We start from the raw sequence: 47,472 nt of genomic DNA, 5'->3' as shown, positions 1-47,472 counted from the left end.
GTCACAGCCCCGCGCCCCTGTCAGGGGCGCGGGGAACTGCGCGAACAACCACGCACGGCGGGTCGGCCGCAACGAAACCCCCGCCGCTAGGCGGCAGGGCGGTGCTGGGGCGTCAGCCCCGATAAATCGCCTCGATCTCGTCGGCGTAATCCTTCGCCACCACATTCCGCTTCAGCTTCAGCGACGGCGTGAGGTGCCCCGACTCCTCGGAGAACTGGGAGGCGAGGATCCGGAACTTGCGCACGGACTCCGCCTTCGAGACGGCGGCGTTGCCGTCATCGACCGCGTCCTGGATCGCGGCGACCAGGTCCGCGTCCGCACGCAGAGACTCCGCGGTGGAGCCGGCAGGCTTCCCGTGCTCCTCGGCCCAGCGGCCCAGGAACTCCTCGTCGACGGTGACCAGCGCGCCGACGAAGGGGCGCCCGTCGCCGACCACCATGCACTCGGCGACCAGCGCGTGCGCGCGGATACGGTCCTCGATCACGGCCGGGGCCACGTTCTTGCCGCCCGCGGTGACGATGATCTCCTTCTTGCGGCCGGTGATGCGGAGGTAGCCGTCCTCGTCGAGGGTGCCGATGTCACCGGTGTGGAACCAGCCGTCGGCCAGCGCCTCGGCGGTCGCGGCCTCGTTGTTGTAGTACCCCTTGAAGAGGTGCTCGCCGTGCAGCAGCACCTCCCCGTCGTCCGCGATGCGGATCACGGAACCGGGCAGCGGCTGGCCGACCGTACCGATCTTCGTACGGTCCCAGGGGTTGAAGGCGGTGGCGGCGCAGGACTCGGTGAGGCCGTAGCCCTCGAGGACCGTGAAGCCGATGCCGCGGAAGAAGTGGCCGAGGCGCTCGCCGAGCGGGGCACCGCCGGAGATGGCGTACTCGCCGCGACCGCCGAGGACCGCGCGCAGCTTGCTGTAGACGAGCTTGTCGAAGGTCTTGTACTTGATCTTCAGGCCGAGGGGCGGGCCCGAAGGGGTGTCCAGCGCGCGGCTGTACGCGATCGCCGTGTCCGCCGCCTTGTCGAAGATCTTCCCCTTGCCGTCCGCCTGCGCCTTGGCGCGCGCCGAGTTGTACACCTTCTCGAAGACGCGCGGCACACCGAGGATCAGCGTCGGCCGGAACGCGGCCAGTTCGTCGGTGAGGTTCTTGATGTCCGGGACGCAGCCCAGCTTGATCGGCGCCATCATCGGCGCGACCTGCACCAGCCGTCCGAAGACGTGCGCGAGCGGAAGGAAGAGGAGGACGGAACACTCGCCCGTCCGGAACAGCGGGCGCAGTCGCTCCACGATGTTGCCGCACTCGGCGAAGAAGGCGCGGTGGGTGAGGACACAGCCCTTGGGACGGCCGGTGGTGCCGGAGGTGTAGACGATGGTCGCCGGGTCGTCCGCCTTCGCGAGCGAGCTGCGCTCCTCGACGGTGGCGTCGCTGACGTCCTTGCCGAGGCGCCCCAGCTCCTCGACGCCGCCGGCCTCGATCTGCCAGACGTGCTTGAGGGCGGGCAGCCGGTCGCGCACCGACTCCACGGCGGCGGCGTGCGTGTCCAGCTCCACGACACAGGCGGTCGCGCCCGAGTCGCCGAGGATCCACTGCACCTGCTCGGCGGAGCTGGTCTCGTACACCGGCACGGTGATCGCGCCCGCGCTCCAGATGGCGAAGTCGAGCAGCGTCCACTCGTAGCGGGTACGGGACATCAGGCCCACCCGGTCGCCGGGCTGCACGCCCGATGCGATCAGGCCCTTGGCCGCGGCGCGCACCTCGGCGAGGAAGGCGGTGGCGCTGACGTCCGTCCAGGTGCCGCCCACCTTGCGGGCGATGACGGCTACGTCGGGATGCTGCGCGGCGTTTCTGCGGACGATGTCGGTGAGATTTCCGTCCGCAGGGACCTCGTACAAAGCCGGAAGGCTGAACTCGCGCAAGACTGCTGCTCCTCATAGGGCGCCGACGCCACGACTCTGTGTGATGCGACGGTGCGGTCCAAGGCTCGGGCAGGTACTCAAGAGATCACTTGTTGAAATCCTGAGTACGACTGGACTGGCCGGACGTTACCCGCCGGTATGGCTTCTTCGACAGGGGGTCCCGCCGAGATGTTCTGTGCGTCACACGTGTTGGCGTTCCTTCGCGCACAGTAGTCCACGCCTTTCCTGACTTGCCAGTAACCGCAGGTCCGACCGCCTCTATTCACATTTGCCCCACACGCCTACGCTTGATCGTCATGGCACTCACACCGGTCGGTAACCCGAGGACGCGCGTTCATGTGGTCAGTGACGTGCACGGCAACGCCCGGGACCTGGCCAGAGCCGGTGACGGTGCGGACGCCCTGATCTGCCTCGGTGACCTGGTCCTCTTCCTCGACTACGCCGACCACTCGCGCGGCATCTTCCCCGACCTGTTCGGCGTCGGGAACGCCCACCGCATCGTCGAGCTGCGCACCGCCCGCCGCTTCGAGGAGGCGCGCGCGTTCGGCGCCCGGCTGTGGACCGGCATCGGCACCGACCGGGCCGCCGCCATCGAGAAGGCGGTACGCAAGCAGTACGCCGAGATGTTCGCCGCGTTCCCGACACCGACGTACGCGACGTACGGCAATGTCGACATGCCGACGCTGTGGCAGGAGTACGCCGGACCCGGCACAAGGGTGCTCGACGGCGAGCGGGTGGAGATCGGCGGCTGGACCTTCGGCTTCGTCGGGGGCGGCCTGCGCACCCCCATGCGGACGCCCTACGAGATCAGCGACGAGGAGTACGCGGCCAAGGTCGAGGCGGTCGGCGAGGTCGACGTGCTGTGCACGCACATTCCGCCGGAGGTGCCGGAGCTGGTGTACGACACGGTGGCGCGCCGCTTCGAGCGCGGCTCCCGCGCCCTGCTGGACGCGATCCGGCGCACGCGCCCCCGCTACGCGCTCTTCGGTCACGTCCACCAGCCGCTGGTCCGCCGGATGCGGGTCGGGGCGACGGAATGCGTGAATGTGGGCCACTTCGCCGGGTCGGGCAGACCCTGGGTGCTGGAGTGGTGAGCCGGCGTCGGCGGTGAACCCCAGGTGGGGTGATAGCGCCCGGCGCTGTGCGCGGTAGCCTTCACGCTGCACACACGTGCGCACCACCCTCCCTCACCGGACCGCATCTGGAGGAGCCACCGCGATGGCGGAACACACCAGTTCGAGCATCACGATCGAGGCGGCACCGACTGACGTCATGGCGGTGATCGCCGACTTCGCCCGCTACCCGGACTGGACGGGCGAGGTGAAGGAGGCCCAGGTGCTCGTCACGGACGAGCAGGGCCGCGCCGAGCAGGTGCGCCTCGTCATGGACGCCGGCGCCATCAAGGACGACCAGACCCTGGGCTACACCTGGACCGGCGACCACGAGGTCTCCTGGACCCTGGTCAAGTCCCAGATGCTCCGCTCCCTGGACGGCTCCTACCTCCTCAAGCCCGCGGGCGCCGGGGCCACCGAGGTGACCTACCAGCTCACCGTCGACGTCAAGATCCCCATGCTCGGCATGATCAAGCGCAAGGCCGAGAAGGTCATCATCGACCGGGCCCTGGCGGGCCTGAAGAAGCGGGTGGAGTCGGACTCTTAGCCCGCCGGAGATCTTTTGGCCCGTCCGGCGTTTGAGTACGAGCGCGAAGCGCGATACGAGAGTCTGGGGGCGGAGCCCCCAGGGGCGGCTCGCTCCGATTCCGGGCAACCGGGAAGCGCGGGTCCGCCCCGTCGGCGAGGCGCAGGTACCGTTCACCCTCATGCGCACCATCCTGATCACCGGCCAAGGCGGCACCGGCCGTACCACCGTCGCCGCGGCCACCGCGCTGAACGCCGCCCGCCAGGGCACCCGCACCCTGGTGCTCAGCGCCGACCGCACGGACACCCTGGGCGCCGCCCTGGGCGTACCGACAGGCGCGGACCCGGAGGAAGCCGGGCAAAACCTCACCGCCTGGCGCCCCGACGCGGCGGAACGCTTCCGCGACGACCTCACCGCCTTCCAGTCCCGCGCCACCACGGCCCTCGACCTCCTCGGAGCGGCACGCCTGGACGCCGAGGAAGTCACCCCCCTGCCCGGCGCCGAGGAACTCGCGCTGCTCCGCGCCCTGCGCGACGCCGCGATGTCGGAGTCGTACGACCTTCTGGTCGTGGACCTCCCCCCGGCCCCCCAGACTCTCGCCCTCCTCGCCCTCCCCGAGGAACTCCGCCGCTATCTGCGCCGTCTGCTCCCGCCGGAGCGCCAGGCGGCCCGCGCCCTGCGGCCCGTCCTCGGCCGGCTCGCGGGCGTCCAGATGCCCGCGGAGTGGCTGTACGAGACGGCGGCGCGCTGGGACATCGAGCTGGCCGCCGTCCAGGCGGTCGTCGAGGACCGCGCCACGACCGTACGGCTGGTCGCCGAACCGGGACCGGCCGGCAGCGACGCCGTACGCGCCGCCACCACCGCGCTCGCCCTGCGCGGCCTGCCCGTCGACTCCCTGGTCGCGAGCCGTGTCCTGCCGGGCGCCACGAACGACACCTGGCTCGCGGCCCTCGCGGCGCAGCAGCGCAAGGCACTGGAGGAGTGGCGGGAGACGTACGACCTGCACGAAGTCCCGCACCTCGGCCACGACCCGCGCGGCACCGACGATCTCGCCGCGCTCCCCGTGCCCGGCGTCAACGAGACGCCGTCCCCCGTCGAGTGGCCCGTCACCGATCACCTCGCCGACGACGGCGTGCTCGTCTGGCACATCTCGCTCCCCGGCGCGATACGCGAGGAACTGGACCTCATCCGGCGCGGCGACGAACTCGTCGTCAGCGTCGGGCAGTTCCGCAGGATCGTCCCGCTCCCGTCGGCCCTGCGCCGCTGCACCGTGGCGGGCGCGGCGCTGCGCGAGGGCGAGCTGAGGATCCGCTTCGCGCCGGATCCGGATCTGTGGCCACGGACACGATGAACCGCGTACCCCCGTTCGGGTAACGTCGAAGGCACGAATCGTAGGCAGGAGTCCGCCATGAGCGAAGAGCGCCCCACATCCGACGCCGCTCAGGAGGAGACGGCCGACGAGTCGCGCGCCGACGAGGCGCGCGCGACCGACGCCGACGCCTGGGCCAAAGCATGTGCCGAGGATCTCGCGGCGGAGAAGGCCCGCCGCCGGACCCAGTACGGCGCGCAGCCGGGCTCGGCCGCCGAGGAGCTGCGCAAGCTCGTCGACGCCGTCGCCGACAAGCTGTCCGGGCTGCAGTCGCCGCTCTTCGGCGCGGTCGCCTCCGGAACGGCCCAGCAGATGGTCAACCAGGTCGTGCAGCAGGCCAAGGCCGCCGTCGAACCGGTGATAGAGCGCAATCCGGATGTGTTCGATCACCTCGCGGCCGCGGGTTCCGAGCTGCTTGCCGCCTACCGCTCGGCCGTCGAGGCACAGGAGCGGCGCTGGACGACCCCGGGCACCGGCCCTCGCGATGAGGGAACCGGTCCCGGGGAGCGGATTGATTTGGACTAAAGGCCCCTCGGGTACGGTTGGCCATAGCGGGGCTCGACCGAAACTGAGGGATTCATGGGACTCACCATCGGCGTCGATATCGGCGGCACGAAGATCGCGGCCGGTGTGGTCGACGAGGAAGGCAAGATCCTCTCGACGCACAAGGTGCCGACCCCCAGCACGCCGCGGGCCATCGTGGACGCCATCGCCTCCGCCGTGGAGGGCGCGCGCGCCGGTCACGACATCGTCGGGGTGGGCATCGGTGCCGCGGGATACGTGAACCGCCAGCGCTCGACGGTCTACTTCGCGCCGAACATCGACTGGCGGCAGGAGCCGCTCAAGGCCGAGGTCGAAGCCCGGGTGGGCCTGCCGGTCGTCGTCGAGAACGACGCGAACGCGGCGGCCTGGGGCGAGTACAAGTTCGGGGCGGGCAAGGGCCACCGCAACGTCATCTGCATCACCCTGGGCACGGGCCTGGGCGGCGGCATCATCATCGGCAACAAGCTGCGCCGCGGGCATTTCGGGGTGGCCGCCGAGTTCGGGCACATCCGGGTGGTGCCGGACGGTCTGCTGTGCGGGTGCGGTTCGCAGGGGTGCTGGGAGCAGTACGCCTCCGGGCGGGCGCTCGTTCGGTACGCCAAGCAGCGGGCCAACGCGACTCCTGAGAACGCGGAGATCCTGCTGGCGCTGGGCAATGGCACGCCGGACGGGATCGAGGGCAAGCACATCTCGGTGGCCGCGAGGCAGGGTGACCCCGTCGCCGTGGACTCCTATCGTGAGCTGGCCCGGTGGGCCGGTGCGGGCCTGGCTGATCTCGCCTCGCTGTTCGATCCGTCCGCCTTCATCGTCGGCGGCGGGCTGTCCGACGAGGGTGAGCTGGTGCTCGACCCGATCCGTAAGTCGTACAAGCGGTGGCTGGTGGGCGGGAACTGGCGGCCGGTGGCCGATGTCATCGCGGCCCGGCTGGGGAACAAGGCCGGTCTTGTGGGCGCGGCGGACCTGGCCCGGGAGCCGGACCCGATCATGTGACGGCTTTCCGCCGGGGGTGGGGTTCGCCCCGGTCCGGTAGCGGGGTTCGGCCCGGTCCGGTGGCGGAGTCCGCCCCCGGTCCGGTGATGGGTTTCGGCCCGGTCCGGCGGTGAGGTTCGCCCCCGGTCCGGTGGTGGGGCGGGGCCGCGCCGGTACATCCGCCCGCATCCGAACGGATCAGCTGTGGGATGGAAGGGTGCTCTCTTCCTTCGATCCGTTCGGATGCGGGCATTCGATGTACCGGCACGGCCCCTTCCGCCGGTGGGCGGGTGCGGCTTCGTGTCGGTGTGCGGTCGTGGTGGCGTGAGGTGTCGTATGTTGATCGCCATGTCGGCCAGCTCCTTCGTCAGTCCGCTGCCCAACTCCCGTACCGAGGACGATGGTTCGGTCGTGGTTCGGGTGCTCAGTTACAACATCCGGTCGATGCGTGATGACACCGGTGCGCTCGCGCGGGTGATCAGGGCTTGTGAGCCGGACCTTGTGCTGGTTCAGGAGGCGCCGCGGTTCTTTCGGTGGCGCAAGAAGCTGGCTCGGCTGGCTGCGGCCTCGGGGATGATGATCCTCTCGGGGGGTGCCACGGCATCCGGGCCCGCTCTTCTGTGCTCGCTGCGGGCGACCGTCGAACGTACCGAGGACGTGCTGCTCCCGCTCACGCCCGGGCTGCATCGGCGTGGGTTCGCGACGGCCGTGGTGCGGTTCGGGAGCGTCAGGCTCGGTGTGCTCAGCTGTCATCTGAGTCTTCAGAAGGACGAGCGGTACGCGCAGGGGGGCATGCTTCTCGATCGGCTCGCCGGGCTTGGTGTCCCGTATGCCGTGGCGGGGGGCGATCTCAATGAGCGCCCCGGCGGGCGTACGTTCCAGCGCCTTGCTGGTGTTCTTCAGGACGGCTGGGCGACCCGGCCCTGGGGTGCGGAGTACACCTCCACGCCCGTCGACCCGCACCAGCGCATTGACGCGATCTTCGCCACGGAAGGGGTCGAGGTCCTGGGGTGCGGGGTGCCGCTGGGGCTGGCGGGGATCGCCGAGACGGATCTGCGGTCGGCCACGGACCATCTGCCGGTCCTGGCCGCCCTCAGGGTGCCCGCGAGCTGAGGCGGTTGTCAGACCACCGCGCCGCGGCCGGGATCGTCCCCGTCCTCGTCGTCGGTCTTCATGCGCATCACCAGCGTGGCGAAGCCGCCGAGGAAGCCGCCGATGCTGAGGGTGGCCAGCCACCAGGTCATGTCCCAGCCGAGGAGGACGGCCAGCAGCAGCAGGATCGGGCCGCCGATCACGCCGAGCCAGGCGAACTTGGCCGTGGTGTCGGCGGCCGGCAGCGGGGGCGGCTCGGGCGGTACGAAGTGGCCCTCGTCGTCCTCGTCGAAGTCCTCGTCGGTCGACTCGGGCGCCTTGTAGTCGCGCGGGCCGCCGACGCCGGGCGCGAAGGAGACGGAGCCGCCCAGGGGGCCTGCCGCGGCCGGCTTCTCCCCGGACTCCTCCTGCTCCGCGCTCTCGGGCCGGTCGTTCGTCTCCGGGTCGAGCAGCGCCAGGTCCTCGACCGACTTGAACGGTTTTGCGCCGGGCGGGTCCACCGGCTCCTCGCCGTATCCCTCGACGATGGCCTGCCACGCGGCGTCCTCGTCGAAGGCCGCGCCCTGCTCCTCGTCGAGGGACTCCCCGACGGGCTCGCCGACAGGTACGCCCTTCTCCTCGGAATCGCCGCGCTCCGCGTCGTGCTCAGCCACCGGTGGCCGTCCCTTCCTGCTGACTCACCTGACCCGCGCCGGACTCCTTGCCGGCACTGGGTGCGAGCCGGGCGATGAACGCGTAGCTCTCCTCGAAGATCCGGTCCGCGTCGTGGTCCAACGTCGCGACGTGGTAGCTCTGTTCCAGCAGGATCTCCGTCACGTCCATGGACGACACACGGCTGAGGATGCGCGCCGAGTCGGCGGGCGGCACGACATGGTCCTGGGGGCTGTGCAGCAGCAGCATCGGCTGGGTGACCTGGGGCAGCTCGCCGTCGACCAGGCGGTAGAAGATGCGCATCGAGTGCGCCGCGTGCAGCGGCACCTTGTCGTAGCCGACCTCGAGGCCGTCGTCCTTGGCGATGTCGCTCGTGATGCCCTTCGCCGTACGGACGAAGTGCCGCAGCACCGGAAGGGTGTACGCGGCAAGACCGTGCACCTTGTTCGCCGGGTTGACCAGCACGACGCCGCTGATCTCGTCACCGTGCTTGGCCGCCAGGCGCAGCGTCAGGGCGCCGCCCATGGAGAGGCCGAAGACGAACACCTGCGCGCACCGCTCCCTCAGGGCGCGCAGCTCGCGGTCCACCTCCGCGTACCAGTCCTGCCAGCCGGTGAGCTGCATGTCCTCCCAGCGGGTGCCGTGCCCCGGCAGCAGCGGCAGCGCGACGGTCAGACCGCGTCCGGCGAGATACTCCGCCCAGGGGCGCAGCGACTGCGGGGACCCGGTGAAACCGTGGCAGAGGAGGACGCCGACCTCTCCGCCCTCGTGGCGGAACGGCTCGGCTCCAGGAAGGACCGGCACCTTCGGTCTCCTGTTCATGAGAGGGGCGTGAACGAGTCCAGGTGTGGTTCACCGTACGCGACCGCACTGACACCGACCAGGGTCGTCGGCTCCTTTGACGGTGCTCCGGGTTAAGGTCTGAACGACGACACAGGAGGCACTCGGTTGATCTACGGCGCAATGAAGTTTTCCATCGGAGGGCCACTGAAGCTCGCCTTCAGACCCTGGGTGGAAGGCCTCGAGAACATCCCCGCCGAGGGCCCCGCCATTCTGGCGAGCAATCACCTGTCGTTCTCGGACTCGTTCTTCCTGCCCGCGGTCCTCGACCGCAAGGTGACCTTCATCGCGAAGGCCGAGTACTTCACGACGCCCGGTATCAAGGGCCGGATGACCGCCGCCTTCTTCAAGGGCGTCGGCCAGCTCCCGGTCGACCGCTCCGGCGCGCGCGGCGCCGGTGAGGCCGCCATCAAGAGCGGCATCGATGTGCTGGAGCGCGGTGAGTTGTTCGGCATCTACCCGGAGGGCACGCGCTCGCCCGACGGCCGCCTCTACCGTGGCAAACCCGGTGGCCTCGCGCGCGTGGCGCTCGCCTCCGGCGCGCCGGTCATCCCCGTCGCGATGATCGACACCGAGAAGATCCAGCCGCCGGGCAAGGTGATGCCCAAGCTGATGCGCCCGGGCATCCGCATCGGCAAGCCGCTGGACTTCAGCCGTTACAGCGGCATGGAGTCCGACCGTTTCGTGCTCCGCGCGGTGACCGACGAGGTCATGTACGAGATCATGAAGCTCTCCGGCCAGGAGTACGTCGACATATATGCGACGGCCGCCAAGCGGCAGATCGCGGAGGCGGCGAAGGCCGAGAAGGACGCCGAGAAGGCGGCGAAGGCCGCGCTCGCGGAAGCGGAGAAGCAGGCCGCCAAGGAAGCCGAACAGGCGGAGAAGGAACGGTCCGGCTCCTAGACGCGTCCGTCAGGAGTGGTGGGGTGGGTGGGGGGACATGGCCAAGCGCGAGAGAGTCATGAGGATGTCGGTCGAGCAGCCGCTGTGGCGCGCGCTCACCGCGTACCGCGTCCTGACCATGCTGTACGCGGTCGGGCTTTTCGCCACCGCGTACGACAAGTTCGCCCGCCCCTGGGTGGCCATCGCGTTCTACGCGCTGCTGTTCGTCTGGACCCTCGCGACCCTCCCCAGGGTCGCTAACGCGGCCAGCTGCACGAAGCGGTTCCTCACCGCGGACCTCACCATCGCGCTCGTCGGCATCCTGCTCACCCGGGTCGCCGACGCCTCCTCGCGGATAGAGGCCGGTGGCCCGACCCTGCCGTCGATATGGACCGCCGGGTCCGTGCTCGCCTTCGCGATCAAGGGCGGCTGGCGCTGGGCGGCCTTCGCCTCCACCCTCGTCGCCGCCGTCAACATCGTCGAGCGCGGCGCCCCGACCCGCGACACCGTTCACAACGTGATCCTCGTCTGGGTCGCCTCCATCGCCATCGGATACGTCGTCGAGGTCGCCCGCGCCTCCGAGCGCACCCTCGCCCGCGCCCTGGAGATCGAGGCCGCCACCCGCGAACGCGAGCGCCTCGCCCGCGACATCCACGACAGCGTGCTCCAGGTCCTCGCCATGGTGCAGCGGCGCGGCTCCGCGCTCGGCGGCGAGGCGGCCGAGCTGGGCCGGATGGCCGGCGAGCAGGAGGTCGCGCTGCGCACGCTGGTCTCGGGCGGCCTGATCCCCGTGTCCCGGGTGTCCGAGGACGCCGCCCAGGGCGCCCTCGTACGTGCGGTGGAGGAGCCCGACGAGGACGGCCCCGTCGACCTGCGCGCGCTGCTCGCCCCGTACGCCGCCGCCCGAGTGACCTTCTCCGAACCCGGCGCGCCCGTGCCGCTCGACCCGGCCGCCGCCAGGGAACTGGCCGCCGCTGTCGGTGCCGCCCTGGACAATGTCCGCGAGCACGCCGGTGCGGACGCCCGGGCCTGGATCCTGGTCGAGGACGAGCCGGACGCGGTGATCGTGACCGTCCGCGACGACGGCCCCGGCATCCCGGAGGGCCGACTAGCCCAGGCCGAGGGCGAGGGGCGGCTCGGGGTCGCCCTGTCGATCCGCGGCCGGCTGCGCGAGCTGGGCGGCACGGCCGAGCTGATCTCGGTGCCGGGCCAGGGCACAGAAGTCGAGCTGAAGGTACCGAAGGAGCTGAAGGTCTCACGGGGGAAGGCGGTACGGCGATGACGGCGATGACGAGGACAGTGGTCCGGCGATGACGGCGAGGGCGTCCCGGGATGGCGCAGAGGGCGTCCCGGGATGAGGGAGAGGGTGGGGCGGCGATGACGGCGACGGTGGGGCGGCGATGACGGCGAGGGCGTCCCGGGATGACGGAGAGGGCGGGGCGGCGATGACGGCGACGGTGGGGCGGCGATGACGGCGACGACGGAGGCCATGGACGTGCGGGGCGAGGGGCCGATCAAGGTCATGGTGGTCGACGATCACCCCATGTGGCGCGACGCCGTCGCCCGGGACCTGGCCGAGTCCGGCTTCGACGTGGTCGCCACCGCGGGCGACGGCGAGCAGGCCGTGCGCCGCGCCCGGGCCGCAGCGCCCGACGTCCTCGTGCTCGACCTGAATCTGCCCGCCAAGCCGGGCGTCCAGGTCTGCAAGGAGCTGGTCGGCGCGAACCCGGCGCTGCGCGTCCTGGTCCTGTCCGCCAGCGGCGAGCACGCTGACGTCCTGGAGGCGGTGAAGTCCGGCGCCACCGGCTATCTGCTCAAGTCGGCGTCCACCGAGGAGCTGCTCGACGCGGTGCGCCGTACGGCTGTCGGGGACCCGGTATTCACGCCCGGACTCGCGGGCCTGGTCCTCGGCGAGTACCGCCGGCTGGCTTCCGAACCGGCGCCCGCCGCGGGCGCCGACGAGCCCAGGGCCCCGCAGCTCACCGACCGGGAGACCGAGGTGCTCCGGCTGGTGGCCAAGGGCCTGAGCTACAAGCAGATAGCCGAGCGCCTCGTCATCTCCCACCGCACGGTGCAAAACCATGTGCAGAACACCCTGGGCAAGCTCCAGTTGCACAACCGCGTGGAGCTGGTGCGCTACGCCATAGAGCGCGGCCTGGACGAGGCGTAAACCGCCTGATACTCACCTTCGGGTGATATTCACTGATCAACTCCGCGACAATTCACCGGAATTGACCTTCCGCCCCATGCCGAAGTGACCTGGATCACTATTAGCGTGAGTCCATCAGGCAACCGCGGCGAAGGGACTTTCCATGCGGGTCGGAGTACTGACCGGAGGCGGCGACTGCCCCGGGCTCAACGCCGTCATCCGGGGCATCGTCCGTAAGGGCGTGCAGGAGTACGGCTATGACTTCGTCGGCTTCCGGGACGGCTGGCGGGGTCCGCTCGAAGGGGACTCGGTCCGGCTCGACATTCCCGCCGTGCGCGGCATCCTGCCCCGCGGCGGCACCATCCTCGGCTCCTCGCGCACCAACCCCCTCAAGCAGGAGAACGGCATCCGCCGGATCAAGGAGAACCTCGCCAAGCAGGAGGTCGACGCGCTCATCGCGATCGGCGGCGAGGACACCCTGGGGGTCGCGGCGCGGCTCGCCGACGAGTACGGCATCCATGTCATCGGCGTACCGAAGACCATCGACAACGACCTCTCGGCCACCGACTACACCTTCGGCTTCGACACGGCGGTCGGCATCGCGACGGAGGCGATCGACCGCCTCCACACCACCGCCGAGTCGCATATGCGCGTCCTCGTCTGCGAGGTGATGGGCCGTCACGCGGGCTGGATCGCGCTGCACTCCGGACTCGCGGGCGGCGCGAACGTCATCCTCATCCCCGAGCAGCGCTTCGACGTCGACCAGGTCTGCGCCTGGATCACCTCCCGCTTCAAGGCCTCGTACGCCCCGATCGTGGTCGTCGCCGAGGGCGCCATGCCCAAGGACGGCGACATGGTCCTCAAGGACGGCACGCTCGACTCCTTCGGGCACGTCCGGCTCTCCGGCGTCGGCGAGTGGCTGGCCAAGGAGATCGAGAGGCGCACCGGAAAGGAGGCGCGGACCACGGTCCTCGGCCACATCCAGCGCGGTGGCACCCCCAGCGCCTTCGACCGCTGGCTCGCCACCCGCTTCGGCCTGCACGCCATCGAGGCCGTCCGGGACGGCGACTTCGGCAAGATGGTCGCCCTGCGCGGCACGGACATCGTCCGCGTCCCCATCTCCGAGGCCACGGCCAAACTCAAGACCGTCGACCCGAAACTTTACGAGGAGGTCGGCGTCTTCTTCGGCTGACGGCTGACGGCTGACGGCTGACGGCTGACGGCTGACGGCTGACGGCTGACGGCTGACGGCTGACGGCTGACGGCTGACGGCGGATCGCTGCCCGGCGCGCCAGGGTTATGGGCCGTATATTCGGCCCATAACCCTGCAGACCGGGAGGAAGCGTGGAGGTCCTCGCCTTCGGCGTGCAGTCCGACGAGAAGCCCCTGATCGAGAAGGCCTTCGAAGGGCACCACGAAGTCCGCTGCCTGGACGTCTTCCTGAACGAGGACACCGCCCCCATCGCGGCCGGCTACGAGGCCGTCTCCACCAGCGTCAACTGCGCCCTGGGCCACCGCGTCCTGCAGACCCTGGCGGCCGGCGGAAGTCAGCTCATCGCCCAGCGCTCCACCGGCTTCAACAACATCGACCTCAAGGTCGCCGAGCGCCTCGGCATGACCGTCGCCCGGGTCTCCTCCTACTCGCCGCACTCCGTCGCCGAGTTCGCCTGGGCCCTCGGCCTGGCCGTCAACCGCCGGATCGTGCGCGCCGCCACCCGCACCCGCGACTTCGACTTCCGCCTCGACGGGCTGATGGGCCGCGACATGCACGGCCGCACCGCGGGCGTCCTCGGCACCGGCAAGATCGGCGAAGCGTTCAGCCGGATCGCCCACGGCTTCGGCATGAACCTGCTCGGCTGGGACATCGCCCAGAACCCGGCCTGCGTCGAACTCGGCATGAAGTACGTCCCCAAGGAACGCCTCCTCGCCGAGTCCGACCTGGTCACCCTGCACGTACCGCTGATGCCTCAGACTCAGCACCTCATCGACGCCGACGCCCTGCGCGGCATGAAGGACGACGCGATCCTGGTGAACTCCAGCCGGGGCGGCCTGATCGACACCCAGGCCCTCGTCGCCGAACTGCGCGAGGGCCGTTTCACGGGCGTCGGCCTCGACGTGTACGAGGCGGAAGCCGGACTCTTCTTCCTCGACAAGTCCCTCGAAGCCATCGAGGACGACACCCTGGCCCGCCTCGTCACCTTCCCGAACGTCCTGGTCACCTCCCACCAGGCGTACTACACCGAGGACGCCGTCGGCCAGATCGTCGACGCCACGGTCACCAACGTCCTCGACTACACCGAGGGCCGCCGCTCGGAGAACGTGCTGGTGCCCCTCATCTGATCGATCAGTGCCCCCGCGACAGCCGCGCCGTTCAGCGTCAGCACCGACTCCGGGTGGAACTGGACGCCCGCGAACCCGGGACCGCGCATCGCGTGCACCTCGCCGCTGTCGCTCCGGCTGACCTCGATGCCGTGGGCCGCGAGTTCCGCCCCCGTCTCCTCGTCGCAGCGCGCCACAAAGCTGTTGTAGAAGCCGACGGTCTCCGTCCGCCCGAAGAGGTCGATCTCGCTCTGCGCTCCCTGGTACGGCACTTCCTTGCGGACGATCTCCAGGCCCAGCTCGGCCGCGATCAGCTCATGTCCGAGGCAGACACCGAGGACGCCGTGGCGGTGGGTGCGGATGACGTCGGCGGTGAGTTCCCGCAGGAACCGCATCTTGGGGTCCGTCATATCTGAGGGGTCACCGGGCCCGGGGCCCAGGATCAGCGGCCCCTCGTGCCGCGCGACGGCCTCCCCAAGCCCCGGCTCGTCGTAGCGCCGTACGCTCACCTCGAGCCCCGACGACCGCAGCAGATGCGCCAGCATCGCGGTGAAGGTGTCCTCGCCGTCCACGACGAGGGCATGGCCCTCGAGCGCGTCGCCCCGCTCCTGCATCCGCAGCCAGAACGGCGCGAGCGAGGCCCGCCGCCCGTCCAGCGCCGCCCGCACCCGCGGGTCGTCGGCCAGCCTCGGCCGTACGCGCTCCTCGCGCGGCCTCGTCCCCACGACCCCCAGGGCCGCCAGCACGCCCGCCGCCTTGGCGTGCGTCTCGGCGACCTCGCTCGCCGGATCCGATCCCCGTACGAGGGTGGCGCCGACCGGCACCCGCAGCCGCCCGTCGGCGTCGATGTCGGCGGTCCGGATGAGGATGGGGGAGTCGAGGGTCTGTGCTCCGCCCGCGTCCCGTCCCACGAGGGCCAGCGCTCCCGCGTAATAGCCGCGCCCGCCGACCTCGTGCCGCTCGATCACCCGGCACGCGTTCTGCACCGGTGATCCGGTGACGGTCGCCGCGAACATGGTCTCGCGCAGGACGTCCCGCACATCGAGCGAGGACCGGCCCCGCAACTCGTACTCCGTGTGCGCGAGATGGGCCATCTCCTTGAGCCGTGGCCCGATCACCACGCCGCCCATGTCGCCGACCGTGCACATCATCTTGAGCTCCTCGTCGACGACCATCGAGAGCTCCTCGATCTCCTTGCCGTCGGCGAGGAAGGCGAGCAGATCCTCCGGTGTGGGCCCCTCGGCCGGGTAGCGGTAGGTCCCGCTGATCGGGTTCATCACGACAGTGCCGCCCGACATCCGCACATGAACCTCTGGGCTCGCGCCGACGAGCGTGCGGTCCCCGGTGTGCACGACGTATGTCCAGTACGCGCCCCGCTCGCCGACCAGGAGCCGACGGAACAGCGCGAGCGCGTCGGCCCTCCCGAACCCCGGGATCGCACCCTCGTACGTACGCCGGATCACGAAGTTCGCGCCCTCGCCCCGCCCGATCTCCTCGCGGAGCACCCGCCCGACGATCCCGGCGTACTCCTCGTCGTCGACGTCGAAGCTGCCGCCCTCGACGCGCACCTCGTGCGACGGCAGCTGCGAAAGGACCCGCTCCAGCGGGAGTTCGTACGTCTCCTCGGGGGTGAGCACCGCGAGCGGAGTGCCGTCGTCGCGGACGTCGAAACCGCGCTCGCGGATCTGCCGGAAGGGGATGAGCGCCAGGCCCTCGTCGGGGATGTCCGCAAGGGCGTCCACCTCGCGCACCGGGCCGAGCAGCAGCTCCACGACCTCGTGGTGGTGGCCCGGCGTACGGCGGCGCAGCAGGGCGAACGGGCGGGGATCGTCCAGCAGGTCGAGCAGATTCATCGGTCCTGTTCCTTCTCGGTCAGAGAGGAACGACCCCGGGAAACACCGAAGGCCGCCCCTCGGGCGGCCTTTCGCGAAGTCTTGCGTACGCGCAGTCAGTGGGCCGCCGGATGAGCGGTCCACCACCAGTTCTGGGTCGAGTGCGCGAACATGCGCCGCACCTTACCCGACGCCGGGGGACGGGCAACAGCGTGAACCGTTCGCGTGTGGCGTTCGGACCGCGCGGCCACCGGCCATGGATGGCCAGGAAACCCGACCGAGGAGAGAGCCATCCACGCAGCCCATGCACCCCAGCCCCGCCGCCGCGGCGTCCGCGCGCTCACGGTGTTCCTCGCGGTCGCGGCTCTCGCCGCGGGCCCGCTCGGCGCCGCGCACGCGGCCCCGAGCCCCTCCGACTCCGAGGACACCGCACGGGTCGCCTACCGCGGCCACGCGTTCACCGTCCCCGCCTCCTGGCAGGTCGTCGACCTGGAGCGACATCCCGACGCCTGTGTCCGCTTCGACCAGCACGCCGTGTACCTCGGCACGCCGGGCACCCGCCAGAACTGCCCGGCACGCGCCAGGGGACGTACCGAAGCGCTCCTGATCCAGCCGACCCCCGCCCCCGCCGCCGCGAGCGCCGTCACCGAGAACCGCACGACCCGTACGTACCGGGCCACCGCCGACCGGATCGCCGTGACCGCCGCGTATGGATACGACCGCACCCGGATCCAGGACGTCCTGCGCAGCGCCGGGCTGCCCGTCGCCGCTGCGCAGGTCGAGGAGACCACAGAGGTGCCCGCCGCGGCGCCCCTGCCCGCGGACGCGACGTCCTTCCGGGGCGAGGGCTTCGACGCCTGCACCGCGCCGAACCAGTCGGCGATGGACGCCTGGCGGGACGCGTCCGGCTACGGAGCCATCGGCGTCTACATCGGCGGGATCAACCGCGCCTGCGCCCAGACGAACCTCACCGCCGGGTGGGTGCAGACCCAGTACACGCGCGGCTGGCGGTTCTTCCCGCTGTACGTCGGCCGGCAGCCCTCCTCCGACGGCGGCAGTTGCCAGGGCGACTGCGCGGCCATCACCGACCCGAAGCCACAGGGCACCGCGGCCGCCGACGACGCGGCCCACCAGGCCGCCGCCCTCGGCTTCGCCAAGGGCACAGTGATCTACGACGACATGGAGCACTACGAGCCCGGAGGAACCGTGACCTCCCAGGTGCTCGCCTACCTCGACGCCTACACCGAACGCCTGCACGAACTGGGCTATCGCTCCGGCGCGTACGGCAGCACCTCGTCCCTGGTCACCGACCTGGTGGCCGCCCGGAACGACGTCACCCTGCCCGACGTGATCCACTTCGCCCGCTGGAACGGCGAGCCGACCACCTCCGACCCCACGATCCCCGGAACTCTGTGGGCCAAGCACCAGCGGATCCACCAGTACGTGGGCGACACGACCGAGACCCACGGCTATGTGACGATCTCCATCGACCGCGACCGGCTCGACGTGGACTAGGACCTGTCCAGACCTGTCCCAGCCGCGTCCCCTCCGCTCCGCCGGCGGTCGTGCGAACCCGTCGTACGGCCGCCCGCGAGCCCCGCCGATCGAGCGCGGTCCGTCTCACTTGATGAGCAGGTGGATGGACGCTCGACACGACCCCGTAATGTTGTCGAGGTGACCGTGAACGCTAAGTCCAGCGCGAGCGCTGGCAACACCTGGCGAGACCTGCCCGCGGCGCAGCAGCCCGAGTACCCCGATGCCGAGGCTCTGCGCGATGTGATCGCGGACCTCGAGTCGTATCCGCCGCTCGTCTTCGCGGGCGAGTGCGACCAGCTGCGCGCCCGGATGGCGTCCGTCGCCAAGGGAGAGGCGTTCCTCCTCCAGGGCGGCGACTGCGCCGAGGCCTTCGACGGCGTGTCCGCCGACCACATCCGCAACAAGCTCAAGACCCTGCTCCAGATGGGCGCCGTACTCACCTACGCCGCCTCGGTGCCGGTCGTGAAGGTCGGCCGCATCGCCGGCCAGTACTCCAAGCCGCGCTCCAAGGGCACCGAGACCCGCGACGGCGTGACCCTGCCGACGTACCGCGGCGACTCGGTCAACGGCTTCGACTTCGACGAGAAGTCCCGGATCCCGGACCCCGAGCGCCTGAAGCGGATGTACAACGCCTCCGCCTCCACGCTCAACCTGGTGCGCGCCTTCACCACCGGCGGCTACGCCGACCTGCGCCAGGTGCACGCCTGGAACCAGGACTTCGTGAAGTCGTCCCCCTCCGGCCAGCGCTACGAGCAGCTCGCCCGCGAGATCGACAACGCGATGAACTTCATGCGGGCCTGCGGCACCGACCCGGAGGAGTTCAAGACCGTCGAGTTCTTCTCCTCGCACGAGGCGCTGCTGCTGGACTACGAGTCGGCGCTGACCCGGGTCGACTCCCGTACGGGCCAGCTGTACGACGTCTCGGCGCACATGGTGTGGATCGGCGAGCGCACCCGTCAGCTGGACGGCGCGCATATCGAGTTCGCCTCGAAGATCCGCAACCCGATCGGGATCAAGCTGGGCCCGACGACCACGGCCGAGGACGCGCTGCAGTACATCGAGCGCCTCGACCCGGACCGCGAGCCGGGCCGCCTCACCTTCATCGTGCGGATGGGCGCGGACAAGGTCCGCGACAAGCTGCCCGAGCTGGTCGAGAAGGTCACCGCCTCCGGCGCGACCGTCGCCTGGATCACCGACCCGATGCACGGCAACACCTACGAGGCGGCCTCCGGCCACAAGACCCGGCGCTTCGACGACGTGCTCGACGAGGTCAAGGGCTTCTTCGAGGTCCACAAGGGCCTGGGCACGCACCCGGGCGGCATCCATGTCGAACTCACCGGTGACGATGTCACCGAGTGCGTGGGCGGCGGCGACGAGATCTTCGTCGACGACCTGCACCAGCGCTACGAGACGGCCTGCGACCCGCGCCTGAACCGCAGCCAGTCCCTCGACCTGGCCTTCCTGGTGGCCGAGATGTACCGGGACCAGTAGCAGATCAGCGGGGATTCCGCCTGTTACGCGCAGGTGAAGTGGGGCGCGGATCACATACGATCCGCGCCCACGGCACTTTTGCGGTCCTGGCATGGCGGGTAAGGTTAGGTTTGCCTCACCGATCAAGCGGGCATTCGGTCCATCGGTACGGCACGACCTGGAATCCCGTCGGGAGGTGGACCCGCGTGTACGTCTGCAACTGCTTCGGTGTTACCGAGGCGCAGGTGAGGAAGCACGCGGACGACGGTGCCTGCACCCCCCGCCAGATAGCGTCGGCATGCAAGGCCGGCACGGACTGCGGTTCCTGTGTCCGCCGGATCCAGGCCCTGCTGGGCCGGGGTGAGTGCCCCCGCCGTGAGCTGGTGGACCAGGGCAAGCCGGTCCTGGCCGAACTGAACGAAGCGGCCTGAGACGGGCCCTAGCTCTCCGGCTGCTCGATCAGCTGCGCGATGTAGAGCGCCTCGCCGAGTTTCTCGACCAGTTCCAGCTGGGTGTCCAGATAGTCGATGTGGTGCTCCTCGTCCTCGAGGATCGACTCGAAGATGTTCGCGGACGTGATGTCGCCCTTGGCGCGCATCACCTCGATCCCGCGCTTGAGGCGGTCGATCGCCTCGACCTCCACCTGCCGGTCGGCCTGGAACATCTCGGTGAGGGTCTGACCCACCCGGACGTGAAAGAGCCGCTGGTAGTTCGGCAGGCCCTCCAGGAAGAGGATCCGATCGGTGAGCACCTCGGCGTGCTTCATCTCGTCGAACGACTCGTGCCGCGTGTACTTCGCGAGCTTCGTCCAGCCGAAGTTCTCCTGCATCTTCGCGTGCAGGAAGTACTGGTTGATCGCGGTCAGCTCGGCGGTCAGCTGCTCGTTGAGAAATTCGATGACCTCGGGGTCGCCCTGCATCGCAGAGGCTCCTTCCAAGCGGGGGACTGGGCAGGTTGCGCCGCATCTTTGCACCGGCGTACAAGGTCGTCCAGTAAGTGCATGCTTAGTAGGAGTTGCCCGAATCTGACCGAGGCTGGTCATGTGCACTGTCCCGGGTCTGTCAGGATGGAGTCATGGGTCAGCCGGTGGAGCGTGAATCTGGAGAAGCGGCGCAGTCGGAGCTTCCGCCGGGGCAGCGACTTCAGCGCGGCTGGCCGGTCACGCACTACGGGCCCGTACCCAAGTTCCGCCCCGAACGCTGGGAGTTCAGGGTCTTCGGCGCCACCGCCGACGGGGAGAAGCACTGCTGGACCCACGAGGAGTTCACGGCTCTGCCGTACGCCTCGGTCGTGTCCGATCTGCACTGCGTCACCAAGTTCAGCATGATCGGGGCCGAATGGGGCGGCATCCCCGCCCGTACGATCCTCGAGATCGCCCCGCCCGCGCCCACCGTCACCCATGTGATGGTCTGGGCCGAGTACGGATTCAGCTCGAACCTCCGCCTCTCGGACTTCGCCTCCGACCGCACGATCTTCGCCACCCACAAGGACGGCGAGCTGCTGACGGCGGAACACGGCTTCCCGCTCCGCCTCGTCGTCCCCCATCTCTACGCCTGGAAGGGCCCGAAATGGGTCCGCGGCGTCGAGTACATGACCGCCGACCGCCGCGGCTTCTGGGAAGAGCGCGGCTATCACAACGTCGGCGACCCCTGGCGCGAGCAGCGCTACTCCTATCAGGAAGAGCCCGGGGACGGCCCCGAGCTCTGATCCTGTCCTTCGGTGGTTCAGTGGTGGTATTGGTGCACCACCGCGTGCCCCTTGCCGCGGCCGATCGTCCACTTGTTGACCGGCGTGGTGACCACGAAGGCGATCACGAGCGAGACGGCCAGCGAGAACCAGAACAGCGCGTCGGCCAGGCCCGCGTCCATCGCGTCCGGCCACAGCACGATCACGCCGTTGTCGATCAGCTCCATCACGGCGATGGACAGGGTGTCGGCGGCCAGCGCCACCTGGAACGCCGTCCGGAAGTCGACGCCGGCCTTCAGCACCCCGCGCAGCGTGAGCGAGTAGCCGAAGAAGAAGGCCAGCACGATCGCCAGGATCGTCGTGGGCACGTTGCCCCAGCCGAACGCCGTGCCGATGATCATGCCGAGCACCTCGCCGATGGCGCAGCCTGTGAGGCAGTGCAGGGTCGCCTGGGCTGCCATGGACCAGGTGGGCTTGCCCATGCCGATGGCGTGCGCATGCGCGTCCATCTCGCGGTGTGCGTGCGTTTCGTGCTGCATGAGGCCCCCATCGCGGATAACGGTTCCTGTCATCAGACGGGAACCATATACCCCCCAGGGGTATTCCCCACGGCTCAGCCGTCGCGGAGCTTCTTCAAGCGCTCCACGTCCGCGGCGTGTCCTTCCTTCCCACCGGGGGTCTCGATGATCAGGGGTACGCCGTCGGTGGCGGGGTGGGTCATCAGGGCGCGGAACGGGTCCTCGCCTATGTGGCCGGAGCCAATGTTCTCGTGGCGGTCCTTGTGGGCGCCGACCACATCCTTGGAGTCGTTGGCGTGGATCAGCTTGAGTCGCCCCTCGCCGACGGTGTCGACCAGCAGGTCGAGGGTCTGGTGCATGCCGCTCGGTCCGGTGAGGTCGTGGCCCGCCGCGAAGATGTGGCAGGTGTCCAGGCAGACGCCCAGCTTCGGGTGGGCGTCGAGCGCCTCGAAGTAGGGGCCGAAGTCCCAGGTGCGCGAGCAAAGGGAGGCGCCCTGACCGGCCGTCGACTCCAGGAGGAGGAACGGGTCGTCGTCGCGGGTCAGCTCGTCGAGCAGCGGCAGCAGGTGTGCGCGCACCTGCTTGAGGGCCACGGACCGGTCCCGGCCGCCGGTGGCGCTCCCGGTGTGCACGACCACACCCAGGGCGCCGATCTCCCGCCCTCGCCGCAGTGAGTGCCGCAGCGACTCCACCGACTTCTCGACCGTCGCCTCGGTGTGCGAGCCGAAGTTGATCAGATACGGGGCATGGACGTACGCGGGGATCGACTCGGCGGCGCAGGCCGCGCGGAACTCCTCGTCCTGCTTCGGGTTTCCGGCGGGCGTCGCCCAGCCGCGCGGGTTGGCGACGAAGACCTGGACGGTCTCGGCCGCGAGGTCGCGGGCGTAGGTCAGACCGACGGAGTTGAGGCCGCCGGCCACGGGGACATGGCCGCCGACGGGGTTGCGGAGCTGCTTGCTGGTCACGCCGTTCAGGGTGTCACGTGCTTCAGGGTGCCCGGTCGGCGGACCTCCGGGGGGTGCGGACCGCACGGTCGTGTGGATTCCACGGTCCTGTGGATTCCATGGCCACGGCTGTGCGGATTCCACGGCCGCGCGGAGCCTATGGCCGCGCTGACATCGTGGCCACGTGGAGCCGATGGCCGCGCGTGCCGCGTGGAGCCGATGGCCGCGCGTGCCTCGTGGCCGCGCGGAGCCTATGGCCGCGTGGGTCTCGCGGCCGCGCGGAGCCTATGGCCGCGTGGGTCTCGCGGTGGTGCGTGCGTGCCTCGCGGTCGTGCGGATCTCACAGCGGTGAAGCCCGCACAGGCGTGCGGATCTCGCGGCCGTGAAGACCTCTGTCTCAGCGGATCTCGATGGTGATCGTCGAGCCCTTGGGCGCCGTCTCACCGCCGTCCACCGACTGACTCTTGACGTTGTCCCCGAAGAGACCGAGAAGCCCGCGGTCCTCCTCGACCTTGAACCCGGCGTCCTCCAGCGCCTGCTTCGCGTCGTCCACACTGTCGCCCACGACGTCCGGGACCTCGACCATCTCGGGGCCCTTGGAGATCGTCAGCGTCACCGTGTCGCCCGAGGCGGCCTCGCGGCCCGCGCCCGGCGACTGCTCGGCGACCTGGCCCTTGTCGAACTCCGAATTGACCCTCGCGGTGGCGATCTTCACCTTCAGCCCCGAGTCCTCCAGCTCCGCCCTGGCGTCCTCGACGGACGTGCCCGTGACCTCGGGCACCTCCACCGGACTGCCCTTGCTGACAGTGATCGCGATCGCCGATCCGGCGTGCCGCTCGGTGCCCGCGCCCGGTTCCGTGCTGATCACGAACCCCTTGGGGACGTCCTCGCTGAACGCCCGGGTGACCATGCCCGCGGCCAGTCCGTCGCCCTTCAGCACTTCCTTCGCCTTGAACAGCGCGAAGCCCTTCAGGTCGGGCACCTTCACCGTCTCCGGTCCGTTGGAGACCGTCAGCGTCACGGAGGCGTTGTCGCGAATCCGGGCGCCGACCTCTGGGTCGGCGCTGATGACGCTGCCCCGCTTCACGGTGTCGCTGTACGCGTGCTTGACCTGCTTGACGTCGAGACCGGCCTTTGCCAACTGGTCCTCGGCCTGCTTCTCCGTCTTCGACAGGATCGGCGGGACCTTGGTGAACTGTCCGGAGTTGATGTACCAGACGCCGGCGCCGAGCCCCAGCACCAGCACGATGGCGGCGACGATCGCGAGCATCCCGCGCCGCGGGCGCGCGGCGCGCCGCGAGGGAGCGGCCGGCGCGGACGCGAACTGACTGGTCTGCTCGAACTGACCGGTCCGCTCGAACCGACTGGTCCGATCGAGTGCGCCGTCCTCGTCGTCGTTCACGGGCAGCAACCGAGGCACGGACAATGAGTGCGGGATCACACTCGTACGGTCCTCGCCGATGTCGCGGCCGACGGACAGAGCCCCCGGCGGTACCGCGTCGAGCTGCTCGGCCGTCAGCCCGGCCCGCGCCTCCAGTACCCGACCGAGCAGCGCCACCGCGTCGTGCGGGCGCACCTCGGGATTGCGGGCGGTCGCCGTGCCGACCAGCTCGTCGAGCCCGTACGGCAGCCCTGGCACGGTGGCCGACGGCGGCTGTACGTCCGTGTGAAGGTGCTGGTAGAGCACCTGAGCGGGGGAGTCCCCGGAGTGCGGCTTGGCGCCGGTCAGCATCTCGTAGAGGACGACCCCGCAGGCGTAGACGTCGACGCGGGTGTCGGCGGTGCCGTGCTCGATCTGCTCGGGGGCGAGGTAGGACACGGTGCCGAGGACGGCCCCGGTCGTGTTCGTCACCGTGTCCACGGCCCGTACGAGACCGAAGTCGGCCACCTTGACCCGTCCGTCATCCCCTATGAGGACGTTCTCCGGCTTCATGTCGCGGTGCACGAACCCGGCCCGGTGCGCGGCGCCGAGCGCGGCGAGCACCGGCTCGAGGATGTCGAGCGCGGCCCGCGGCTGCAGGGCGCCGCGCTCGCGCAGTACGTCGCGCAGGGTGCACCCGGCGACGTACTCCATGGCCAGGTAGACGTACGACCCGTCCGCCCCCTGGTCGAAGACCTGCACCACATTGGGGTGGGCGAGCCGTGCCACCGACTTGGCCTCGCGGATGAACCGCTCGACGAACGAGCCGTCGGCGGCCAGCGTCGGGTGCATCACCTTGAGCGCGAGCACGCGGTCGAGGCGGGTGTCCAGGGCCCTGTAGACCGTGGCCATCCCGCCGACCGCTATCCGTGCGTCAACGCGATAGCGGCCGTCGAGCACCTGCCCGACAAGCGGGTCCTGAAGGGTCGTATCCACGCAGGTGAGTGTACGAGCCGCCACTGTCACGCGCCCCGTTCAGCCGATACCGGAGCGGGACTGCAGCCGACCTGTGACGCACATCGCAGGCAGCGAGCGGGCAGCCCGCGACACAGCCGCGACGAATGCAGCGCCCGCCAACGGCAAGAACCCCCGCGGAAGGCCCGCGCACTCCCCAGACGACTGGAAACGGGCGGTGCGCGGGCGGGCCCGAACCCAGCGCAGCGCCGGGCACCTAGAAGGCGGGCCTCTCGGGATCCAACCGCGCCAGCCCCTCCACAGGAGACGACGCCTCGGCGAAGTGCCGTCGGGGGATACGCCCCGCCCGGTAGGCGAGCCGGCCGGCCTCGACGGCGTGCCGCATGCCCTCTGCCATGAGCACCGGCTCCTGGGCGCGCGTCACGGCCGAGGCGAGCATCACCCCCGCACACCCCAGCTCCATCGCGAGCGCCGCGTCGGACGCGGTACCGGCTCCCGCGTCCAGAATCACCGGCACGCGCGCGTGCTCCACGATCAGCTGGAAGTTGTGCGGATTGCGGATGCCGAGCCCGGACCCGATCGGCGACCCGAGCGGCATGATGGCGGCGCAGCCGACATCCTCCAGCTTCCGCGCGAGCACAGGATCATCGTTCGTGTACGGCAGCACGGTGAACCCGTCGTCGACCAGCGTCTCCGCGGCGTCGAGCAGCTCGATCGGATCGGGCAGCAGCGTGCGCTCGTCGGCGATGACCTCCAGCTTGACCAGGTCGCTGCCGAGCGCTTCGCGCGCGAGACGAGCGGTCAGCACGGCCTCGCCCGCGGTGAAACAGCCCGCCGTGTTGGGCAGGACGCGGATGCCGAGCTTGTCGAGCACCGACAGCACCGAACCGTGGACGCAAGCGTTTACGCGCCGCATCGCGACCGTCGTCAGCTCCGTGCCGGACGCCACGAGTGAGCGCTCCAGGACGTCAAGGCTGGGCGCACCGCCGGTACCCATGATCAGACGGGACGAGAAGGACGTACCAGCGAGGACGAAGGGATCGTCGGCCATGGCTCAGCCTCCTTGGACGGCGGTGAGGACTTCGATGCGGTCTCCCTCGGAGAGGGCTGTCGACGACCACTGCGCGCGCGGGACGACGGTTTCGTTGAGCGCGGCGGCCACCCCGGACGGCGCGGGGGTGAGGGTGGCGACGAGCGTGTCGAGAGCGGTCCCCGTGTCGATGCGCTGTCGCTCTCCGTTGACGAAGATGTTCATGCGGGCTGCTCCGTGAGGGCGGCGGCGCCGAAGCGCCCGGGTGTGAAGGGGCGGGCCACGTCGGGGAGTTCGCCGGTGGTCAGGACGTGCGCCATCGCGTCACCGGTGATGGGGGTGAGCAGTACGCCGTTGCGGTAGTGCCCGGTGGCCAGCAGGAGCCCGTCCAGTTCGGTCGGGCCGAGCAGCGGCGCGTTGTCGGGCGAGGCAGGGCGCAGTCCGGCGCGCGTCTCCGTGAGTGGCAGCTCGGTGATCCCGGGCACCAGCTCATGGGCGTCGCGCAGCAGTTCGTACACGCCGCCGGCGGTCACTGTCGTGTCCCAGCCCAGCTCCTCGCTGGTGGCGCCCACGACGAGTTCGCCGCTCTCGCGCGGCACCAGGTAGACCTGGCTGCCGCGCACGACGGCACGTACCGTGCGGCTCAGGAAGGGCGCGTACCGCTTCGGCACGGTCAGGCGCAGTACCTGCCCCTTCACGGGACGCACGGGCGGCAGGACGTCGTCGGGGACGCCCGCCAGACGCCCGCTGAGGCTGCCCCCCGCCAGCACGATCTGGCCGCCGGCGAGCTCGGTGCCATCGGTGGTGACCGCTCCGGCGGCCCGGTCCCGTACGACGCTCAAACGCTCCGCCCACGCCCGGTGGAACACCACACCGGCCCGCTCACACGCCGTGACCAGGGCCCGCGCGAGGCGGCGCGGATCGACCTGGTGATCGCCGTCGACGCGCAGACCTCCGCGTACGCCGGGCGCGAGCATCGGCTCAAGACGGCGGCACTCGCGACCGCTCAGCCACTCCGAGTCGAGCCCCGACCGGCGTTGCAGTGCGTGCAGTTCCCGCAGATGGGCGCGGTCGTCGGCGTCCAGCGCGACGGCCAGCGTGCCGCACTGTCGGTAGCCGAGGTCCTGGCCGCTCGCCTGGGTGAGCTCGGCGGCGAAGTCCGGATAGCGGCGCGCGGAGGCGAGATTGAGGCCCAGCAGGGTCTGCTCGCCGTAGTGCAGTTCGGTGACGGCGGCGAGCATTCCGGCGGCCACCTGGGCCGCTCCGCCGCCGGGTTCGGGGTCGACGACGGCGGTGGCGAACCCGCGTTGCGCGGCCCGCCAGGCCGTGACAAGGCCGATGATGCCGCCCCCGATGACAAGGACATCTGATGTACGCGACATGGGCGTCCAGCCCCTCCCTTCGCCGGCATGACCCGGATCAGGTTCGTACGGTCGGAGGCCGTCCCAGCCTCCCTCTCAGCCCGGTGCGTCCGGGCTCCCGCGAGTGCTTTACGGTGACCACCCTAGCCCGCCGCCACCTTTCCCAGTAAGGGAGCCTCCGTCCATGGCCCGTTCGCTCGACGGCCTCGTGCTCGCCCCGGTCGCCGACCAGGCGCCGGGTCAGGTGGGCACCCGCACCCGGTTCTCGTACCACGAGAAGGACGGCGAGATCTGGGCCGAGTACACGGGCGGCGACGTCGTACGCGGGCACCTCGTGGGTACCCGTGAAGGCGACCGCCTCGACTTCCGGTACGTGCAGCTGAAGCGCGACGGCAGCACCTCGTCGGGGCGCTGCGCGTCCCTCGTGGTGGAGCTGCCCGACGGACGCGTGCGTCTGGAGGAGACCTGGGAATGGGAGTCGCAGGCGGGGAGTGGGACGAGCGTGGTGGAGCAGCTCCGCGAGAAGTGTGGAACAGCTCACTGAGCCCGGCCGCTGACTGACAAATTGTCAGGTGTCTATGGTGATCAGGTGAGCGAGCAGACGCAGGCGCAGTCGCAGGGGCGTACGGCACGGCGGGTCGTGATCGTGGGCGCGGGGATGGCCGGGGTGCAGAGCGCGGTCGCGCTGCGCGAACAGGGCTTCACCGGCACCGTGACACTGATCGGTGCGGAGCCGCACCAGCCGTACGACCGGCCGCCGCTGTCCAAGGCCGTCCTGCTCGGCAAGGCCGAGGGCTCCGCCTTCGACGTCGACTTCGAGGCGCTGGACATCGAACTGCAGCTCGGGCGCGAGGCGCTCGGCCTGCGCCCCGGCGACCACGAACTGGACACGGCCACCGGACCCGTGCCGTACGACGTCCTGGTCGTCGCGACCGGAGCGGAACCGATCCGGCTGCCGGGCGCGGAGGGCGTGCCCGGGGTCCATCTGCTGCGCACCCTCGACGACGCCGAGCGGCTGCGTCCCGTCCTCGCCCAGCAGCACGACATCGTGGTCGTCGGGGCGGGCTGGATCGGCGCCGAGTTCGCCACGGCGGCGCGCGAGGCGGGGTGCGCGGTGACCGTCGTCGAGGCCGCCGACCGGCCGCTCGCGGGGGCGTTGCCCGCCGAGGTGGCCGCGCCGATGGCGGCCTGGTACGCGGACAGCGGGGCCACACTGCGTACGCACGCGCGCGTGGAGCGCGTCGAGCCCGGCGCGGTGGTGCTGGACGACGGCTCCCGGGTGCCCGCGGGCGCCGTGGTCGTCGGCATCGGCGCGCGTCCGGCCACCGCCTGGCTCGCCGGCTCCGGCATCGAGCTCGGTGCCCATCGCGAGGTCCTGGCCGACGACCATCTGCGCACCTCGGTACCGGATGTCTACGCGGTCGGCGACTGCGCCTCCTTCCCTTCGGGAAGGTACGAGGGCCGTCTCCTGGTCCACCACTGGGACAACGCCCTCCAGGGCCCGCGCACGGTCGCGGCGAACATCATCGGCGAATCCCCGGCGGCGTACGACCCGGTCCCGTACTTCTGGTCCGAACAGTTCGGCCGTTTCGTCCAGTACGTCGGCCACCACGCGCCCGCCGACACGACGGTGTGGCGCGGCGACCCCACGGGAGTCGCCTGGACGGTCTGCTGGCTCCGTTCCGGACGCCTGGTCGCCCTCCTGGCGGTGGGCCGCCCGAGGGACCTCGCCCAGGGTCGCAGGCTCATCGAGTCGGGCGCCCTGATGGATCCGGAGCTGTTGTCGGATCCGGCGAGGCCTCTCAAGGCGGCCACGGCGTAATCCGTCACAAGGCGGTCACGGCACAGTCCATCACACGGCGGCCACGGCGTAATCCGTCACTAGGCGGCCACGGCATAGTCCGTCACACGGCGATCACGGCGAAGTCCGTGACACGGCGATCACGGCGAAGTCCGTGACACGGCGATCACGGCGAAGTCCCTCATAAGGCGGCCAAAGGCGTCATCCGTCACCCCAGGTCGGACGCCCTTGGCTTCCGACTGTCAGTCCGGGATGGCAGGCTTGTCCCGTGACCGAGATTGACGCAAAGATCGATGCTCTCGTCCCCGCCTGGCTCACCCTCCCCGACATCGCCGAACAGCTCGGCGTCGAGGTGACCCGCGTCCGGCAGTTGGTCAAGGAGGGCCAGCTGATCGCCGTACGCCGTGGTGAGAACCGCGCGCTGCACGTCCCCGCCGCCTTCATCGACGGGAACGAGCAGAAGGTCGTCAAGGGCCTGTCCGGCACCCTGACGCTCCTGCGGGACGACGGCTTCACCGACGAAGAGATGCTCGAGTGGCTCTTCACCCCCGACCCGACCCTGCCCGGCACCCCCGCGCAGGCTCTGAGCGAGAATCGCGGCACGGAGGTGAAGCGCCGCGCCCAGGCGCTCGCCGTCTGACCTGAACCAAGACCGTCCGGCGTACGGACCACGGTTCGCCGGGCCACCCCGGCCGCCCTGGTCCGTACGCACCGACAACGGGGGACATACGCATGCCCGAGAACGCCGCCACCACCGTCCGCGCCCAGCTCGCCGACGCCCGCGTCTACCTGTGCACGGACGCCCGCAGACGCCAGGGCGACCTCGAGGAGTTCCTCGACGTGGTCCTGGAGAGCGGCGTCGACATCGTGCAGCTGCGCGACAAGGGCATGGAGGCGGCGGAGGAGCTGGAGCACCTCCAGGTCTTCGCGGACGCCTGCGCCCGCTACGGCAAGCTCCTCGCGGTCAATGACCGGGCCGATGTCGCTCACGCCATCCAGGCCCACGTACTGCACCTGGGCCAAGGCGACCTCCCCGTCCCCGCGGCCCGCGCCATACTCGGCGACGACATCCTGATAGGCCGCTCCACGCACGCCGAGTCCGAGGTCGCGGCCGCCGCCGTGCAGCAGGACGTGGACTACTTCTGCACCGGTCCCTGCTGGCCCACCCCCACCAAGCCCGGCCGCCACGCGCCCGGCCTGGACCTGGTCCGTTACACGGCGGCGCTGGGCACCGCCCGTCCCTGGTTCGCCATCGGCGGCATCGACCTGGGCAACCTCGACGAGGTGCTGGAGGCGGGCGCCCGGCGGGTTGTCGTCGTACGGGCGATCACGGAGGCGGAGGACCCGGGAGCCGCGGCGGCGGACTTCGCGAAGCGGCTGCGCGGCGCGTAGGCGCGCGGTGACTGTCCGAGGGGTGGACAAGAAGTCGGCAAATCGGACAATTCCCCTCGCTTCGGTTGGGGGACCGGCGCCCCCTGGCTAACCTGCGGGTATGGCCCTCGGATCTGCTTCCACCAGGACTGATCGCGCACGCACCGTGCGCGACATGCTCGCGACCGGCAAGAAGACGTACTCGTTCGAGTTCTCCGCGCCGAAAACCCCCAAGGGCGAGCGGAACCTGTGGAACGCGCTGCGCCGGGTCGAGGCCGTCGCGCCCGACTTCGTCTCCGTGACCTACGGCGCGGGCGGCTCGACGCGCGCCGGCACCGTCAAGGAGACCGAGCAGATCGTCGCCGACACGACGCTCACCCCGGTCGCCCACCTCACCGCGGTCAACCACTCGATCGCGGAACTGCGCAACATCATCGGTCAGTACGCGGACGCCGGGATCCGCAACATGCTCGCGGTCCGCGGCGACCCGCCCGGCGACCCCATGGGCGAGTGGGTGCCGCACCCGACGGGTCTGACCTACGCGGCCGAGCTGGTCCGTCTCATCAAGGAGTCCGGCGACTTCTGCGTCGGCGTCGCGGCCTTCCCGGAGATGCATCCGCGCTCCACCGAGTGGGACCTGGACGTCGCGCACTTCGTCGACAAGTGCCGCGCGGGCGCCGACTACGCGATCACCCAGATGTTCTTCCAGCCGGAGTCGTATCTGCGGCTGCGCGATCGCGTCGCGGCGGCGGACTGTGCGACGCCGGTCATCCCCGAGGTCATGCCGGTGACGAGCGTGAAGATGCTGGAACGGCTCCCCAAGCTCAGCAACGCCTCCTTCCCGGACGCCCTCAAAGAGCGGATCCTCACAGCCAAAGACGATCCGGCGGCTGTACGCTCCATTGGCATTGAGTTCGCCACGGAGTTCTGCGCGAGGCTGCTGGCCGAGGGAGTCCCCGGATTGCACTTCATTACGCTGAACAACTCCACGGCGACGCTGGAAATCTACGAGAATCTGGGCCTGCACCACCCACAGCGGGCCTAGACCGGTCGCACCCGCGTACGACACACTGCGTAGCGGCCACTGGGAGAGGGGCGTACATGGGCTGGACGGTCCTCTATATCGCGTTCGGCGTCGTCGCGTTGTGGCTGCTCGGCGAGGTCCTGCTGCAGTACAAGGCGCGGCTGCGCTACCGGCTGCTCGCCTTCGTCGGCTTCCTCGGTGTGGTCCTCGGCGTGCTGATGCCCTCCGTGGTGGTCATCGGCCTGGGCGCCGCCGCCTTCGCGGTCGGCCAGACCTACGTCACGCTCTCCTTCCGCCAAGGCTTCGCGCAGGGCTGGGCCATCAACGGCCGCTCCGCGTCGAGCAAGCCCGGCAAGCCCAGCAAGCGCCGCCGCGGCGAGCCGGACCACCAGGACCCGACGCTGGAGGTCTCCGACCTCGAGGCCACCGACGGCGCGTCCCTTCCGGACGACGACCAGTACGCCGGCGATGACGACGTCTTCTCGCCCGCGCAGTCCGACCGGTTCATGCCACCGGGATCCGGCGAGCCCGCGGCCGCCGAGACCACCGCCGTGTACGAGCCGCAGCCGCTGCCCGACGACACCGGCTCGTACGGCATATACAGCGACACGGCGTACGCGACCGACCAGTCCTACGCCGCCCAGTCCCAGGACCAGCAGGCGTACGCGACGGCCGCCCAGTCCCAGGACCAGCAGGCGTACGCGTACGACGGCTACTCCGGCTACGACCAGCAGCAGTACGCCTACGACAACGGCCAGCAGCAGTACGCCGCCTACTCCGACCCGTACGTCGGGACGCAGACGTACCAGGGTGCCTCGTACGACACCACGTACGGCGGCGACCAGCAGTACACGCAGCAGCAGGGCTACGGCCAGGACCAGTACGCCACCGGCGGCTACGGCGGAGAGACCCCGGCCGCCGGTGTCTGGGTGCCGCAGCAGCGCGGCACCGACGACCCGTACGGCGGCGAACTCCCGCCCGAGCAGCCGTATCCGTACCAGGGCAACGGCACCGGCAACGGGTACGACGAGCAGTACCGGTACTGACGCTTCGCGGCCGGGATTTCCTCGGGCCCTCTTTCAGTCCACCGGTGTGCTCACTGCGAGCCCCGGAACTCCGGCCCCTCCACGATCAGTCCGGCCACAAGGGCGCCCGACATGCCCGCGTGCGGGAGTCCGCCGCCGGGGTGGGTCCAGCCGCCGACCGTGAACAGACCCGGTATGCGGGTGCTGTTCGACGGGTGCAGCAGTCGGCCGTCCGCCGCCGCGAGCGCGGGGGCGGGAACCGCGCCGCCCGCAGCTCCGGTCACCTCCGCGATGTCGTCCGGGGTGCGGACCTGGTGCCACAGGAGACGGTCGGGCAGGCCCGGCACGGCGCGCTCGGCGACGCCGAGGACCCGCTCCACGTCCTGCGCGGACGCCGGACTGCCCGCCGGTACGGTGACGGTCAGCGTGGCCGCCTCGTGCTCCTCGTCCGGGACCAGCGCGGGGTCGTCGGGGCGCGAGACGACGACCGTGGGCGCGACCGGAAGCCCCGGGCGCTCACCGAAGAGCCGGTCCAGCTCGTCGTCGCGGTCGACCGTGTGCACCACCGTCCGATGCGCCACCCCCTCGGGCCGCCCACCGCGCAGCGCCAGCAGCACGGTCAGCCGGCTCGGCGCCCCGCGCTGCGGCGAGACCCCACCGTCACCCCGTGGCGCCGTCCCAGGGACGAGGCCGTCCAGCACGCCGGGCGCGACACCCGCGACCACGAAGTCGGCGTCCGCCACCGTGCCGTCGGACAACTCGACGCCCGCCGCCCGCCCGTCCTTCTCCACGATCCCGGCGACCTCGGCGCCGAAGACGAACTCGACCCTTCGGGCGACACACCGCTCGTACACCGCACGCGCCAACTCCCGTATTCCGCCTCGCACACACCAGGTGCCGAAGGCGTGCTCCATGTAGGGCAGCACGGCCGCGCTCGCGGGGGTGACGCGCGGGTCGAGCCCGTACGCGAGAGCGTGGCTCTCCAGGAGGGCCCCGAGGCGTGGCTCGCGCAGTTCCCAGGCGGCGACCTCGGCGAGGGTGGCGGCCCGGCGGGTGCGCAGCAGCTTCTTGTGCGGCACCGAAGGGTAGGGCTCGCGCTCGGCGAGCACCGACCAGTTGGGCCACAGCGGCTCCTCCAGGAGCGGCCGGCGCGTGCGGTCCCACGCCTCGCGGGCCCGCACCAGGAAGTCACCCCAGCGCGCGCCCGCACCCGCCCCGAGCGCTTCGTCCAGCGCGGTGACGACGCCCGCCCGTGAGGCGTTCGGCAGGGACACCTGCGTGCCGTCCGGGAAGACGTGCCGTGCCGATGGGTCGACCTGGACCAGCTCGACGCATTCCTCCAGCGGCTGCTTGCCGGTCTTGACGAACAGATCGCGGTAGACCGCGGGCAGCGGCAGCAGGCCCGGGCCCGTGTCGAACGCGAAGCCGTCGCGCTCGAAACGGCGCACCGCACCGCCGTACGTCGCCGCGCGCTCGTACACCACCACCCGGTGGCCCGCGACGGCCAGCCGGGCGGCGGCCGCCATCGCGCCCATCCCGGCGCCGATCACCACAATCCGTGCCATGCCAGGGACTTTATCGGCCGCCACTGACAGTCCCGGTCGCGGTGTTCCGTCGGGCGGCGGTACCGCCCGCCGCTGGGCCGGGGGTGCACCGCCCCACTCCGAGTCCACGTATCGGAGCTTGTCGGCGACCGCCTCGCACAGGAAGACAACGCCCGGTGTGACCAGGATCTCAGGGCACTCAAGGGACTCGGGAGGTCGTCGCTCAGCCCGGTCGCGCGCCGAAGACGCCGAGGAGCAACACCGTCGCGCACGCGTTGACGCCGCCGGCCCAGCCGCTGGTGGTGTGCCTTGTGCGGGGCAAACCCCCAGGCCCCCGGCCAGGGGGAGTACGGACACGGACGCGATCGTAACCAGTCGGCAACGGCGCGCACTGGGCATGAGTGCCCAGGACTGAGTATTCGTACCTAGGGAGTGAGATGAGTACGCGCGCGGATGGGCCCGACCTGCGCGAACGGGAGAGTGGAGGCACGGAAAGGGGCGCGGCTCCGGTACCGCCGACACGGGGCGGCGGAACGGTCCTCGCGCCCTTGGCCGCTCCTTCCGCCGACACGTCGGCGGGAGCGAGACACGGGGGGACCCGGGGGACGACCGAACGGGGGCCCAACGGGGGAGTACGGGGAGTACGGGGGAGCACGGCGAAGCGCCGGTTCGAGTGGCCCGCGGGGGACGCGGCCACATCGGACCGGCGCTTTCGTGTGTGGCCCGCGATGCGGCTCCGTCGGGCCGGCGCCGCGTTCAGCGGTTGCCGCTCACGCGGCCCTGGAGCAGCCGGGACAGCGCCGCGTGGACGTCGTCGAGGGAGCGTTCCGGCTGGAAGGCCTGCCAGTCCAGGGCGGCCACCAGGACCATCCCTACCAGTGCGGCCGCCGTCAGCGGGATGTCGATCTCGTCGCTGAGCTCGCCGTTCGCCACACCGTCGCGCAGCACGCCCTCGACGACGGCGACCGCCTCCTGCCTCACCACCATGAGCGTGGACTGCCAGGCCCGGTTGGTGCGCCACAGCTCCGCGACGTACAGCTGTGTGAAGGCCGGATAGCGTTCGATGAAGACGAGCCCGGCCCGGATCATCGCGTCCAGCGCGTCGACCTTGCTGCCGCCGTCACGGGCGGTCTTCTCCGCCGCCTCCCGAAGGGAGGCGGTGAGGAGCCCCACGCCGTGCCGCAGCAGCTCTTCGAAGAGAACCGATTTGCTCGCGAAGTTGTAGTAGACCGTGCCCTTCGCGACTCCGGCGCGCTCGGCGATCTCGTCCACGGTGGTGGCGGAGAAGCCCTGTTCGGCGATCAGGGTGACGGCCGCCTCGTAGAGCTTCTGGCGGGTCGCCTCGCGACGGCTGCCGCCGCCCGCCGTGGTGCTGCTGCCGCCCGCCCTGGTGCTGCTGCTTTCCATGGCCCTGATTGTCACAGGAGCGGGTGTGCGAGCGGTCACAGGATCAGCTCCGGGTGCAGCCGGTCGAGGGTCCACACCTGCTTGCGGCGCGCCGACAGGGCGGTGAGTGCGAGGGCGCCCACCGTGAAGGCGGCCAGGACGGCGCACGCCTGCCAGACGGGCCCCAGGCCGCCGCCCGTGATGAGTCTCCTGAGGGCCTCGACGACGTAACTCATCGGCAAGAAGGGGTGGATCGCGTTGAAGAAGCGCGGACTGGTCTGGACGGGGTACGTGCCGCCTGCCGAGGTCAACTGGAGCATGAGCAGGGCGAGGACGAGGATCCGGCCGGCCGCTCCGAAGCGCGCGTTCAGCCACTGCACGATCGCGGCGAAGCACGCCGTCACCAGGAACAGGAAGCCCACCGTCCCGGCCGCCCTGGCCATCTCCAGGCCGATCGCCCAGTGGAGCACCGCCATCAGGAACGCCGTCTGCAGCACGCCAACGGCGGCCACCGGCAGCCAGCCCGCCAGCGCGATGCGCCAGGCGGAGGCGCCCGCGGCCAGCGCGCGCCGATTGAGCGGCTGGATCAGCATGTACGCCACCATGGCGCCCACCCACAGGGACAGCGGGATGAAGTACGGGGCGAATCCGGTGCCGTAGTTGGGCGCGTTGTGCAGATCCTTGGAGGCGAGCCGCACCGGGTCGGCCATGACCTGGGTGCGCTGGTCGCGGTCCTGCTTGTCGTAGTCGGGGATCCGGTCGACGCCGTCGTGCAGTTTGCCCGCGAGTTTCCCGGAGCCGCCGACGAGCTTGTACAGGCCCCCGTCGAGGTCGCCGGCGCCCGTCGTCAGCTCGCCGACTCCTGTGTTGAGGTCCACGGCGCCGGTCTTGGCCGTACCGAGCCCGGAGTGCAGCTTCTTGGTCCCCTTGGCGACCTTGTCCGCGCCCTCGTTCAGCTTGTTGATCTTGGAGACGGCGTCGGTAAGGTCCTCGGAGAGGTGCGGCGAGCGGTCAGCGAGCGCCTGGGCCTGCTTCTGGAGCGTGGCCAGGTTCTTGTCGAGCTTGTCCAGGTCGCCGTCCTGGTCGTCGACCAGCGTGTTGACGTCGTCGGCGACCTTCGCCACGTCCGCCGCCGCCTCCTTGGCCTTCTTCAGTTCGGGACACGCGGCGTCCGGGATCGGCAGGGTCTCGCAGCGCGCCTTGTAGACGGCGTTCAGCGTGGTGGAGGCCGTGTGGGCGCCCTTGGCGGCGGCCGGAGCCGTCTCCACCAGGGTGTCGAGGTTGTGGCGGATCCCCGAGGCGGAATCGGCGACGAGCTGGGCCGTGTCGCCGATCGACTTCTCGTTGTCCTTGAGGAAGGGACCCACCTTGCCCGCCACCCCGTTGACCTTGTCGGCCAGTGTCTGCGTGCCGTCCGCGACCTGCCGCGAACCGTCCTCCAGATCCCCGGCACCCTTGTTGAGTTTCTTCAGGCCCCCGGAGAGCTTCCCGCTGCCCTTCTTGGCCTCCTTCAGCCCGTCCGCGAGAGCCTTGGAGCCCTTCTTCGCCTTGCCGATGCCGCCGTTGAGCGTGTCGGCCCCGTCGGCGGCCTTCTTGGTCGCTCCATGGATGTCCGAGAACGAGATGAAGATCTTGTCCAGGAACGACCGCGAGGCCTTCGTGGACGCGGCCGTGCGCACTTCGCTGAACACCGTCCGGGAGATCTGCCCGACGATGTAGTTGTTCGCGTCGTTGGTACGCACCTGGAGCGCGCCCGTGCGCGGCGACTGTCCGGAGCTGGACGCGATCTTCTTACTGAAGTCGCCGGGCATGGTCAGCGACAGGTAGTACGTGCCGTTCTCGACGCCTTCGCGGGCCTCGGCGGCGCTCACCTCGTGCCACTCGAAAGTGTCGCTGTCGCGCAGCCCCTTGGTGATGGCGTCGCCCGCCGCGACCTTCTTGCCCCCGGCCGTCGCTCCCTTGTCGTCGTTCACGAGCGCCACGGGAATGCGGTCGAGACGGCCGTACGGGTCCCAGAACGACCACAGGTAGAGGGCGCCGTACAGCAGGGGCAGCAACAGGAGCGCGGCCAGTGCGGCCCGCGGGAGCGTGCCCCGGCCGAAACGCCTGAGCTCAAGAGCGGCCAGTTTCGGCGAACGCATCGGCCGTCTCCTTCTGGTGAGTGGACACGACGACGGCGCCCTCGGGAGCCTCGCTGCACACCGCCACGATGGTGGTGCCGGACTCGGCGATCGACTTCAACAGGGCCCAGACCTCGGCCCGTTCGGCGTCCGCGAGCTTGAGGTCGGTGTCGTCGACACCGAGCAGACGCGGACGGCCGATGAGGGCCAGCGCGACGGACAACCGCAGGGCTTCGAGCCGTTCCAGGTCGCGTACGGCGGTCCGCGACCCCTTGGGCAGCGCCTCCCGGTCGAGACCGGCGGCGGCCAGCGCGGCGTCGATCCGCAGCTTCGCCTCCGTCGCCCGCTCGCTGCGAGGCCTCAGCAGCCCGCGCAGCGAACCTCCGAACCGGCGCTGCAACAGCGCCCGTTCGCTCAGGTGCTCCCCGACGGTCAGCGCCGGGTCGAGGTCGGTGACCCCGGGTACATGCGCGAGCGCGCTCGACCGGCGCACCGCGGCCATCTGCTTCGGCAGCCTCGACGGGCCCACGGCGGCCGTCCCCTCGGTGGGCCTCATCCGGCCCGTGAGCGCGAGCAGCAGGCACGTACGGCCGGAGCCGGAGGGCCCCTCGACGGCGATCAGCGAGCCGGGCTCCGCGTCGACGCGGATTCCTCGGAACGCCCAGCCGCGGGGGCCCTTGAGCCCGAAGTCCTCGGCCGTGACGCCCAGTCCATGCGGACTGTCCACAGCTTCCCCATCCCCTGGAACTACTTTTGAACTGACTGGTCAGTGCAAAAACTATCCCGAACCTTCGATCGAAGCAAAAGGCCAGGTCAGAACGGATTGTCAGTGGCATACCTCACGATGGGCACATACGGCCACAGTGCCGTCACACAGACGACAGGAGGTTCGTCATGGCCAGCTCGTCCGCAGCCGCCGCCCGTCGGCGCCGCGCCACCGGCCCTGCCCCCTCACCGACCGGCCCGGCGAGCGACGTGCACCCCGTGCTGCGCCGGGCCACGGCCCCGCCCGCCGCCCTCGAACTGCTCGCCCAGGCCCGCGCCGGACTCGACGAGGCGACGGCCCTCGAGACGCCCAACGAGCGGTATGCGACGGCTCATCTGGCCGCCCTGCGCACCGCCGCCGCCGTCCTCGCCGCCCGGGGCCGGCCGGAGACCACGCCCCGACGCAGGGCACGCATCCGGAGCGCCTGGGAAGTGCTCCCCGAAATCGCGCCCGAACTGACCGAGTGGAGCGCCCTGTTCGCCTCCGGGGCCACCCGCCGCGCCCGCGCCGAGGCGGGCATCCAGGGCGCGGCCACCACCCGCGACGCCGACGACCTGATACGCGACGTGGCGATGTTCCTGCGCCTCGTCGAGCGCATGCTGGTGCTGCAACCGGTGCTGCCCCAGCCCCGCCAGGAGGGAGACCAGGACGTCCCGAACGCGGGCTGACCGGCGCGGGAGCCGCACACCGGCCTACCCGCTTCACCACGCACCCGGCACCGGAGCCGCCGCATGAGACGGGGGATCGGGTACGGGGGTGAAGGCAATAGGGTGGAGGCGCCTGAAGCTTTCCGCGCCGACAAGGGGCCCGGGAGGCCGCCCGTTCGCTCCGCCGTGCAACAGGCGGTGCCGCGCCGAGGAGTCAACTGCCGTGTCGGACCCGATGCGCCCCCGCGCTTCTCTCCGTACCGCCGTGGTCTGGGAGGTCCTCAGGGACGCCCTGGACCGCCGGGTCAAGGCCACGGGGCGGGAGTCCCTCGACGTACTCGACACCGGGGGCGGCAGCGGCAACTTCGCCGTGCCCGCCGCCCGCCTCGGCCACCGCGTCACCGTCGTCGACCCCAGTCCGAACGCCCTGTTCGCGCTGGAGCGTCGGGCCGCCGAGGCCGGCGTCGCCGACCGTGTGCAGGGCGTCCAGGGCGACGCGCACGGCCTGTTCGACGTGGTCGAGCGCGGTGGCTACGACGCGGTGCTGTGCCACGGCGTTCTGGAGTACGTGGACGACCCGGCCGAGGGCGTGCGCAACGTGGTGGACGCGCTGCGCCCCGAGGGTGTCCTCAGCCTCCTCGCCGCCGGCCTGGGCGGAGCCGTGCTGGCCCGCGCCCTCGCCGGACACTTCAAGGAGGCCAGGCAGGCGCTCGATGACCCGGACGGACGCTGGGGCGAGGGTGATCCCGTACCCCGCCGTTTCACCGCCGAACAGCTCACCGCCCTGGTCGAGGGCGCAGGCCTGCGCGTCGGTGCCGTACACGGTGTGCGGGTCTTCGCGGACCTGGTGCCGGGGGTCCTGGTGGACACCGAGCCGGGCGCCCTGGAGGCGCTGCTGAAGCTGGAAGCGGCGGCGGCCGAGCTCGCCGCGTTCCACTCCGTGGCCACACAGCTCCATGTGCTCGCTGAGGCGCCGGGGGCCGGTGAGGGCTGAGCCGCCTCCCGTGGTGCGCCGCTGATCAGGGGCTTGGCGGCAGATGGAGTACGCCACAGACCCCCCGATCGGGTGCTCGGCGCCGTATGATCGATGGAGACCGTCCGGCATGACGGACCGTTCGCTGGGGAATGCACGCTTCAGTGGATCGGGGTGCCATGGCGGGTTCCGGTTGGCGAATTGGCGTAGAGGGGCGGGTTTCACGGGGGCGATTCCCTGCCTATCCTGAAGGGGACCCCCGGTCGCCCCGGCGACTGCACGATGAGGAGGACTCCGTGCCGCTCTCGGAGCACGAGCAGCGAATGCTCGAGCAGATGGAGCGAGCGCTGTACGCCGAAGATCCCAAGTTCGCGACAGCGCTTGAGGGAAGCGGGCTGCGTACGTATACCCGGCGACGGGTCTACCAGGCGGTCGCGGGCTTTCTGGTGGGTATCGCGCTCCTCATGGCCGGAATGGTCGCAGTACAGATCTGGCTGAGCGTGGTGGGCTTCCTCGTCATGCTGGGCTGCGCGGTGCTTGCCGTCACCGGTTGGCGCAAGGCCCCCAAGCCGGGGGAACAGCCGGCCGCGCCGGGCACACCCGCCGCTCGCCGGCAGGGCCGACAGCGCCGCTCCGTGATGGACCGCATCGAACAACGCTGGCAGCGCCGGCGCGACGAACAGGGCCACTAGCCCTGGGGCGCGCCCCAAAGACACCACTGAGGGGGTGTCCACCCATTCCGGGCGGACACCCCCTCAGCCGTCGTAGCTGCGGGCGCCGTCCCACAGAAAGCGGCATCCCGTAAGCGCCGCGCGCGCCCCACCCGAGCTCAGCCCGATGCCGAGGGCTTTCTCGACGCGGCACCCGGCGCCAGTGGCTGTGCCCACACTCCCCCCACTCTCGGCGTCGCTCGAGCGGGGGGGACGACCATCGCCCTGCGGGACGACTGCCCACAGCGGTCGCGGGTAGCGGCTGGCCGGATCGCCGGCGTCAGCTGTTCTGACTGGATGGGCGGCGGCGCAGAAGTGTCTCCCGGTGGGCCCTGGCCCGGGATGTGAGCGTCGCCCAGTTGGCCGCGGCGGCCCAGGCGACGCGGATGGCTGAGCGGGGGAGGAGGAGAGCGCGGAGGCGGCCGGTACGGCCGGCGGAGGCGCGCAGGGTGTCCACGATGCGGTGGGCGTCGTCCGCGAGGCCGGCCACAGGTCGCGGACGCGGGGCGTACAGGACCTGCTCCACAGCCGCCGCCACCCGGTGCACCGAGGCCGACGCGGCCTCATCGAGACTCCCGAGACGGACGATGCGCGCGGCGGACCTGCGCGGGGTCTGGGACTCGTCCGGCGCGATCCCGTAGTCCCACGCCGTATCGGTCACTTCCTGCCAGGCCTCCAGTGTGTACGCCGCCGTGTCCGCCTCGGTGCGGCCGTGCCCGCCGAGCCGTACGGCCCGTATCCGCATCCGCCACAGCATCGGCAGCAGCGGCACTCCCAGCACCAGAAGGCCGGCCAAGGTCAGCCCAAGGATCTTGAACCACGGCCAGTTGTCGTCGTGCGAGCCCACCGCCGCGAGCGAGGACTCGCTCGGGCACGCCTGAAGCTTCCGCTGCTGCACCGAGCAGCTCTCGCTGGCCGACGGGGCGGTGGAAGGTGCCGTGGACGTCGACAGGGTCGGCTTCGGCACGCTCGGCACGTCGTTGCCCGGCGTTTCCGTCTGGGTGTACTGGGGCACCGTGCCCCGGTTCGGAGTGGGCTCGAAGCGGGTCCAGCCCACGCCCTCGAAGTACAGCTCGGGCCAGGCGTGCGCGTCACGCAGGCCCACCGACATGGAACCGTCCGCCTGCGGGGAGCCGGGAGTGAAGCCCACCGCCACGCGGGCCGGTATCCCGAGCGTCCGGGCCATCGCGGCCATCGCGAAGGAGAAGTGGACGCAGAAGCCCTCCTTCTCCTTGAGGAAGCGCGCGATCGCGGCGGAGCCGCTACCGACCTGCACCTGTGTGTCGTACCGGAAGTTGCCGCTGACGGCGAAGTAGTCCTGGAGTTTGACCGCCTGCTCGTAGTGGTTGCTCGAGCCCTCGGTGACCTTTCGGGCGGTCGCCGCCACCACCGGGGGCAACGACTGCGGCACTTTGGTGAACTCGCGCTTGAACGCCGCCGACGGCTCCGGCGCGCTCGCGAGCTGCTCCGCGGTCGGCCGCACGATCAGGCTCGTCACCTCGTACTGCGCGCCGCGCGTGCTCTGACCGTGGTCCCCGACGAGGGTGCGCCCCACGGGCTCGTACCGCCAGCTGCCCTTGATGTCCACCTTGCTGGCCGGGTACGGCATCGGGAGCCAGTCCTGGGCGTACCAGTCGGCCGCCGAGATCCGGGTCTGGATCGAGGCCCGCTGGACATCGCTGCCGAGGCCGATCGGCGTCGGGAACGTGTCGGGCACACCCTCGATGTGCCGCTGGGCGGGCTTCCAGGCCGTGCCGTCGAAGTCGTCCAGGGAAACGATCCGCAGATACAGATCCTGGGTGTCGTCGGTGTTGGTGCGGTACGACATGACCTGGCGGTCCTCGTCCACGTTCAGGCTGTCGCGGAGGGAGACCAGCGGGTTCACCGCGGAGATCGTGCCACCGCCTCCGGAGCCCGTCCCCACGCCCGTCCCCGCGCCGTCCAGCAGGCCGCCGTCGAGCGAGGGCAGGGCGAGCGGCACCACCAGCGCGATGCCCAGCGCGACCGCGCCGATACGCCGGCCGGTGCGGACGGGCGCGACGACGCCTCCCGCCAGGTCGGGACCGGGTGTGCTGGGCGCCCCGCCGAAGACGCGGCCCCACTGGGAGAGCCGGTCGCGGCCCTCGGCCAGCAGCAGCATCAGATAGCCGGCGGCGGCCAGCAGGAACCACAGCCATGCGGCCCCGCCGCCGGACAGGCCCGCGGCGACCGAGTACAGCGCGAGCAGCGGCAGGCCGGCGGGCGCCGCGCTGCGGTACGTCACCGCGAGCGCGTCCACCGCGAGTCCGATCACCAGGACGCCGCCGACCAGCATCAGCCGGATGCCGTCGGACAGCGGCGCCGGAATCGAGTACCGCCCGACGTCGTCCGTGCCCGCCTGCAGCAGCACTCCGAAGTGCTGGAAGACGTCGGGCCCCGGGACGATTCCGATGACGGCCTGCTGCCGGGCGAAGACCAGCGTCAGCAGCATCAGCGTCACCAGCGCCTGCACCGCCAGGGTCAGCGGCCGGGCCAGCGGAACCCGCCGGGTCAGCGCGCCCACACCGGTCTGCACCGCGACCAGGAACGCCGCCTGGAAGATCCACGTCGCCGGGTCGACCAGCGGCAGCAGGGCGCAGGCGGCCATCAGCGTGGCCGCGGCCGCGCACAGCGCCAGTCGCGCTCGCCCGCTCATGAGCGACCACCCCCCGCAGTACTCCCCGTCGACGCCATGTGCGTGCGCTGCCGGTCCGCCTCCCGCCACAGGTCGGCGAGCGCCGCTCCCCGCGGCGCCATCACGGTCGTCCAGCCCGCCTCGCGCAGCATGCGCAGTCGACCCTCGCTCCTGTCCAACGGGCCGGGGACGTCGGTCGGTTCCCGGACCCACGACTCGCTGTCCAGCAGGAAGGCGACGGCCCCGCCGCTGCGTTGGCGCATCTTGCCGAGCACCGTCGCCTGCTCCTCGTCCAGGTCGCCGAGGAAGGCGATCAGCAGCCCCTCGTTGCCGCCGCGCAGCACGTCGTACGCCCGGGACAGGCCCGCACCGTCCGAGTGGTCGATCACGGCGAGCGTGTCCATCATCAGTCCGGCGGCGTCCGCCGACTCCTGGCTGGCGCCCGTGAACCCGTCGGCGCCCTCGCCGGGCACAGAACTGCCGGTGTCCGTCAACAGCCGTACGGAGAAGCCCCGTTCGAGCATGTGCACCAGCGTCGACGCCGTGCCCGAGACGGCCCATTCGAAGGCCGAGTCGGGGCCCGCGCCCTGGAAGGCGATGCCCCGGGTGTCGAGCAGCACCGTGCAGCGAGAGCGCTGGGGCTGCTCCTCACGGCGGACCATCAACTCGCCGTAGCGCGCGGTCAGACGCCAGTGCACCCGGCGCAGGTCGTCGCCGTAGCGGTAACCGCGCGGGATTATGTCGTCCTCGCCGGCCAGCGCCAGCGAGCGCTGCCGTCCGTCTCCATAGCCCTTCGCCTCGCCGGTCAGCCGCACCGGCGGCAGCGCCTCCACGCGCGGGATGACCGTCAGGGTGTCGTACGTCGAGAAGGAACGGGTCAGCTCGCACATCCCGAACGGGTCGGTGAGCCGCAGTTGCAGCGGACCCAGCGGATAGCGGCCGCGCAGGTCCGAGCGCACGCGGTAGGACACCTCGCGGCGGCCGCCCGCCTCCACCCGGTCCAGGACGAAGCGGGGCCGCGGACCGAGCACGTACGGCACCCGGTCCTGGAGCATCAGGAGGCCGGTGGGCAGCCGCGAGACGTTGTCCATCAGTAGATGGACGCGGGCCTCGGAGCCCGCGGGCACCCGCCCGGGGGAGAGCCTGCGGCTGCCCGCGACCCGGTAGCGGGTGCGGTACAGCACGGTCGAGCAGACCAGCGGCAAGGCCGCGAGCAGCAGACCGACCCGGAGCAGATCGCTCTGCCCCAGGACGTAAGCACAGATCGCGGCGGCGACTCCGGCGGCCAGGAAGGAGCGCCCGCGCGTGGTGAGCCCGGCGAGCGCGGTGCGCAGCCCGCCCTTGTCCTCCTCGGCGGTGTGCTCCGTGCCCCCTTGCGTCATCAGAGCCTCCGCGGCGGCTGCTGGCCGTAGGCGGTTGCGCCCCGGCCCATCGTGAGGCCGGTCTGCTGCTGGGGAGCCGCGGGCACGGGGGTGCGCTGCAGGAGCTCCTGGACGACCTGCTCGGCCGTGCGGCGGTTCAACTGCGCCTGGGCCGTCGGCAGCAGACGGTGGGCCAGGACCGCCACCGCGAGCGCCTGGATGTCGTCCGGCAGTGCGTACTCCCGGCCGCTGAGCGCGGCGGACGCCTTCGCGGCGCGCAGCAGGTGCAGCGTGGCACGCGGCGAGGCGCCGAGTCTGAGGTCGGGGTGGGTGCGCGTGGCCGCGACCAGATCCACCGCGTAGCGCCGGACGGGATCGGCGACATGGACCGTGCGGACCGCGTCGATCAGCTTCACGATCTCGTGCGCGTGGGCGACCGGCTGGAGATCGTCCAGCGGGTTCACCCCGCCGTGGATGTCCAGCATCTGCAGTTCGGCGTCCGCACTGGGATAGCCGATGGAGACGCGGGCCATGAAGCGGTCGCGCTGGGCCTCGGGCAGCGGGTAGGTGCCCTCCATCTCGACCGGGTTCTGCGTGGCCACCACCATGAAGGGACTGGGCAGTTCGTAGGTCTGTCCGTCGATGGTGACCTGGCGCTCCTCCATCGACTCCAGGAGTGCGGACTGCGTCTTGGGCGAGGCGCGGTTGATCTCGTCGCCGATCACGATCTGGGCGAAGATCGCGCCCGGCTTGAACTCGAAGTCCCGGCGCTGCTGGTCCCAGATGGACACACCTGTGATGTCCGAGGGCAGCAGGTCGGGCGTGAACTGGATACGCCGCACCGAGCAGTCGATGGACTTGGCCAGTGCCTTGGCCAGCATGGTCTTGCCAACGCCCGGGACATCCTCGATCAGTAGATGTCCCTCGGCGAGCAGCACCGTCAGCGAAAGCCGTACGACCTCAGGCTTGCCTTCGATCACTCCTTCCACCGAACTGCGGACACGCTCCACAGTGGCGGTCAGATCCGTAAGGCTCGCTCGATCGTCATAGGTCGTCACCCGGCCCTCCTCGGCCCTTTCTCGGGCCGACGCCCTGTGCGGACCGGCCCACCCCGAAACACGGACACCACGCGGGAGAAGTTCCGCGTGACGCCACACCCGCATTCTTGTTGCCGTTACCGGTTCGTGTCACTCGCCTGTGGATAACTGGCCGCGATATGTCAGGTCTTGCGGTCCTATAGGCGCCGGAGAGGCGGGGTGTTTTCGTGAAGAGAGAGTCCCACGAGGTGCTGACTGTCGGCGAGCGGGGGTCGTGGCAGTGCCGGTCAGGCGGGGTCGATCTCGCGCAGCAGACCGCTCGTGACGTCGAAGACGAAGCCGCGTACGTCGCCGGTGTGCAGCAGGAACGGAGAGGTGCGCACACGCTGCATCGACTGCCGTACGTCCTGTTCGACGTCCCTGAAGGCCTCGACCGCCCACGCGGGGCGCTGGCCGACCTCCATCTCCAGCTCGTGCCGGAAGTCCTCGGTGAGGGACTCCAGGCCGCAGCCGGTGTGGTGGATGAGGACCACGCTGCGGGTGCCGAGCGCCCGCTGGCTGATGGTGAGGGAGCGGATCACGTCGTCGGTGACCACGCCGCCCGCGTTGCGGATGGTGTGGCAGTCGCCGAGCTCCAGGCCGAGCGCGGCGTGCAGGTCGAGCCTCGCGTCCATGCACGCGACCACCGCGACGTGCAGCACGGGACGGGCGTCCATCCCCGGGTCCGTGAATGCGGCGGCGTACTGCTGGTTCGCGTCGACGAGACGGTCCGTCACGGTGCCGTCGGTCGATATGGCGTCTTCGGGTTCGGTGGGAACGGATGCAGAAGTCGTCATACCTATGACGGTACTGGTCACGTATGCAGGAGTCCTGCTGTGAGAGGGGACAAAGAACGTCATCGTGGCTTGTTGTGAGGTAACCCACACGGGCGGTGGCGGGGCACCCATAAGGATGGTTCATGCGGATTTGGGGCTTCGGCGGGAGCGGCGGCGACGACGCGCATGCCAGTTGATTGACCGCGAGACACGGTGGACTAAAGTGACGCGAAGCGGGAGGCGAGGCTCTCCCTGCTGGACTGTTATCCCCTGGGGACCCGGAGATTTTCCGGCGTCTCCCCGCGTGCGCGGCGCGTACGTACGGCTCGGCCTCCTCCCGCTCCCGGTCGGCTGACGCCACTCACCCGGCGCCAGCAGGCCTCCCCTTCTCGAGCGGGCGGGGACCCGGCGGTGCGTACGGCCGCGCCGGACCTGAGAGGGCCCCTTGAGTCATAGTCGACACGTCCCGGTGATGCTCCAGCGGTGCCTGGACATGTTGGCCCCGGCCCTCACCGAGCCGGGAGCCGTCGTCGTCGACTGCACTCTGGGACTCGGCGGCCACAGCGAGGCGCTGCTCAGCCAGTTTCCCGAGGCTCATCTCGTCGCCCTGGACCGCGACAAGGAGGCGCTGCGGCTGTCCGGAGAGCGACTCGCCCCCTTCGGTGACCGGGCCACCCTGGTGCACGCCGTCTACGACGAACTCCCCGACGTGCTCGACCGCCTCGGCATCCCGCGCGTCCAGGGCGTGCTGTTCGACCTCGGCGTCTCCTCCATGCAGCTCGACGAGGCGGACCGCGGGTTCGCGTACGCGCAGGACGCCCCGCTCGACATGCGCATGGACCAGACCACCGGTATCAGCGCGGCCGAGGTGCTCAACACCTACCCGCCGGGTGAACTGGTGCGCATCCTGCGGGCGTACGGCGAGGAGAAGCAGGCCAAGCGGATCGTCTCCGCGATCGTCCGCGAACGCGACAAGGAGCCCTTCAGCAACAGCGCGCGGCTCGTCGAGCTGATCCGTGACTCGCTGCCCCAGGCCGCCAAGCGCACCGGCGGCAACCCCGCCAAGCGCACGTTCCAGGCACTGCGCATTGAGGTGAACGGCGAATTGAGCGTCCTGGAGAGGGCGATTCCGGCGGCCGTGAAGGCGCTCGCCGTCGGCGGTCGCA

45 protein-coding genes and 1 riboswitch (1 of these 46 cut by a window edge) are annotated in these 47,472 nt (G+C 70.7%); of the genes, 25 read left to right on the top strand and 20 right to left on the bottom strand.

Features of this window, described 5'->3' with window-relative positions; genetic code table 11:
* Positions 1–112: 112 nt before the first annotated feature.
* Complete coding sequence (locus AB0D27_RS19060) at positions 113–1,909, bottom strand: AMP-dependent synthetase/ligase (protein WP_362509674.1); 1,797 nt, start codon at positions 1,907–1,909, stop codon at positions 113–115.
* 296 nt (positions 1,910–2,205) lie between these two features.
* Between AB0D27_RS19060 and AB0D27_RS19055 the strand changes: the two genes are divergently transcribed.
* The 6 genes from AB0D27_RS19055 to AB0D27_RS19030 all read left to right on the top strand — a co-directional run bounded on the left by AB0D27_RS19055 (position 2,206) and on the right by AB0D27_RS19030 (position 7,541).
* Positions 2,206–3,003: a metallophosphoesterase gene (locus AB0D27_RS19055; RefSeq protein ID WP_362509671.1), complete on the top strand. Its 798-nt coding sequence runs from the start codon at positions 2,206–2,208 to the stop codon at positions 3,001–3,003.
* Between the two features lie 124 nt (positions 3,004–3,127).
* Positions 3,128–3,568, top strand: a complete 441-nt coding sequence (locus tag AB0D27_RS19050) for an SRPBCC family protein (RefSeq protein ID WP_362509668.1) — start codon at positions 3,128–3,130, stop codon at positions 3,566–3,568.
* 160 nt (positions 3,569–3,728) lie between these two features.
* Entirely contained in the window at positions 3,729–4,898 is a 1,170-nt protein-coding gene (locus AB0D27_RS19045) for an ArsA-related P-loop ATPase (RefSeq protein WP_362509666.1), read from the top strand.
* 57 nt (positions 4,899–4,955) lie between these two features.
* Complete coding sequence (locus AB0D27_RS19040; protein WP_362509663.1) at positions 4,956–5,441, top strand: DUF5304 domain-containing protein; 486 nt, start codon at positions 4,956–4,958, stop codon at positions 5,439–5,441.
* A 54-nt stretch (positions 5,442–5,495) separates the two neighbouring features.
* Entirely contained in the window at positions 5,496–6,449 is a 954-nt protein-coding gene (locus AB0D27_RS19035) for an ROK family glucokinase (protein WP_362509660.1), read from the top strand.
* A gap of 327 nt (positions 6,450–6,776) precedes the next feature.
* On the top strand, positions 6,777–7,541 hold the full coding sequence (locus AB0D27_RS19030) for an endonuclease/exonuclease/phosphatase family protein (RefSeq protein WP_362509657.1): 765 nt from the start codon (positions 6,777–6,779) through the stop codon (positions 7,539–7,541).
* Positions 7,542–7,549: 8 nt separating this feature from the next.
* Here AB0D27_RS19030 and AB0D27_RS19025 read toward each other — a convergent pair whose 3' ends face one another.
* Both AB0D27_RS19025 and AB0D27_RS19020 read right to left on the bottom strand, forming a co-directional pair.
* A complete protein-coding gene (locus AB0D27_RS19025; protein WP_362509654.1) occupies positions 7,550–8,173 on the bottom strand; it encodes a hypothetical protein in 624 nt (207 codons plus the stop codon).
* Positions 8,166–8,975: an alpha/beta fold hydrolase gene (locus tag AB0D27_RS19020; RefSeq protein ID WP_362509651.1), complete on the bottom strand. Its 810-nt coding sequence runs from the start codon at positions 8,973–8,975 to the stop codon at positions 8,166–8,168. The genes AB0D27_RS19025 and AB0D27_RS19020 overlap by 8 nt, the downstream gene beginning before the upstream one ends.
* Positions 8,976–9,134: 159 nt before the next feature.
* Here AB0D27_RS19020 and AB0D27_RS19015 point away from each other — a divergent pair, with 159 nt between their 5' ends.
* The 5 genes from AB0D27_RS19015 (at position 9,135) to AB0D27_RS18995 (ending at position 14,382) form a co-directional block, all read left to right on the top strand.
* Complete coding sequence (locus tag AB0D27_RS19015; protein ID WP_362509648.1) at positions 9,135–9,914, top strand: lysophospholipid acyltransferase family protein; 780 nt, start codon at positions 9,135–9,137, stop codon at positions 9,912–9,914.
* Positions 9,915–9,951: 37 nt separating this feature from the next.
* Entirely contained in the window at positions 9,952–11,175 is a 1,224-nt protein-coding gene (locus tag AB0D27_RS19010; RefSeq protein WP_362509645.1) for a DUF5931 domain-containing protein, read from the top strand.
* A 240-nt stretch (positions 11,176–11,415) separates the two neighbouring features.
* On the top strand, positions 11,416–12,063 hold the full coding sequence (locus tag AB0D27_RS19005; protein ID WP_362509685.1) for a response regulator transcription factor: 648 nt from the start codon (positions 11,416–11,418) through the stop codon (positions 12,061–12,063).
* Positions 12,064–12,205: 142 nt separating this feature from the next.
* A complete protein-coding gene (locus AB0D27_RS19000; protein WP_362509642.1) occupies positions 12,206–13,234 on the top strand; it encodes a 6-phosphofructokinase in 1,029 nt (342 codons plus the stop codon).
* A gap of 152 nt (positions 13,235–13,386) precedes the next feature.
* Positions 13,387–14,382: a 2-hydroxyacid dehydrogenase gene (locus tag AB0D27_RS18995; RefSeq protein WP_362509639.1), complete on the top strand. Its 996-nt coding sequence runs from the start codon at positions 13,387–13,389 to the stop codon at positions 14,380–14,382.
* On the opposite strand, the gene AB0D27_RS18990 is transcribed toward AB0D27_RS18995, so the two are convergent.
* Together AB0D27_RS18990 and AB0D27_RS18985 are read right to left on the bottom strand one after the other, a co-directional pair.
* Positions 14,334–16,214 carry an anthranilate synthase family protein gene (locus AB0D27_RS18990; protein WP_362509636.1) on the bottom strand — a complete coding sequence of 627 codons (1,881 nt, stop codon included), beginning with the start codon at positions 16,212–16,214 and terminating at the stop codon, positions 14,334–14,336. The two genes, AB0D27_RS18995 and AB0D27_RS18990, sit on opposite strands and share 49 nt — an antisense overlap.
* 95 nt (positions 16,215–16,309) lie before the next feature.
* Positions 16,310–16,366: a trp operon leader peptide gene (locus AB0D27_RS18985; RefSeq protein ID WP_071528813.1), complete on the bottom strand. Its 57-nt coding sequence runs from the start codon at positions 16,364–16,366 to the stop codon at positions 16,310–16,312.
* A gap of 52 nt (positions 16,367–16,418) precedes the next feature.
* On the opposite strand from AB0D27_RS18985, the gene AB0D27_RS18980 reads away from it, so the two are divergent.
* The 3 genes from AB0D27_RS18980 (at position 16,419) to AB0D27_RS18970 (ending at position 19,630) form a co-directional block, all read left to right on the top strand.
* Complete coding sequence (locus AB0D27_RS18980) at positions 16,419–17,708, top strand: glycoside hydrolase domain-containing protein (protein WP_362509633.1); 1,290 nt, start codon at positions 16,419–16,421, stop codon at positions 17,706–17,708.
* A 159-nt stretch (positions 17,709–17,867) separates the two neighbouring features.
* Positions 17,868–19,220: a class II 3-deoxy-7-phosphoheptulonate synthase gene (locus AB0D27_RS18975; protein ID WP_362509630.1), complete on the top strand. Its 1,353-nt coding sequence runs from the start codon at positions 17,868–17,870 to the stop codon at positions 19,218–19,220.
* 185 nt (positions 19,221–19,405) lie between these two features.
* Positions 19,406–19,630 (top strand): (2Fe-2S)-binding protein, encoded by a 225-nt coding sequence (locus tag AB0D27_RS18970; RefSeq protein ID WP_362509627.1) that lies wholly within the window; start codon positions 19,406–19,408, stop codon positions 19,628–19,630.
* Positions 19,631–19,638: 8 nt separating this feature from the next.
* Here the strand turns inward: AB0D27_RS18970 and bfr are convergent, their stop codons facing one another.
* The gene (gene bfr, locus AB0D27_RS18965; protein ID WP_362509624.1) at positions 19,639–20,118 is read right to left on the bottom strand and encodes a bacterioferritin; all 480 of its coding nucleotides are present in this window, start codon (positions 20,116–20,118) and stop codon (positions 19,639–19,641) included.
* 155 nt (positions 20,119–20,273) lie between these two features.
* Between bfr and AB0D27_RS18960 the strand changes: the two genes are divergently transcribed.
* Positions 20,274–20,906, top strand: a complete 633-nt coding sequence (locus AB0D27_RS18960) for a sulfite oxidase-like oxidoreductase (protein WP_362509621.1) — start codon at positions 20,274–20,276, stop codon at positions 20,904–20,906.
* A gap of 17 nt (positions 20,907–20,923) precedes the next feature.
* Here AB0D27_RS18960 and AB0D27_RS18955 read toward each other — a convergent pair whose 3' ends face one another.
* From AB0D27_RS18955 to thiO, 6 genes are all read right to left on the bottom strand, one after another.
* Complete coding sequence (locus AB0D27_RS18955) at positions 20,924–21,394, bottom strand: DUF4396 domain-containing protein (RefSeq protein ID WP_362509683.1); 471 nt, start codon at positions 21,392–21,394, stop codon at positions 20,924–20,926.
* Between the two features lie 104 nt (positions 21,395–21,498).
* Entirely contained in the window at positions 21,499–22,368 is an 870-nt protein-coding gene (locus AB0D27_RS18950) for a deoxyribonuclease IV (protein ID WP_362509618.1), read from the bottom strand.
* A 376-nt stretch (positions 22,369–22,744) separates the two neighbouring features.
* A complete protein-coding gene (gene pknB / locus AB0D27_RS18945; protein WP_362509615.1) occupies positions 22,745–24,703 on the bottom strand; it encodes a Stk1 family PASTA domain-containing Ser/Thr kinase in 1,959 nt (652 codons plus the stop codon).
* 235 nt (positions 24,704–24,938) lie between these two features.
* Positions 24,939–25,733 (bottom strand): thiazole synthase, encoded by a 795-nt coding sequence (locus AB0D27_RS18940; RefSeq protein WP_362509612.1) that lies wholly within the window; start codon positions 25,731–25,733, stop codon positions 24,939–24,941.
* Positions 25,734–25,736: 3 nt separating this feature from the next.
* The gene (thiS, locus tag AB0D27_RS18935; RefSeq protein ID WP_362509609.1) at positions 25,737–25,937 is read right to left on the bottom strand and encodes a sulfur carrier protein ThiS; all 201 of its coding nucleotides are present in this window, start codon (positions 25,935–25,937) and stop codon (positions 25,737–25,739) included.
* A complete protein-coding gene (gene thiO, locus AB0D27_RS18930) occupies positions 25,934–27,094 on the bottom strand; it encodes a glycine oxidase ThiO (RefSeq protein WP_362509607.1) in 1,161 nt (386 codons plus the stop codon). The genes thiS and thiO overlap by 4 nt, the downstream gene beginning before the upstream one ends.
* A riboswitch (TPP riboswitch) is annotated at positions 27,092–27,205 on the bottom strand. (Overlaps the previous gene by 3 nt.)
* Positions 27,206–27,257: 52 nt before the next feature.
* Here thiO and AB0D27_RS18925 point away from each other — a divergent pair.
* The 6 genes from AB0D27_RS18925 (at position 27,258) to AB0D27_RS18900 (ending at position 32,315) form a co-directional block, all read left to right on the top strand.
* A complete protein-coding gene (locus AB0D27_RS18925; protein WP_362509604.1) occupies positions 27,258–27,617 on the top strand; it encodes a hypothetical protein in 360 nt (119 codons plus the stop codon).
* A 114-nt stretch (positions 27,618–27,731) separates the two neighbouring features.
* Complete coding sequence (locus tag AB0D27_RS18920; RefSeq protein WP_362509680.1) at positions 27,732–28,895, top strand: FAD-dependent oxidoreductase; 1,164 nt, start codon at positions 27,732–27,734, stop codon at positions 28,893–28,895.
* Between the two features lie 247 nt (positions 28,896–29,142).
* On the top strand, positions 29,143–29,514 hold the full coding sequence (locus AB0D27_RS18915) for an Rv2175c family DNA-binding protein (protein ID WP_362509602.1): 372 nt from the start codon (positions 29,143–29,145) through the stop codon (positions 29,512–29,514).
* A 92-nt stretch (positions 29,515–29,606) separates the two neighbouring features.
* Positions 29,607–30,266 carry a thiamine phosphate synthase gene (gene thiE / locus AB0D27_RS18910; RefSeq protein WP_362509599.1) on the top strand — a complete coding sequence of 220 codons (660 nt, stop codon included), beginning with the start codon at positions 29,607–29,609 and terminating at the stop codon, positions 30,264–30,266.
* 100 nt (positions 30,267–30,366) lie between these two features.
* On the top strand, positions 30,367–31,290 hold the full coding sequence (gene metF / locus AB0D27_RS18905) for a methylenetetrahydrofolate reductase [NAD(P)H] (RefSeq protein WP_362509596.1): 924 nt from the start codon (positions 30,367–30,369) through the stop codon (positions 31,288–31,290).
* Positions 31,291–31,346: 56 nt separating this feature from the next.
* Complete coding sequence (locus AB0D27_RS18900; protein ID WP_362509593.1) at positions 31,347–32,315, top strand: hypothetical protein; 969 nt, start codon at positions 31,347–31,349, stop codon at positions 32,313–32,315.
* A 50-nt stretch (positions 32,316–32,365) separates the two neighbouring features.
* Here the strand turns inward: AB0D27_RS18900 and AB0D27_RS18895 are convergent, their stop codons facing one another.
* From AB0D27_RS18895 to AB0D27_RS18880, 4 genes are all read right to left on the bottom strand, one after another.
* Positions 32,366–33,859 carry an NAD(P)/FAD-dependent oxidoreductase gene (locus AB0D27_RS18895; protein WP_362509590.1) on the bottom strand — a complete coding sequence of 498 codons (1,494 nt, stop codon included), beginning with the start codon at positions 33,857–33,859 and terminating at the stop codon, positions 32,366–32,368.
* Positions 33,860–34,594: 735 nt separating this feature from the next.
* Positions 34,595–35,245 (bottom strand): TetR/AcrR family transcriptional regulator, encoded by a 651-nt coding sequence (locus tag AB0D27_RS18890; protein WP_362509587.1) that lies wholly within the window; start codon positions 35,243–35,245, stop codon positions 34,595–34,597.
* Positions 35,246–35,280: 35 nt separating this feature from the next.
* Positions 35,281–37,365 (bottom strand): YhgE/Pip domain-containing protein, encoded by a 2,085-nt coding sequence (locus AB0D27_RS18885; protein ID WP_362509585.1) that lies wholly within the window; start codon positions 37,363–37,365, stop codon positions 35,281–35,283.
* A complete protein-coding gene (locus AB0D27_RS18880; protein WP_362509582.1) occupies positions 37,337–38,071 on the bottom strand; it encodes an ATP-binding cassette domain-containing protein in 735 nt (244 codons plus the stop codon). Before AB0D27_RS18880 ends, AB0D27_RS18885 begins: the two co-directional genes overlap by 29 nt.
* 167 nt (positions 38,072–38,238) lie before the next feature.
* Here AB0D27_RS18880 and AB0D27_RS18875 point away from each other — a divergent pair, with 167 nt between their 5' ends.
* The 3 genes from AB0D27_RS18875 to AB0D27_RS18865 all read left to right on the top strand — a co-directional run bounded on the left by AB0D27_RS18875 (position 38,239) and on the right by AB0D27_RS18865 (position 40,422).
* A complete protein-coding gene (locus tag AB0D27_RS18875) occupies positions 38,239–38,778 on the top strand; it encodes an SAV_6107 family HEPN domain-containing protein (RefSeq protein ID WP_362509579.1) in 540 nt (179 codons plus the stop codon).
* Positions 38,779–38,980: 202 nt separating this feature from the next.
* Positions 38,981–39,751: a methyltransferase gene (locus AB0D27_RS18870; RefSeq protein ID WP_362509576.1), complete on the top strand. Its 771-nt coding sequence runs from the start codon at positions 38,981–38,983 to the stop codon at positions 39,749–39,751.
* Positions 39,752–40,026: 275 nt separating this feature from the next.
* The gene (locus tag AB0D27_RS18865; RefSeq protein ID WP_362509573.1) at positions 40,027–40,422 is read left to right on the top strand and encodes a DUF3040 domain-containing protein; all 396 of its coding nucleotides are present in this window, start codon (positions 40,027–40,029) and stop codon (positions 40,420–40,422) included.
* Between the two features lie 298 nt (positions 40,423–40,720).
* Here the strand turns inward: AB0D27_RS18865 and AB0D27_RS18860 are convergent, their stop codons facing one another.
* From AB0D27_RS18860 to AB0D27_RS18845, 4 genes are all read right to left on the bottom strand, one after another.
* Positions 40,721–43,114: a DUF3488 and transglutaminase-like domain-containing protein gene (locus tag AB0D27_RS18860; RefSeq protein WP_362509570.1), complete on the bottom strand. Its 2,394-nt coding sequence runs from the start codon at positions 43,112–43,114 to the stop codon at positions 40,721–40,723.
* Entirely contained in the window at positions 43,111–44,475 is a 1,365-nt protein-coding gene (locus AB0D27_RS18855) for a DUF58 domain-containing protein (RefSeq protein WP_362509567.1), read from the bottom strand. Before AB0D27_RS18855 ends, AB0D27_RS18860 begins: the two co-directional genes overlap by 4 nt.
* Positions 44,475–45,512: a MoxR family ATPase gene (locus AB0D27_RS18850; RefSeq protein ID WP_362509564.1), complete on the bottom strand. Its 1,038-nt coding sequence runs from the start codon at positions 45,510–45,512 to the stop codon at positions 44,475–44,477. Before AB0D27_RS18850 ends, AB0D27_RS18855 begins: the two co-directional genes overlap by 1 nt.
* Positions 45,513–45,778: 266 nt before the next feature.
* Complete coding sequence (locus AB0D27_RS18845; RefSeq protein WP_362509561.1) at positions 45,779–46,327, bottom strand: carbonic anhydrase; 549 nt, start codon at positions 46,325–46,327, stop codon at positions 45,779–45,781.
* 424 nt (positions 46,328–46,751) lie between these two features.
* Between AB0D27_RS18845 and rsmH the strand changes: the two genes are divergently transcribed.
* Positions 46,752–47,472: the 5' portion of a 16S rRNA (cytosine(1402)-N(4))-methyltransferase RsmH gene (rsmH, locus tag AB0D27_RS18840; protein ID WP_362509558.1), read on the top strand. The gene runs 236 nt beyond the window's last position; the window shows 721 of its 957 coding nt (coding positions 1–721); the start codon lies at positions 46,752–46,754; its stop codon lies off the right edge, out of view.

Origin of the sequence: Streptomyces sp. NPDC048415 (genome assembly GCF_040651675.1) — a bacterium.
Taxonomy (GTDB): Bacteria; Actinomycetota; Actinomycetes; order Streptomycetales; family Streptomycetaceae; genus Streptomyces.
Note: the sequence above shows the minus strand (reverse complement) of the source record. Positions and strands in the feature narration are given on the sequence as shown.

Excerpts from the sequence above, each read along its gene's own strand:
- AB0D27_RS18890 (WP_362509587.1), bottom strand. The coding sequence starts at position 35,245 with ATGGAAAGCAGCAGCACCAGGGCGGGCGGCAGCAGCACCACGGCGGGC.
- AB0D27_RS19005 (WP_362509685.1), top strand. The coding sequence starts at position 11,416 with ATGGTGGTCGACGATCACCCCATGTGGCGCGACGCCGTCGCCCGGGAC.
- AB0D27_RS18875 (WP_362509579.1), top strand. The coding sequence starts at position 38,239 with ATGGCCAGCTCGTCCGCAGCCGCCGCCCGTCGGCGCCGCGCCACCGGC.
- AB0D27_RS18925 (WP_362509604.1), top strand. The coding sequence starts at position 27,258 with ATGGCCCGTTCGCTCGACGGCCTCGTGCTCGCCCCGGTCGCCGACCAG.
- AB0D27_RS19030 (WP_362509657.1), top strand. The coding sequence starts at position 6,777 with ATGTCGGCCAGCTCCTTCGTCAGTCCGCTGCCCAACTCCCGTACCGAG.
- AB0D27_RS18885 (WP_362509585.1), bottom strand. The coding sequence starts at position 37,365 with ATGCGTTCGCCGAAACTGGCCGCTCTTGAGCTCAGGCGTTTCGGCCGG.
- AB0D27_RS18940 (WP_362509612.1), bottom strand. The coding sequence starts at position 25,733 with ATGGCCGACGATCCCTTCGTCCTCGCTGGTACGTCCTTCTCGTCCCGT.
- AB0D27_RS19035 (WP_362509660.1), top strand. The coding sequence starts at position 5,496 with ATGGGACTCACCATCGGCGTCGATATCGGCGGCACGAAGATCGCGGCC.
- thiE (WP_362509599.1), top strand. The coding sequence starts at position 29,607 with ATGCCCGAGAACGCCGCCACCACCGTCCGCGCCCAGCTCGCCGACGCC.
- AB0D27_RS18845 (WP_362509561.1), bottom strand. The coding sequence starts at position 46,327 with ATGACGACTTCTGCATCCGTTCCCACCGAACCCGAAGACGCCATATCG.
- AB0D27_RS19050 (WP_362509668.1), top strand. The coding sequence starts at position 3,128 with ATGGCGGAACACACCAGTTCGAGCATCACGATCGAGGCGGCACCGACT.
- AB0D27_RS19040 (WP_362509663.1), top strand. The coding sequence starts at position 4,956 with ATGAGCGAAGAGCGCCCCACATCCGACGCCGCTCAGGAGGAGACGGCC.
- thiS (WP_362509609.1), bottom strand. The coding sequence starts at position 25,937 with ATGAACATCTTCGTCAACGGAGAGCGACAGCGCATCGACACGGGGACC.
- AB0D27_RS19015 (WP_362509648.1), top strand. The coding sequence starts at position 9,135 with ATGAAGTTTTCCATCGGAGGGCCACTGAAGCTCGCCTTCAGACCCTGG.
- thiO (WP_362509607.1), bottom strand. The coding sequence starts at position 27,094 with ATGTCGCGTACATCAGATGTCCTTGTCATCGGGGGCGGCATCATCGGC.
- AB0D27_RS18855 (WP_362509567.1), bottom strand. The coding sequence starts at position 44,475 with ATGACGCAAGGGGGCACGGAGCACACCGCCGAGGAGGACAAGGGCGGG.
- AB0D27_RS19000 (WP_362509642.1), top strand. The coding sequence starts at position 12,206 with ATGCGGGTCGGAGTACTGACCGGAGGCGGCGACTGCCCCGGGCTCAAC.
- AB0D27_RS19010 (WP_362509645.1), top strand. The coding sequence starts at position 9,952 with ATGGCCAAGCGCGAGAGAGTCATGAGGATGTCGGTCGAGCAGCCGCTG.
- AB0D27_RS18955 (WP_362509683.1), bottom strand. The coding sequence starts at position 21,394 with ATGGACGCGCATGCGCACGCCATCGGCATGGGCAAGCCCACCTGGTCC.
- AB0D27_RS18900 (WP_362509593.1), top strand. The coding sequence starts at position 31,347 with ATGGGCTGGACGGTCCTCTATATCGCGTTCGGCGTCGTCGCGTTGTGG.
- bfr (WP_362509624.1), bottom strand. The coding sequence starts at position 20,118 with ATGCAGGGCGACCCCGAGGTCATCGAATTTCTCAACGAGCAGCTGACC.
- AB0D27_RS18895 (WP_362509590.1), bottom strand. The coding sequence starts at position 33,859 with ATGGCACGGATTGTGGTGATCGGCGCCGGGATGGGCGCGATGGCGGCC.
- AB0D27_RS18920 (WP_362509680.1), top strand. The coding sequence starts at position 27,732 with ATGGCCGGGGTGCAGAGCGCGGTCGCGCTGCGCGAACAGGGCTTCACC.
- AB0D27_RS19045 (WP_362509666.1), top strand. The coding sequence starts at position 3,729 with ATGCGCACCATCCTGATCACCGGCCAAGGCGGCACCGGCCGTACCACC.
- AB0D27_RS18960 (WP_362509621.1), top strand. The coding sequence starts at position 20,274 with ATGGGTCAGCCGGTGGAGCGTGAATCTGGAGAAGCGGCGCAGTCGGAG.
- AB0D27_RS19055 (WP_362509671.1), top strand. The coding sequence starts at position 2,206 with ATGGCACTCACACCGGTCGGTAACCCGAGGACGCGCGTTCATGTGGTC.
- metF (WP_362509596.1), top strand. The coding sequence starts at position 30,367 with ATGGCCCTCGGATCTGCTTCCACCAGGACTGATCGCGCACGCACCGTG.
- AB0D27_RS18990 (WP_362509636.1), bottom strand. The coding sequence starts at position 16,214 with ATGAATCTGCTCGACCTGCTGGACGATCCCCGCCCGTTCGCCCTGCTG.
- AB0D27_RS18860 (WP_362509570.1), bottom strand. The coding sequence starts at position 43,114 with ATGAGCGGGCGAGCGCGACTGGCGCTGTGCGCGGCCGCGGCCACGCTG.